The 40,377-nt window shown below is 60.1% G+C and carries 41 protein-coding genes and 4 pseudogenes; 15 read left to right on the top strand and 30 right to left on the bottom strand.

Features of this window, described 5'->3' with window-relative positions; genetic code table 11:
• Positions 1-245: hypothetical protein (locus GY791_17090; GenBank protein MCP4330141.1), on the bottom strand; the 245-nt coding region annotated here is incomplete at its 3' end.
• Positions 246-339: 94 nt separating this feature from the next.
• On the opposite strand from GY791_17090, the gene GY791_17085 reads away from it, so the two are divergent.
• Together GY791_17085 and GY791_17080 are read left to right on the top strand one after the other, a co-directional pair.
• Positions 340-636: a hypothetical protein gene (locus GY791_17085; protein MCP4330140.1), complete on the top strand. Its 297-nt coding sequence runs from the start codon at positions 340-342 to the stop codon at positions 634-636.
• Positions 637-786: 150 nt separating this feature from the next.
• Positions 787-1,350 carry a hypothetical protein gene (locus GY791_17080; GenBank protein MCP4330139.1) on the top strand — a complete coding sequence of 188 codons (564 nt, stop codon included), beginning with the start codon at positions 787-789 and terminating at the stop codon, positions 1,348-1,350.
• Positions 1,351-1,365: 15 nt separating this feature from the next.
• On the opposite strand, the gene ccoS is transcribed toward GY791_17080, so the two are convergent.
• From ccoS to ccoN, 8 genes are read right to left on the bottom strand one after another with little or no spacing between them, the layout of a single operon-like run.
• Positions 1,366-1,539: a cbb3-type cytochrome oxidase assembly protein CcoS gene (gene ccoS / locus GY791_17075; protein MCP4330138.1), complete on the bottom strand. Its 174-nt coding sequence runs from the start codon at positions 1,537-1,539 to the stop codon at positions 1,366-1,368.
• A complete protein-coding gene (gene cadA, locus GY791_17070; GenBank protein MCP4330137.1) occupies positions 1,536-3,965 on the bottom strand; it encodes a cadmium-translocating P-type ATPase in 2,430 nt (809 codons plus the stop codon). The genes ccoS and cadA overlap by 4 nt, the downstream gene beginning before the upstream one ends.
• The gene (locus GY791_17065; protein MCP4330136.1) at positions 3,893-4,384 is read right to left on the bottom strand and encodes a FixH family protein; all 492 of its coding nucleotides are present in this window, start codon (positions 4,382-4,384) and stop codon (positions 3,893-3,895) included. Before GY791_17065 ends, cadA begins: the two co-directional genes overlap by 73 nt.
• The gene (ccoG, locus tag GY791_17060) at positions 4,381-5,850 is read right to left on the bottom strand and encodes a cytochrome c oxidase accessory protein CcoG (GenBank protein MCP4330135.1); all 1,470 of its coding nucleotides are present in this window, start codon (positions 5,848-5,850) and stop codon (positions 4,381-4,383) included. Before ccoG ends, GY791_17065 begins: the two co-directional genes overlap by 4 nt.
• 39 nt (positions 5,851-5,889) lie before the next feature.
• Entirely contained in the window at positions 5,890-6,759 is an 870-nt protein-coding gene (gene ccoP / locus GY791_17055; protein MCP4330134.1) for a cytochrome-c oxidase, cbb3-type subunit III, read from the bottom strand.
• Between the two features lie 3 nt (positions 6,760-6,762).
• Entirely contained in the window at positions 6,763-6,915 is a 153-nt protein-coding gene (locus tag GY791_17050; protein MCP4330133.1) for a cbb3-type cytochrome c oxidase subunit 3, read from the bottom strand.
• A gap of 9 nt (positions 6,916-6,924) precedes the next feature.
• Positions 6,925-7,656 carry a cytochrome-c oxidase, cbb3-type subunit II gene (gene ccoO, locus GY791_17045; protein ID MCP4330132.1) on the bottom strand — a complete coding sequence of 244 codons (732 nt, stop codon included), beginning with the start codon at positions 7,654-7,656 and terminating at the stop codon, positions 6,925-6,927.
• Positions 7,657-7,665: 9 nt separating this feature from the next.
• On the bottom strand, positions 7,666-9,129 hold the full coding sequence (gene ccoN, locus GY791_17040; GenBank protein ID MCP4330131.1) for a cytochrome-c oxidase, cbb3-type subunit I: 1,464 nt from the start codon (positions 9,127-9,129) through the stop codon (positions 7,666-7,668).
• Between the two features lie 137 nt (positions 9,130-9,266).
• Between ccoN and GY791_17035 the strand changes: the two genes are divergently transcribed.
• A complete protein-coding gene (locus GY791_17035; protein MCP4330130.1) occupies positions 9,267-10,037 on the top strand; it encodes a sulfite exporter TauE/SafE family protein in 771 nt (256 codons plus the stop codon).
• A gap of 182 nt (positions 10,038-10,219) precedes the next feature.
• Here GY791_17035 and GY791_17030 read toward each other — a convergent pair whose 3' ends face one another.
• Positions 10,220-10,798, bottom strand: coding sequence for an OsmC family protein (locus GY791_17030; GenBank protein MCP4330129.1), 579 nt, complete (start codon positions 10,796-10,798; stop codon positions 10,220-10,222).
• Between the two features lie 301 nt (positions 10,799-11,099).
• Here GY791_17030 and GY791_17025 point away from each other — a divergent pair, with 301 nt between their 5' ends.
• The gene (locus GY791_17025) at positions 11,100-12,056 is read left to right on the top strand and encodes an AraC family transcriptional regulator (GenBank protein MCP4330128.1); all 957 of its coding nucleotides are present in this window, start codon (positions 11,100-11,102) and stop codon (positions 12,054-12,056) included.
• Positions 12,057-12,299: 243 nt separating this feature from the next.
• Here GY791_17025 and GY791_17020 read toward each other — a convergent pair whose 3' ends face one another.
• Complete coding sequence (locus GY791_17020) at positions 12,300-13,139, bottom strand: universal stress protein (GenBank protein MCP4330127.1); 840 nt, start codon at positions 13,137-13,139, stop codon at positions 12,300-12,302.
• Positions 13,136-13,666, bottom strand: coding sequence for a hypothetical protein (locus GY791_17015; GenBank protein ID MCP4330126.1), 531 nt, complete (start codon positions 13,664-13,666; stop codon positions 13,136-13,138). The genes GY791_17020 and GY791_17015 overlap by 4 nt, the downstream gene beginning before the upstream one ends.
• Before the next feature lie 243 nt (positions 13,667-13,909).
• Between GY791_17015 and GY791_17010 the strand changes: the two genes are divergently transcribed.
• On the top strand, positions 13,910-14,599 hold the full coding sequence (locus GY791_17010) for a cyclic nucleotide-binding domain-containing protein (GenBank protein ID MCP4330125.1): 690 nt from the start codon (positions 13,910-13,912) through the stop codon (positions 14,597-14,599).
• A gap of 222 nt (positions 14,600-14,821) precedes the next feature.
• Here GY791_17010 and GY791_17005 read toward each other — a convergent pair whose 3' ends face one another.
• The 12 genes and pseudogenes from GY791_17005 to GY791_16950 all read right to left on the bottom strand — a co-directional run bounded on the left by GY791_17005 (position 14,822) and on the right by GY791_16950 (position 24,664).
• Positions 14,822-15,415 carry a hemerythrin domain-containing protein gene (locus tag GY791_17005; protein MCP4330124.1) on the bottom strand — a complete coding sequence of 198 codons (594 nt, stop codon included), beginning with the start codon at positions 15,413-15,415 and terminating at the stop codon, positions 14,822-14,824.
• Positions 15,416-15,519: 104 nt separating this feature from the next.
• Positions 15,520-16,908 (bottom strand): aspartate aminotransferase family protein, encoded by a 1,389-nt coding sequence (locus GY791_17000; GenBank protein ID MCP4330123.1) that lies wholly within the window; start codon positions 16,906-16,908, stop codon positions 15,520-15,522.
• Positions 16,909-16,959: 51 nt separating this feature from the next.
• Positions 16,960-17,142, bottom strand: coding sequence for a hypothetical protein (locus tag GY791_16995; GenBank protein MCP4330122.1), 183 nt, complete (start codon positions 17,140-17,142; stop codon positions 16,960-16,962).
• Entirely contained in the window at positions 17,142-17,675 is a 534-nt protein-coding gene (locus GY791_16990; GenBank protein MCP4330121.1) for an adenine phosphoribosyltransferase, read from the bottom strand. The genes GY791_16995 and GY791_16990 overlap by 1 nt, the downstream gene beginning before the upstream one ends.
• Before the next feature lie 111 nt (positions 17,676-17,786).
• A pseudogene (locus GY791_16985) lies at positions 17,787-18,524 on the bottom strand (adenine phosphoribosyltransferase).
• Positions 18,525-18,557: 33 nt separating this feature from the next.
• Entirely contained in the window at positions 18,558-18,995 is a 438-nt protein-coding gene (locus GY791_16980; protein MCP4330120.1) for a nucleoside deaminase, read from the bottom strand.
• 30 nt (positions 18,996-19,025) lie between these two features.
• On the bottom strand, positions 19,026-19,841 hold the full coding sequence (locus tag GY791_16975; protein MCP4330119.1) for a creatininase: 816 nt from the start codon (positions 19,839-19,841) through the stop codon (positions 19,026-19,028).
• A gap of 33 nt (positions 19,842-19,874) precedes the next feature.
• Positions 19,875-20,657 carry a creatininase gene (locus GY791_16970; protein ID MCP4330118.1) on the bottom strand — a complete coding sequence of 261 codons (783 nt, stop codon included), beginning with the start codon at positions 20,655-20,657 and terminating at the stop codon, positions 19,875-19,877.
• Complete coding sequence (locus GY791_16965) at positions 20,654-21,760, bottom strand: ABC transporter ATP-binding protein (GenBank protein ID MCP4330117.1); 1,107 nt, start codon at positions 21,758-21,760, stop codon at positions 20,654-20,656. The genes GY791_16970 and GY791_16965 overlap by 4 nt, the downstream gene beginning before the upstream one ends.
• Before the next feature lie 11 nt (positions 21,761-21,771).
• The gene (locus GY791_16960) at positions 21,772-22,587 is read right to left on the bottom strand and encodes an ABC transporter permease (protein MCP4330116.1); all 816 of its coding nucleotides are present in this window, start codon (positions 22,585-22,587) and stop codon (positions 21,772-21,774) included.
• The gene (locus GY791_16955) at positions 22,584-23,495 is read right to left on the bottom strand and encodes an ABC transporter permease (GenBank protein ID MCP4330115.1); all 912 of its coding nucleotides are present in this window, start codon (positions 23,493-23,495) and stop codon (positions 22,584-22,586) included. The genes GY791_16960 and GY791_16955 overlap by 4 nt, the downstream gene beginning before the upstream one ends.
• A 29-nt stretch (positions 23,496-23,524) precedes the next feature.
• Positions 23,525-24,664: an extracellular solute-binding protein gene (locus GY791_16950; GenBank protein MCP4330114.1), complete on the bottom strand. Its 1,140-nt coding sequence runs from the start codon at positions 24,662-24,664 to the stop codon at positions 23,525-23,527.
• Between the two features lie 261 nt (positions 24,665-24,925).
• Here GY791_16950 and GY791_16945 point away from each other — a divergent pair, with 261 nt between their 5' ends.
• From GY791_16945 to GY791_16925, 5 genes and pseudogenes are all read left to right on the top strand, one after another.
• Positions 24,926-25,846 carry a LysR family transcriptional regulator gene (locus tag GY791_16945; protein ID MCP4330113.1) on the top strand — a complete coding sequence of 307 codons (921 nt, stop codon included), beginning with the start codon at positions 24,926-24,928 and terminating at the stop codon, positions 25,844-25,846.
• Positions 25,847-25,959: 113 nt separating this feature from the next.
• Positions 25,960-27,126 carry an aminopeptidase P family protein gene (locus GY791_16940; GenBank protein ID MCP4330112.1) on the top strand — a complete coding sequence of 389 codons (1,167 nt, stop codon included), beginning with the start codon at positions 25,960-25,962 and terminating at the stop codon, positions 27,124-27,126.
• A gap of 178 nt (positions 27,127-27,304) precedes the next feature.
• Positions 27,305-28,360, top strand: a pseudogene (locus GY791_16935) (urease subunit alpha).
• Positions 28,357-28,992: an urease accessory protein UreG gene (gene ureG / locus GY791_16930; GenBank protein MCP4330111.1), complete on the top strand. Its 636-nt coding sequence runs from the start codon at positions 28,357-28,359 to the stop codon at positions 28,990-28,992. The pseudogene GY791_16935 and the gene ureG overlap by 4 nt, the downstream one beginning before the upstream one ends.
• Entirely contained in the window at positions 28,982-29,866 is an 885-nt protein-coding gene (locus GY791_16925) for an urease accessory protein UreD (GenBank protein MCP4330110.1), read from the top strand. Before ureG ends, GY791_16925 begins: the two co-directional genes overlap by 11 nt.
• Before the next feature lie 18 nt (positions 29,867-29,884).
• Here the strand turns inward: GY791_16925 and GY791_16920 are convergent, their stop codons facing one another.
• The 6 genes and pseudogenes from GY791_16920 to GY791_16895 all read right to left on the bottom strand — a co-directional run bounded on the left by GY791_16920 (position 29,885) and on the right by GY791_16895 (position 34,862).
• Complete coding sequence (locus GY791_16920) at positions 29,885-30,787, bottom strand: polysaccharide deacetylase (protein ID MCP4330109.1); 903 nt, start codon at positions 30,785-30,787, stop codon at positions 29,885-29,887.
• Positions 30,788-30,829: 42 nt separating this feature from the next.
• Positions 30,830-32,071 (bottom strand): hypothetical protein, encoded by a 1,242-nt coding sequence (locus GY791_16915; protein ID MCP4330108.1) that lies wholly within the window; start codon positions 32,069-32,071, stop codon positions 30,830-30,832.
• Positions 32,072-32,093: 22 nt separating this feature from the next.
• A complete protein-coding gene (locus tag GY791_16910; GenBank protein MCP4330107.1) occupies positions 32,094-33,125 on the bottom strand; it encodes a 2Fe-2S iron-sulfur cluster binding domain-containing protein in 1,032 nt (343 codons plus the stop codon).
• Positions 33,126-33,186: 61 nt separating this feature from the next.
• Positions 33,187-34,176: pseudogene (locus GY791_16905) on the bottom strand (toluene monooxygenase).
• A 44-nt stretch (positions 34,177-34,220) separates the two neighbouring features.
• Positions 34,221-34,472 carry a monooxygenase gene (locus tag GY791_16900; GenBank protein MCP4330106.1) on the bottom strand — a complete coding sequence of 84 codons (252 nt, stop codon included), beginning with the start codon at positions 34,470-34,472 and terminating at the stop codon, positions 34,221-34,223.
• Between the two features lie 57 nt (positions 34,473-34,529).
• Positions 34,530-34,862, bottom strand: a complete 333-nt coding sequence (locus GY791_16895; GenBank protein ID MCP4330105.1) for a Rieske 2Fe-2S domain-containing protein — start codon at positions 34,860-34,862, stop codon at positions 34,530-34,532.
• A gap of 48 nt (positions 34,863-34,910) precedes the next feature.
• Here GY791_16895 and GY791_16890 point away from each other — a divergent pair, with 48 nt between their 5' ends.
• From GY791_16890 to GY791_16870, 5 genes and pseudogenes are all read left to right on the top strand, one after another.
• The gene (locus GY791_16890; protein MCP4330104.1) at positions 34,911-35,258 is read left to right on the top strand and encodes a hypothetical protein; all 348 of its coding nucleotides are present in this window, start codon (positions 34,911-34,913) and stop codon (positions 35,256-35,258) included.
• Between the two features lie 354 nt (positions 35,259-35,612).
• Positions 35,613-37,007: a glycerol-3-phosphate acyltransferase gene (locus tag GY791_16885; GenBank protein ID MCP4330103.1), complete on the top strand. Its 1,395-nt coding sequence runs from the start codon at positions 35,613-35,615 to the stop codon at positions 37,005-37,007.
• On the top strand, positions 37,004-38,407 hold the full coding sequence (locus tag GY791_16880) for a hypothetical protein (GenBank protein ID MCP4330102.1): 1,404 nt from the start codon (positions 37,004-37,006) through the stop codon (positions 38,405-38,407). Before GY791_16885 ends, GY791_16880 begins: the two co-directional genes overlap by 4 nt.
• Positions 38,408-38,647: 240 nt before the next feature.
• Positions 38,648-39,871 carry a hypothetical protein gene (locus GY791_16875; GenBank protein ID MCP4330101.1) on the top strand — a complete coding sequence of 408 codons (1,224 nt, stop codon included), beginning with the start codon at positions 38,648-38,650 and terminating at the stop codon, positions 39,869-39,871.
• Positions 39,872-40,119: 248 nt separating this feature from the next.
• Positions 40,120-40,206: pseudogene (locus tag GY791_16870) on the top strand (transposase).
• Positions 40,207-40,377: the final 171 nt, after the last annotated feature.

The following is a 40,377-nucleotide window of genomic DNA, read 5'->3' as shown; positions in this document are numbered from 1 at the left end:
GCCAACGGCACGAAGATGTCGAGGTTGCCTTCCTGCGCGCTGCCGAACTGGCCGCCGGGCGCAATCCACGGTCCCCACTTGTCCTGCGCAGCCGCCTCGTCCACCGGCAGCTGCGCCGCCACCGCCACCGTCGCCGCGCCGACCAGCAACGTGGTCTTCAGCGAGGCCGCCGGGCGGGCGCTCGAAATCTTGCTCGGAATGTTGGAAAGGTTGGCTAGCTTGGCGTCGTCAACGCGTGCGGCCATTTGGGCGGCTCCCCTTGCTCGCGCCGCGGCCCATCGTCATGGGGCGCAGCGACATTTGCTCATCGCGCACCGATCCGCAACGCAGGAAGATCGGATGCACATCACCATTCCGCGCATTCGTGACGCGGCCTTTTTCCCACTTTCTCACCACGGCGCCGAAAATTCCACACCATTTACGGAAAAGTTGGCTCGTAATGTCATTTTAGGAGCGAGTTGTTGCAAATTTACAACAGAAACCCGGCGAGGCGATGTCATTTCGTCGTTCCGGGCGCGCCGCGACGCCTTGGTGACGCGGGGCAGACACGGGATCCCGGGTCGCCAGGATGACGAAGGACGCCGCACCGTTGCACGCTGCGGCCCTGCTTTCGGCAAAAGCGGGCGCTTGGAATGACGAAATGCCGGGTGTCGGGGACGACGATGGCGAACCGTCCGCCACATCCAGGAAACCTGTGGATTTTGCTGTTTCGGCTCTTGTAGCGCTCGACGATTTGGTCCAATCTGCGGCCGCTCAACAAACCGCTACAAGGGGCCGGACGGACGCATGAAAGCCTTTAAATTCATCATCTTCCTCTCTTTCCTCGGTTGCTTGGCCGTGGCGCCGTCGCTGGTCGACACGGCGGCGATGGCGCAGACCGAAACCGAGGTCAAGTTGACCAAGCGGGAAAAGATCAAGAACTGGACCTATCTCTGCTTCGAGCGCGCCGCCAAAGAGGGGGCCGACCCCGTTCGTTTCTGCCGCATCAACACCCAGCTGTGGGCGCAGGGTGAGCAGCAAAAGCGGTTGATTATAGCGGTCATCGTTCGACTGGCTGGGGAGCAGAAAACCCCGGTCATGACCCTCCGCATGCCTCCAGGCCTGGTCGTCGGCGAAAAGGTGCGGATGCAGGTCGATGAACAGCCGGCGCTGTTGTCGCCGCCGGTCGAGTGCCGCAAGGTCGAATGCCGCACCGAGATGTCGATGAGCGACCAGCAAATCAAGCAGATGCAGGCGGGAACCCAATTCAAAGTCACCTTCGCCGGGCCGGAGAAGAAGGCGTTTCGGGTCGACGTGTCGCTGCTTGGGTTCACGCGCGCCATTAAGACACTGCGCCAAGCAGGGATCTGACCGCTACCGAGTTCCCTAATCGTCCTCCTTTGGGCCCAACGGCCGCTCGTCCTCGTCATCGAACAGAATGCGATGGGCGGCACCGTCGAGATCGTCGAACTGACCTGACCGCAACGCCCAAAGAAAGGCAGCGAGGCCGATCCCGCCAAGCAGCAGCGCGACGGGGATGAGATAAAGCAGGCCGGTCACGATGTGTTCCCCTTTGCCAAACGCAGGGCGTTGCCGATAACGAGCAGCGACGATGTCGACATCGCGATCGCAGCGACCAGGGGCGTGGCCAGTCCGGCGACGGCGAGGGGAATGGTCACCGCGTTGTAGAGGACGGCGAAACCGAGGTTCTGGCGCACCAATCGCCCGGCCCGACGCGCGACGTCGATGGTCTCGACGACCGGCCCGAGACGATCGCCCTGGAACACGATATCGGCGGCATTCTGGCTGATATCCGCCGCCGTCGAAGGCGACATCGAAACATCGGCGGCGGCCAGGGACGGCGCATCGTTGAGACCGTCACCGACCATCAGCACGGCGTGTCCGTCGTGGTGATGGGTTTCCAGTTGGCGGACCTTGGCCACCGGATCACAGCGCGCCATCCAGCGCCGTATACCCAAACGCTGTGCGATATCGGCGACCGCGCGACGGCGGTCGCCAGAAAGCAATACGACGTCAAGGCCCCGCTTTTGCAAGTCCGCCACGACCGACCCCGAATCGGTCCGCGGACGGTCGGCGAACGCGAAGCGGACCGGGGATTCGTTCGGTTTCCGCAGCCACACCTCGGGACTTTCCCGTTCAAGCAAATCGGTCGCATCGCAAAATTCATGGCTGCCGAGACGCACCTCGCCCTCCGCGGTGTCTAAAATCAATCCGCCACCCGGTACCTCGCGAACGCCTTCCGCTACCGTGGTCAACGGCGTCGCCCGAACCAACGCGCGCGACAGGGGGTGTCGGCTGGCCAGCGCCATCGACGCCGCCAACCTAAGATCGGCCGAGGCATAGCGGCGCGTGTCGATGAGGTCGAGCCGGCCCTCGGTCAGGGTCCCCGTTTTGTCGAAGACGACGATATCGACCTTGACCAAGCGCTCGAGCGCCGTGCCCGATTTGACCAAAACGCCCCGGCGCAGCAGGCGCCCGCAAGCGATTACCTGCACCGCCGGAACGGCCAACGCCAACGCACAGGGACAGGTGATGATCAGGACGGCGACCGCATAAAGCAGAGCCACCTGCCACGAGGCCTGGCCGATCACCATCCACCCGACGAAAGTCGCCAGCGCCAGCCCGTGAACGACCGGAGCATAGAGGCGTGCGACACGATCGGCGAGGCGAACGTAAGTCGCCCGTCCCTGCTCCGCCGCCTCCATCATGCGTACGATTTCGGCGAGCAGCGTATCGTCGCCGGCGGCGGTGACCGAGATCCGCAGCGGTTCACCGAGGTTGACCGTGCCGGCAAAGACCAAATCGCCGCGGGCCACATTGGTCGGCAGCGACTCGCCATCGATCAGGCTGGTATCGACATCTCCGCCACCGTCGAGGACGCGGCCGTCGGTCCCGATCCGCTCACCGCAGGCAACCAGAACAGTCATCCCGGGGCGCGCTTGACCAGGTGAAATCGTGCGTTGGGTGCCGTCGCTCTCGAGAACCCGAATCGCGCGCGCCGACAATGCCAGCAAGTGCGCGGCCGCCGACCTGGCTTGCCCACGGGCGCGACTGTCCAGGTAGCGACCGATGAGCAGGAAGAACAGCAGCGCGGCCGCGGAATCGAAATAGACATGCAAGCCGCCGGTCGCAGTCTCCCAGAGGCTCATCCCGGTGGCAAGGACCACGGCCAGGGAGATCGGCACGTCCATATTGACCCGCCCATGACCAAGCGCCGAAAGCGCCGAGTGAAAGAATGGCCGCCCGGCATAGCCGATCGCCGGGAGTGCGATCAGGGCCGACACCCAATGCATCAGCTCACGGGTCGCAGGCCCCATGTCGGTTCCCGCCCACACCGCGACCGACAGCAGCATGATATTGCCGGCGGCAAAGCCGGCGACCGCCAGGGCGCGCAGCAGGGCCTGGTCGCGGGTGTCGGTGGCCGCCTCGAGACGGATTGGATCGAACGGCGCCAGGCGATAGCCGAGCGCGGCGATTCGGGCGACCAGATCATTGGCCTCGGCTTTGTCCTTCTGCCACCGGAGGGTGAGGCGGCGCGTGGTCATGTTGACCCGTGCCCAGGTCACGCCGGGCACTTTGGCCAAGGCCGATTCGATCAGCCAGACGCAAGCCGCGCAATTGATCCCATCGACCATCAGGTTGAGGCCTTGTTCGTTGCCCTTGTCCTCGACATGGGCGCCGTAATCGATGGTCGGCGAATCCGCGTCCGGCCGTAACGGACGCGCGTCAGAGCCATGGTCGCGACGTTTGTAAAACGCGTCGAGATCGAGCTCCGCTATGACATCAAAGGCGGCGGCACAGCCGGCGCAGCAGAATCGGTCGCGCACCGCGCCATCGCCGTCGAGCGGCAGCCCGCAATGGGCGCAGGCGGCAACCGGTGGGGAGTTCGCGGCTAAGACAGGTGCAGGCGTCGCGTCGATTGATGCCGGCGGCCGTCCTTGGTCACGTCGAGTCGGAGGTCCCATTGTCCTGGCAGTGGCAGTTCGATTTGTGCTCCGTAGAGTCCGTTGCCTCGTGGCGCCAGCGTCGTCGCGATGTCCGCATCGTCATGGGTCGGCCGGAGGAAGGCGGCTTCGACCCGGGCATCGGAGATATCGCGTCCAAACTGGTTTCGAATTCGTACCGCAAGCGTGGTGATGCCGTCGGATCGCCGATCTACATCGAGGGCGACCTGCCACCCAAGCGCGGCTTGGGTTCGCGCCGCCTCGATCTGATCATTGTACGCCAAACCATTCCGATAGGCACTGTCCGTCGTCAAGCCGCTCCAGCTGCCGATGGCAAATCCGACCAACACGGCATTTACCCCGAAGACGACGCAAAAGAAAGCGACGAAAGTCCATGGGATCCATCGGTCCGATGCAAAAAACCGCTGCCAGCCGTTCATTTGTCAGGACCCCGGAACACGGTCTTGTAGCGCGTGGTCTCGCCACTCCACGGGGCCTCGACAATGAAGACCAGATCCGTCGACTCCGAGGCGACGTCGTCGCGCGGCACGGTAACAAAAACCCGATAGGTGGCAACATCGTCCTGGCCGACCTGCAAGCGGGCGTTGGTTCCGGTGCCGGTCGTTTGCCCGGATACATCGAGGCGCGCGTCGGCAATGCCTTCGATGCTGACGTCAAAGGCACGCGCGGGGTTGCGCATGTTCGAGATTTTCAATGTGTAGCCGTTGCGGATGCTGCCGTCGGACATCGGAATGAAAAGCGGCGAACGGTCGTGCAACACATTGACATGGAGGCTGGGCCGGGTGATCAGCGTCCCAATCATCACGGCAGCGGCGAGCGCCATGATCGAGGCGTAGATGAGGGTCCGCGGGCGCAGCAGTTTGTAGCTAAGCTCCTTGCTTTCGGCGCGGTTGATCTGATTGAGCGTTGTGTCGAACATGATCAAATCGCGCGGCCGCCCGACTTTCTCCATGACCGCGTTGCAGGCGTCGATACACAGCCCACAGCCGATGCATTCGAGCTGGTTGCCATCGCGAATGTCGATACCGGTCGGACAGACGGTAACGCATTGACGGCAGTCGACGCAGTCGCCCCGCCCCTCCCACGACTGTCCTTGGCGGTGCCGGCCTCGCGGTTCGCCGCGCCAGTCCTCATATGTCACGACCAATGTATTCTCGTCGAACATCGCGGCCTGGAACCGCGGCCATGGGCACATATAGGTGCAGAGCTGTTCACGCGCCCATCCCGCCAAGGTGTAAGTGGTGGCAGCGAACAGGCCGACAAAGCCATAGATCGCCAGGGAAGCCTCCCCGGTCAACAATTGCGGCAGGACGGTCGGCGCGTCGTTGAAATAGAGAATCCAGGCCCCGCCGGTGAAGATGCCAATCAGGATCCAAGCCCCATGTTTGAGGACTTTCTTGATGACCTTGTTACGAGAGAGTGGCTTCTTGTCCAACCGAATACGGGCGTTGCGGTCGCCCTCGATCTTGCGTTCGACCCACATGAAGAGATCGGTCCACACCGTCTGTGGGCATGCGTAGCCGCACCAGACCCGTCCCAACAGGCTGGTCGCCAGGAACAGCCCGACGGCGCCGAAGACCAGGAGTCCGGTGATGTAGTAGACCTCATGGGGCCAAATCTCGATAAAGAAGAAATAGGCCCGCCGGGCGGGTAAATCGATCAGCACCGCCTGGTCGGGCATGCCCGGCTCGCGGTCCCAGCGCAGCCACGGCACCGTGTAATAGATGCCGAGCAGGACGATCAATATGATCCATTTGAATCGACGCAGTGGGCCCTTCACGTCCTTGGGGTAGACGCGGTTGCGCGCCTCGTAGAGCGGGGGCTTGCCGTCGGCCTTGAACGAGCGGACGTCGTCGACCGGGATGCCGGTCTCGGTCGCGGTCATCGACGCGGTGGTGGTGATCGCGTCCATGACTGGCGCGATTTATTGGCCGCCGCCGAGTGCATGCACATAGACGGTGAGCATCTTGATGGTCGGTCCATCCAGCCGATTCACCCAGGCCGGCATCATCCCGGCGCGCGAATTGCGGATCGATTCGACGATATCGGCCTTTTCGCCGCCGTACAGCCAAATCGGATCGGAAAGATTGGGGGCCCCTAGTTCGGCCATGCCTTCGCCGGCCTCGCCATGGCAGGCCGTGCACTGTTCGGCGAATATTTCGGCACCGGCGCCGGCAGCCTCGGCATCCTCTTCGCGCCCGGATAGCGAGAGAACGTATTCCGCCACGTCGTTGATCTGCTCCCGCGACAATATCTCGAGGGCGCCGAAGGCCGGCATCTCGCTCGATCTGGTCTCGTCGTTGTCGGCCCGAATCCCATAAAGCAATGTTTGATGAATATCGTCGAGCGACCCACCCCAGATCCAACTGTCATCGACCAGACTCGGATATCCGACGGCCCCCGCCGCGCCGCTGCCATGGCAGGGTGCGCAATTGTCGGCGAAAGCCGTGCGCCCGCCGGCCATTGCGAAATTGAACAGCGCCTGTTCCGCCCGGACCTCCTCGGGAGATACGGCGTCGATGCGGTTGAGAAATTCGGCCTGGGCCGACCGCGCCGCGGCAATATCCGTCACGACCGCCTCGCGGCTGTTGTAGCCGAGGACGCCCCCGGTATAGCCGCTGAGACCCGGAATCGACGGGTATAGAATGTAATAGACCAAGGCCCAGACGATCGTGGCGTAGAGGACGTACAGCCACCACTTCGGCAGCGGACGGTTCAATTCCTTGATACCATCCCACTCGTGCCCGGTCGTCTCGATTCCCGTAACACTGTCCTTTTCGATTTTTGTCGGCATTGCCTAGTCCTCCGACTCTTCCCGAAACGGGATTTCCGCGTCCCGCTGAAAGCGTTTGCGATTGCCCGGCCAGAATGCCCAGGCGACGATGCCGAGAAAGATCAAAACCAGCCACACAACCCACAAGCTGCGCAGGGCTTCGTAAATCTCGCCCATGGGTCGCGCCTACTGTTTGAGCTGTTCCGGCTCCACGGTGGAGAAATCCACCATGCGGCCGAGAATCTGCAGGTAAGCAATGACGGCGTCCAATTCGGTAATGCGATCGGGGTCACCGTCGAGGGGCCCGATGGCTGCCTTCGGATAGCGCGCAAGCAGTGCGTCGGGATCGCCGTTTTCCGGGTCCGCCTGGTTGATGACATCGTCGCGTGCGTTGGCGATCATGTCGTCCGTGTAGGGCACGCCAACCGCGACATTGGCCTCGAGATGCGCGGCGATATCGGCGATCTCCAGGGAGCGGGAGGCGAGAAACGGATAACCCGGCATGATCGATTCCGGCACCACGCTGCGCGGATCCGTCATATGCGCCGCATGCCAATCGTCGGAGTACTTGCCACCGACCCGCGCGATGTCGGGCCCGGTACGCTTCGAGCCCCATTGAAACGGGTGATCGTACATGCTCTCGGCGGCGAGGCTGTAATGGCCATAACGTTCGGCCTCGTCGCGGAACGGCCGGATTTGCTGGCTGTGACAGAGGTAGCAACCTTCGCGGATGTAGATATTGCGGCCCATCAACTCGAGTGGCGTATAGGGCCGAACACCCTGAACCCGCTCGATCGTCGATTCGATCGTGTAGAGCGGAACGATTTCCACCAGACCGCCGATCGAAACCGTGATCAACGTCAACACCAACATCAGGATGACATTGGTCTCGACCTTTTCGTGACTGAACCTGGCCATGGCGTCCCCCTACTCGGCGGCCGCGGCGACGGTCCGCGGGTCCAGATAGGGCCGCTCGTCACGCAGGTCGCCGCGTGCGGTACGCCACAGGTTGTAGACCATGACCAACGAACCGAGCAGGAACAACACCCCGCCGAGCGCACGAATGATATAGAATGGATGCATCGCCTGCACCGTTTCGGCGAACGAGTATTGCAGAAAACCGAGGCTGTCATAAGCACGCCACATCAGCCCCTGGGTGATGCCGGATACCCACATCGAGGTGATGTAGAGGACGATGCCGATGGTCGCGATCCAGAAGTGAAGACTGACGAGACGCAGGGAATAGAGCCGCTCGCGATTCCACAACCGCGGCACCAAGTAATACATGGCGCCGAAGCTGACGAACGCGACCCATCCGAGAGCCCCGGAATGAACGTGGCCGATCGTCCAGTCGGTGTAATGGGACAGGCTGTTCACGGCCTTGATCGACATCATCGGCCCTTCGAACGTGGACATCCCGTAGAACGCCACTGAGGTCACCATCATTCGCAGGATCGGGTCGGTGCGGAGCTTGTGCCAAGCGCCGGAGAGCGTCATGAGGCCGTTGATCATCCCCCCCCAGGACGGCATCCAAAGCATTATGGAGAATGTCATGCCAAGGGTCTGCGCCCAATCGGGCAACGAGGTGTAGATCAGGTGATGCGGGCCGGCCCAGATGTAGAGGAAGATCAGCGACCAGAAATGAACGATCGACAATCGGTATGAATAGATCGGCCGGTCGACTTGCTTTGGAATGAAATAATACATCATCCCGAGGAACCCCGCGGTCAGGAAGAAGCCGACCGCGTTGTGCGCATACCACCACTGGGTCAGGGCGTCCTGGACACCGGAGAATAGCGAATAGCTCTTGGTGCCGAAGAACGAGACCGGCACGGCGAGGTTGTTGACCACATGCAGCATCGCGACAGTGACGATGAAGGCGAGGAAAAACCAGTTCGCGACATAGATGTGGGGCTCCTTGCGGCGCATGATCGTGCCGACAAAGGCAACCAGATAGAGGACCCACACGATCGTGAGCCATATATCGACGTACCACTCCGGTTCCGCGTATTCGCGCGACTGGGTTACGCCGAGGACATAGCCCGAGGCGGCCAGGACGATAAATAGCTGATAACCCCAAAAAAGGAAGCTGGCGACGGTGTGCCCGCCCCAAAGCGGAGCCCGGCACGTCCGCTGCACGACATAGAGGGATGTTGCAAAAAGCGCGTTGCCGCCAAAGGCAAATACGACCGCCGAAGTATGGACCGGGCGGAGTCGCCCAAATGTCGTCCACGGCAAATCCAGGTTGAGCAGCGGGAAGGCGAGTTGGAACGCGATAACCACCCCGACCAGAAACCCGACGACACCCCAGAACACGGTGGCAATGACGAACAAGCGGACAACGTCTTCGTTATAACGCTCCGCGCGCCCGGCAACGGCCACATTGGTCATCGCAGTACCTCCCCCTTAAATCGGCGGCCCGCCGGTAACGCGGCGGGCCGAAAACGGCCGAAAGATCGCAGTGAAACTGGGCTCCATCATTGATCTAGGTCAAAGCCACACGGCGCAGACGTGGCATTTCTGGGGCCATGTTCGATGCCCTGCCCGGTGGCGATTTGGTCGCTGCTGCGATCGCTTTTTGTCGCGAACTCGGTTCGAACAGCAATTCGTTATTTGTCGCCATGGGTCTGGCTGGATTGGCCGGCGGGTTTCTGCACTGTTCAGGCATGTGCGGCCCTTTTGTCCTTGCTCAGACCGCTGGTGATCATGCTTACGGCAGCAAGAACTCGCTTGGTGAATGGCGCCGTTTGCAAGGCGCGATATTGATCCCCTACCACCTTGGTCGAGCTACGACTTATGCCGTCTTTGGTGGTATCGCCGCCAGTCTGACGTCCCAAATTCATGGCGTCGCCGCATTTCGGTGGCTGGCGGCCGCACTGCTGTTGACGGCGGCAATCCTCTTCGCATCACAGGCTTGGAACGGAGCCATGGCCACGTCGGGCCAAAACGGCGCACTGACGGCGCCATGGCTGCGACCCTTGACTCGTTTGGCGGCACCCTTGGCCCGTGGCCGGGGCGTCGGTCGGCGCTATGGCCTGGGCGTTGCGCTCGGGTTCCTTCCCTGCGGAATGATCTATGCCGCACTGGCAGCAGCAGCCGCGACCGGGGATACGTTTCGAGGAGCGGCGGCGATGACCATATTCGCAGTGGCCACAATTCCAGCCCTTGTCGGCGTCGGCTATGTCGGAAGCTTCTTCGCCCGTCGCTGGAGAAGCGTGACCCGAATTTTTGCGTCTGCCCTATTTGCCGCCAATGCGATGTTTCTGACCATGCTTGCGTGGACATCTCTGCCGCATTAGGCGGCGGAGTCAGAGGTCAGTCACAAACAGACTGAGCATCAACTTAATGAAAGTTGCGGACCGACCTCGATTCCGGACGCGAGTCGACGAATAGTCCCTTTATTCGCGGTCCCGTAGCCCCGTGGTCGTAGAGTATCGATACCTCTCTTCGTCGGTTTCGTCACTCTGACTCCGTCGGAACGCTAGGCTCGTGAAACTGACCCCTCGATGTTGATGGTCTCGGCCATCATCCCGTGCACCGGCGAGTAGTGGCAAAGCTTGTCGATGGTCTCCATCTCTTCGTCGCTGACATCGCCACTGACTTTGACGTCGTATTCGATGGTGCCAAGACATGAGCCGTGCTCCTCGGGCCCTTTGACGGCGAACAACACGCGAGGATCGACGGTTGTCCGAATGGTGATCTCGAGACCTGTCGTGTCGATTCCCAGCCGGGCGGCGTTGAGCGTAATGGAGTTGATAAGGCATGCCGCGGTAGAGGCAAGCGCCATCTCCACCGGTTCCATGCGGTCGGTTGCTCCTTCCATCCCGATCATGTCTTCGACCTCCCGCCAGGCTCCGAAGGGGAACGTGTAGTGGCGAGTCGGACGATCGATAACATCATCATCGACCGCGAAGCGGCCAACATGGATCATGCTCCGTCCGGCTTGGCCCTCGTAAACAGCCTTGGCCTCCAGGTGCAGTTTTCCCTTGTCCGGATTGTTTTCGAGGAAGGTGCGAAAATCTTCGAGTTTGTCGAGGTTGATACTTTCGCGGGTCGCCATTTGGGTCTCCTTAAGATTGAGAATTGGGATGGGCTTTTGCATTACTCGCGGTCGAGGATGTCGGCAGTTAGTGACCTAATAGCGGTCAAGTTGAGCAACCGACTCAACTGCATTTCCGCTATCAAGTGAATTGCATTGAAGAATAAACAATCAACTTTTCTGTTTCCTTGTTTGCTGCATATTGTTTTTTCCTTTGGTGTAATTCCGTGCGATACTGCGTAGCAACAATACTACTTCCCTATAGGTGCCTTATGGTCAATGACCCGTCCCCTATCGTAAATTTTCCTTCCACACCGCCATCATGTTGACTTTCGACCAACTATGCGGGGGGCTGGAAGCCGAGGTTTCGGCCTTTGCCATTTGCGAAGTACGACAGGACGCAACCTTCGTTCTTTCGGAAGATGAACATAGCGCCATTCACTACGTCCTATCCGGTACGGGGTCGGCCTGGCGAGACACTGGCGAGTTAACAGAGCTTGTGCCGGAAACGGTCATGATCGTGCCACCGGGCACGCGCCTGACCATCACCGCCGATCCGGAACGGAAATTCAATTTTGTCGAGCCCAAGTGCGAACCGCTCGCCGGCGGTTGGGACCTATTGACGGTGGGGGATGGCCCGCCGGGCCTTACGCTGGCGTGTGGATATGTGCACGCACACTATATGCAAGTGACGAAACTGTTCGACTATCTCCGTGCTCCATTGATCGAAAACGTGAGTGAGGTCAAATCCTTCCGGGAACCTTTCCACAACCTGCTGAATGAACTGGCGGAGCCACAGCCTGGCACCAAGGTTCTGGCGGCAATGCTCATGAAACAGTGCTTGATCTCGCTGCTTCGCGTTCAGTCGGAGACGACCGGCGAGTGTTTTGTTCCATGGCTCGCAGCTCTCGGAAACCAGTCGCTCGGCCGCGCCTTGGCGGCCATGCTCGATTCACCGGAGGCCAATCATACGCTGGAAAGTTTGGGAAACCTTGCCGGCATGAGCCGTGCCGCATTCGCCGAGCGTTTCAAAGAGGCCTTTGGCCGAACCGCGATCGATTGCTTAAAGGAGATTCGACTTCGTCGCGCCGCACATCTGCTGACCGCGACCGACCTCCCGATCAAGACGATCGCAATTCGAGTAGGCTTCGAAAGTCGCAGCTACTTCTCGCGTGCGTTCAAGGATTTCGCCGGCATAGACCCAGCCGGATTTCGAGCCAATCCTGACTCGGGATCCCTCAAGGAAAGTGGCGAACGCGACTTTTCGATGTCTGCCTAGGGGTCTATTTCCCCTCTTCAGCAACTCGACAGAAGAGAAATGGACCGGCCTATTCTTTCGGCGGTTCGCCCCTGAGATCGTCGATCTGCGCAGCTCCATCATATGCTGGAGCTAGCAAGGATTTTCCAGAGTGACGGTCCGCGCTCCGAGAAATGCCCTTGTATTTCCACACCAACAGGCGATTTCTGACCATGTTTGTCTGGACAAACTTGCGCTCGCGGTTATCGACCGAGACGACAGGCGTCAGTGCGAGAAAAGAACCGGCACCGTCATATGTTCGAGCAGGTGGCGGGTGGCTCCGCCGAGAATCATCTCGCGAAAACGCGAGCGGCCGTAACCGCCCATGACGATCAAATCGGCGCCGACGTCCGAGGCTCGCGAAAGTATGACATCGCCGACATCGATATCGTTGGCATAGGTCGGTGCGGCCTCGACCTTGATGCCGTGACGCGCAAGTTGGTGGGTGATATCGGCACCCGGTAGATCGCCAATGTCGGGCGTCCCACGGCCCGGATTCACGCTCACCACCGAAACCTTTTGGGCGGCGGTAAGAATCGGAAGGGCATCATAGATCGCGCGCGTCGCTTCGCGGCTTGCGTTCCACATGACCATGACGCTCTTGCCAACGTGATCGAGGGCCCCGACGTATGGCACGACCATGACCGGTCGCCCGGCCTCGAGGATCACGGTACCCGGAACTTCCATCGCAGGATCGGCCGGTCCGACCAAGTCGGGGTCGGGCTGCCCAACAATGACCAAGTCGGCATAGCGCGCGACTTCGGCAACGCGATCGGCCGGCGGTCCCTCAGCGGTCATCGTCTCGTATGAGAGACCTGCGGTCTTCGCGGCCTCGTCGAACTCGTCACAGGCTGCGGTCGCGGCATCTTCCGCTAAACGCTGTTGGTTATCATAGAAGGCTCCGCCGATATGACCGGCCATGTAAGTCGGAACGAAAGGCGGCGCGATAACATAAAGGCCGGTGACGTGCGCTTCATGACTAGAGGCAAGATCGAACGCGACCTTATACCGTGACGTTGCATTCTTGGCATCATCGAGCTGTACGACAATGTGCTTGAGTGTCATTGAGGCCCCTCCAGATCGAATAGATTGAACTTGTCCTTCAATTGGTCGCCGCCGCGGTCGTCGGTACCGCGAAAACGCACTGATTCGCGGTCGAAACCGGCATCATTGAGCAGCTTGATCATCGGCGAGCTTGCTTCATCGTGAAAGGACACCCGTGTCGGAATGCAAATATGGACCTGAACGCAATTGTTGTCGCGTCCCAATCGATTGGCGGCGGAGACAAGTTTCGCCAGCGGTTCACCGATCGGTAGCAACTCGAGCACGACAAAATGGTCGCAATTCAGGACGCGGCCGACCAAACCGTCATCGACGATCTTGAACGAAAACAGGCCGTGCAAATAACCGCTTTCATTCTCGACCGCGACAATTCCCGAATTCACGCGAGGCAGGCGGACGTCCTCGATCTGGATCCGCGCAAACCGAGTCCAATCTTCGAGAGAAAGGTCGGCAAACGCCGCTTGGATCAGCGGATAGGCCCGGCAAATGTCGGTAGCGGTCAGGTGGCGGGCCCGATATCCACATAACATTCTACGCATCCCGTAAGATCTGCCGCGTCGCAGCGCTCGTCAGGCATAGTGAAACCCGCCGCCTTGCCTTGCTTTGATATAGGTCAACAGCGTCATCGCTTTCAAAGCGATCCCAAAGACCCTACAATGACGAAGATTCGATAAGTCCCGCCCAGGAGATATCGAGTGAAACCTAACTCGGCCGATCCACTGAAGCCCGCAAGGGTGAATACGCAACCGGATAATCCTTGCGCGGCATGCGGTGTGCGGGAACTCAGCGTCTGTGGCGCGCTTCAGGGATCTGAGCTCGACCGCCTTAATGCAATCGTGACGCACACGACCGTCGGCACGGGTCAGGTCGTGTTCTACGAGTCGGATCCCGCGGCGCATCTTTTCGTCATCGTCGAGGGCTGCGTCAGGTTGTATAAGCTGTTGGCCGATGGCCGGCGGCAAATCACAGGCTTTCTATTCCCCTCCGACTTCCTCGGCCTCGCCCACCAGGACCTTTACGCCTACACGGCCGAGACGGTTTCGCCGTCACGGCTATGCCGTTTCGACCGAGGGCGGCTTGAAGCGTTGCTCCAGGAACTCCCGCATCTCGAAAAACGGCTTCTCGGAATAGCATCGAACGAGCTGGCCTCGGCACAAGATCAGATGCTGCTCCTCGGCCGCAAATCGGCCGAGGAAAAAATCTTGACGTTTCTGTACCTGTTGTCCCGGCGCGCCTATCTCAAAAGCCAATCACCGAACACGGTGGAACTGCCGATGAGCCGCAGCGATATCGCCGACCATTTGGGTTTGACGACGGAAACAGTCAGCCGTTGCATTACGCGGCTGCGCGGGAACGGAATCATCAAATTCGACGATCCCCATCAGATTGCCATTGCGGACTGGCCCCGGTGCATGGAGCTGGCTGGCGTCGAGGACGGCCTGGAACCGAACACCGCGGCGTAGACCGGATTGATTGACCTAGAGGTCACAGCGGGCCAAATGTCCGCCTGGACGCTCCAAGGGGCCGGTGGAGAGCGATCGGAGGCGCGCGAAAATGGTGGAGTTCGAAAGTTGGATTGTCGGTATCTTGTTGTCGTTGGTCGGGCTTGTCGGATTGTTCATGGCCAGCCGCGCGCAGGATGACGGATGATAGCCGTGCATCAATTCGATGGTGCCGGTGATCGATCAGGAACGTGGCGGCCATGCGCGCCCGAAACCGTGTGGCGCCGGGACGCGTGATGAAATCTCGGTGAACAAGGTGCGATAGCGATGCGTCGGCCCTTCGCCGAACAACGGATCCTCGTTGGCCGCAAAAGCATCTTCAATCGCAACCCAGTCTTCCTCGGTAAGGACGCTCTTCGCGCGGCTGAAGATTTCATCTTCTTCCTTCATCGCATGGCTGCGTTCGAATTCGACATAGGCCCTGATCGCATCGCGAAGTCGCGGCAACGCGGGCGCGCCATTCGATCGATAGTCTTCGAGCGCGGTCCGCATCTTCGCCAGCATCGACGGTTCCATCCGGTGCTCTGCCTCCAATGCGTCGATTGCTACGGCCGCCCCGGGGTCGCGTTTTCTTAGGGCCGCGAACAGGTAGGTATCTTCCTTTGGGTGGTGGTAGCGGTCGAGGTAGGAACCAAGGTAATCGAATATCAGGTCGAATACCGCCAAGTCCGGCAACAGATCGTTCTTGGCGACATCGTCGACAAGGCTTTCAAGGCAATTCAACAGGGCCCTCAGATTGCGATGTTCCTGCTGGATGATGGCAAGGGCGTGCGGCATTGCTTCGGATTTCGTTGGCTGCGTGAATCCTGTTCTGCCTTCATCGGCGCCGCATTGATGCAGGTCAAATCGCGCGGCCGCGCGATGGGTCGGTTAGGAGCCAATCATCCGGCGATGGTGCGCGCCTCTGCCAAATCAGCGGCCAATTCGTCGAGCGCCCGGCCGAATCTTTCCATCATGTCATCGATCTGGGCCTCGTCGATAATCAGCGGCGGCGAAAACGACACCACATCGCCAAGCGGACGCGTGATGAGTCCGTGCTTGAGACATAATTTTTCGATTTTCTGTGCCACCGCGAACGCAGGATCGAAAGGCTGCTTGGTTTCCTTGTCGGCGACGATTTCAACGCCACCAAGGAGTCCCATCACGCGCACCTTACCGACAAGGGGGTGGCTGGCGAACTTGTTTAGACCGTCGACGAAACGCGGTGTGACCCGGCGAATATGGGTGAGAATATCTCGCTCCTCGTAGATTTTCAGGGTCTCGACCGCGACCGCGGCCGGCACCGGGTGGGCCGAGTAGGTGAAGCCGTGACCGAAACCGCCGAGTTTCTCGCTCTCCATAACCAACGCGGCGTAGATCGGGTCGGATACCAAGAGGGCGGAAATCGGCTGATAGCCGCCCGACAACGCCTTGGCGAGTGTCATCATGTCCGGCTTCATGCCGAAAGATTCGCTGCCGAACATCGTGCCCAGTCGGCCGAAGCCGCAAATCACCTCATCGGCGACAAGAAGGATATCGTATTTGCGTAACACCGCTTGAATTTCGTCGAAATAATTGCGCGGCGGAATTAGAACGCCGCCGGCGCCCATGACCGGCTCTGCGAAAAAGGCCGCAACAGTCTCCGGATCTTCGCGAAGGATAAGGTCCTCGAGATTCTGGGCAAGCCGCTTCGAGAAATCCTCCTCGCTCTCGCCGGGTTCGGCGAATCTGTAATGGTCGGGGCAATCGGTATGGAGAATGCCCTCGATCGGAAGGTCGAAATCCCAATGATTCCGAGGCACTCCGGTAACACTGGCGGCGGCGACCGTGGATCCGTGATAGGCCTTGAAGCGACTGATGATCTTCTTTTTTCGGGGTCGATCGAGAGCGTTGTTGTAGTAGCGGATGACCTTGACGGCGGTATCGTTCGCTTCCGAACCGGAATTCGCGAAGAACGCCTTGGTCAACTGTGGCGGCGCCATCTCGACCAGACGTTCGGCCAATTCAATTCCCGGACTTGTCGCCTTGTGGCCGAAGCTATGATAGCAGGGCAGCTTCTTCATTTGATCGTAAGCGGCCTCAACCAGTCGTTGCTCGCTAAAGCCAAGCGAGGCGTACCACAGACTGGCAACGCCCTCGATATAGCGGTTACCCGCATCGTCGTAGACGTAGATTCCCTCGCCCCGTTCGATGATCAAGGGACCTTCGTCCTGGTGAACCTTGAGATTGACGTAAGGATGTATCGAATAGGCGATGTCTTTGGCGCTTGCTGAATTCAATCGTGCTGTCATCTTTCATCGCTCCTCGTCGTCGATAACGGCAATCGGCTCAGGGCGCCGCCGTCATCGATCGCTCCAGTCGATCTGAATGTCCCATATCGGCGGCAATTCCGACAGGATGATCTCGGTCTCAATTTGCGTCGCACAGCCGGGACAGAAATAGGCGCGAAATGCCATCTCGTCATCGACATAGTCGGCTGGATTTCCCCTCACCGGCGACAGCACAATTACCGGGAGTGGGCGCATCAGGTTTCACTGCGATCGGGCAAGTAGCATTCCCAGTCGAAGTCGTCGAAAAAATCGGGGCGCCCCGAGTCGATCTGGTCCTGCAATGTGGTCCCGGGAAGAACAAGAGTGGAGCACTTGTATTTTTCCCGCAGCGCCTGGGCGCCGTGTGTTTCCTGCAAACAGACGGTGGCGATGCCAGCGACAATGCCGCCTTGCCGCTCAACAAGGTCGATGGCGGCGGCCATCGTGCCACCCGTTTCGATCCACTGATCGACCAGCAACACACGCGTTCCCGGGTGGAACGCCGGTTTGCGCAGCTCCATACTTCCGCTGCGGCCGGTGTAATTCGAGAATTCGGCAACATCGACGTCGACCGGCATCTTGCCGGCCTTGCGGATGGTGAGAAACCCTTTCCCGAAGCGCGCGGCAATCGCAGCGCCAAGGACGAAGCCCATGGCATCGGGACCGGCCACGACATCGAACTCGCCGCGATCGAACGGTGCGACAAGATCGTCCAAGATCGCATTGAACGACCGGGCGTTGATGTACATGGTCGATGGGTCATTCCAGGTGATGACGCCCGGCCGTACATTCGGCGCGATCCGATAAAGGTACCAACGATCGCCGCGATCACCGTTGGGATCTGTCGTCAGCAGTTCGGCGTCGCCGTCGGCGCGCGCACCGGCAATTACCCGACGCAGCCGGTCGCCATCGATATTGTAGAAGTCGCCCGGAAAATCGATCCCCGTCGCGATCAGGATGGCATCGACATGTGGGGCGTATTCCATCACGTTGTCGGGCGTTACCCCCGACGCGATCGCCAGTGCCTGATCGCCGCACCCTGATCGAAATGCGGCGATTTTCGCCAACTCGGCTTCCTCCCCCGTCGCCGGACCCGAAGTTGTGACGACATCCATATAGGCCGTGGCGATCTCGGCTGCGCGACCATGCTGTTCGGCCTCTACCGGACGCTGTTTCTTGAAGGCGGTGCCGCCGAAATAGAGACCGGTCCAGCCGCTATCGGCGCGTGTTCCGGCGATCTCATCCGCCTCAACCTGATCGTCTCGGCGCTCATCGATGCGCGCGTTGTCGGCCCAATAGGCGTCGACGACGACTCCCTCGCGCTGCAAACCGCCGAGCACGGGGAACGCATCCTTTCCGGTGACGCCGAGAAAATTCACGCCGAGCCAGAGCGCCGGGAACTTTTCCCGCACGTCCCGCAGAATTGGCACCATTTCGGTCTCGGCGAAATCGTGATTGATCAAGAAAACGCCTTGAGCGCCCTCGCCGCACGCGATCCGAATGTTTCGCAATGCCTGTTCCGCAGTCGCGACATGGATGACCGGAAGAATGGCCGGCCCCAGGCATTTGAAAGCTTTCTTGAAGTCATGCCTATTCATTCTGCCACCATCTCCGCTCCCTTGATGCCGCGGTCAATCCGCGGTGACCTTGGCCCAAAGGTCCGATTTCTCGGTCATGAAGCGCTGCAACAGCGCGATGCACTCGGCGCTGTCCTCGACGACGACATCGACGCCACGTGACCGCAGCCATTCGACCTCGCCAGGATAATTGGTCGCGTCACCGATTATCATCTTCGGAATTTCGTAAAACAGGACCGCACCCGCACACATCGGGCACGGCGACAGGGTCGTGTAGAGCTCACAATTGCGAAAGAAACGACGGCCGCGGCGACCGGCGGATTCCAATGCATCGTTTTCGGCGTGCAGGAGGTTGCTGCCCTTCTGTTCCTGACGATTGCGTCCGGCGGACACGATTTCGCCATCGTGGACCAGGACCGAACCGACGGGGACGCCGCCCTCATCGAAACTTGCCGTGGCCTCGTCGTAGGCAGCTTGCATGAACCGGTTCATCGTCATTTTCGCCTCCATCGAACTACGCGATCATTGCCTCGCATTCTGGTCCCGTGGGCCGGCTCGGTCGGTGAGGGAAAATTCGCCGGCGAGCGCACCGGAAATGCCGTCGACGAAACGGTCGAACAATAATTTGCCCTTCTCCGCCGTCGCCCCTTGTGCCGAAGCGAGCACGCCGGTGGGCGAACCCCGTTCCGGATCCGCGGGAAAAACATCATAAGGCGGATACTCGATCGGCGGATGGTTGGGAACCCGATCCATATGAACGAGCTCCGGACACAAATGGAGCAGCACCGACGTTGTCATCACGCCCGCGTGCTCGAGGGGCCAGCCGGGAAATCCGTCAGGAAAAACCTCGTCCAAGGTTTCTTCCGAGGTGAACTCGAAATAGCGGATCTTGATAATCTTCATGTCGTCGACACCTTCCGCGCGCAACTCGCGAAGGGCGAGGTCGATGCCCTCGATCAAGAACATCTCGTTCTCGTAGTGCGAATCCATAATTGCCATGCGACGCACGCCATGGCGGGAGAATTCCTTAACGATGTCGCGGGTCAATCGGATCAGCGTTTCGCCATCGAGGCTCGTCGTGCCAGCGAAGTGGTTTCCGCCGCCGGTGCGGTCCTGTGACTTGTAGCCGTAGGAAATCGCCGGCGCAACCATGCCACCAATTCGCTCTGCGACGGCGGCGGAGATCGCCTTCGGAATAATCGTGTCGGTTGCGAGCGGTGTGTGAGGCCCGTGCTGCTCGAGCGATCCGGCGGGCAATATGACGAGCGGGTTCTCCTCCCGTACTCGCTGATCGTAATCGGTCCACGTCATCTCCTCGATCAATACGCGTCGGCTCATTATTCTTCCTCCTTGATGCAGGCAGCCTCGACGCTACGACTCCAGCCTGAATTCCTCGCGTAGTGCAGACGAGATCGAATCGACGTACTCGTCCAGCATGAGCTTTCCTTTTTCGGCGGTCGCATCCTTCGCCGAAGACAATGCGCCGGAGGACGGAATCCTACTGGGATCGACTGGATAGACGTCGTAGGGCGGAAAATCGGCCGGCGGATGAAGCGGAACCTTGTCGAATTCGACCAGCTCCGGATAGAGGTGGAGCATCGTCGACGTCTCCATCACCCCGGCATGCTCGAGGTTCCAACTTGGGAAGCCGTCGGGGAAAACCTTTTTCAGGGTTTCGTCGGAGAGAAACTCCCAATAGCCCATGTGCACGATTTTGAGATCGTCGAGCCCCTGGGCGTACAGGTCTCGCAACGCCAGGTCACAGGCCTCGATCGTGAACATCAGGTTTTCGGTATGGCCGACAACAATGGCAACCTTGCGGACCCCATGGCGGGCAAATTCCCGGACGATGTCCCGCGTCATCATTGTCAGCGTCGCGCCGTCCAGGCTGGTGGTCCCCGGGAAGTGATTGCCGCCACCGGACTTGGGCTGAGATTTATAGCCGTAACACAACGGCGGCGCCGCCAAGGCTCCGATCTTCTTAGCAACACGGGCGCAGGCCTCCGTTGGGATCAGCGTGTCACAATTCATGGGCAAGTGCGGACCATGCTGTTCCAACGCGCCGACCGGCAACAACACCGGCGTGTCGCCGCCGCGAACCCGCTCCTCGTATTCCATCCACGTCAGGTCGGATATCCGTTCGTTATGGGTCATCGGACATTTCCTTTGCGTTCCCCCGGCAGGATATAGGTGTGTTCGGCCCGCCAACCGGCGATCAGCGAAACGCCCCGCGACATTTCAAGCGCGTCGGCTTCGTGTTGCTGAAGTTGAACACGGAATTCGGACTCCCCGCCCGTATCGAGATAAAGAGTGACTACGGCACCGACGAACTGCTCGCTGATGAGCGTGCCGCGTATACGGTTCTCGTCGCCACCGCCGGTCGTCGACAACGAAATGCGATCGGCACTGACAACCAGGTCGACCGTATCGCCGACCTTCAGGGTGCCAACCTTGGACGCGGGTGCGGCCAGTGTGCCAAATCCGGTATCGACCATTGTCCGATCGTCCTCCAGGCCACGCACCGTCCCGGCGATGACATTGTTGGCGCCCACGAAGTCGGCGACGAATCGGTTGGCGGGGGCCCGATATACTACTCGCGGTGAGCCCACTTGCTGGACCTGGCCGTCGCTCATGATCACGACGCGGTCGGCCATGGCGAAGGCCTCCGACTGGTTGTGCGTGACATAGCAAAAAGTGATGCCGAGTTGGTCCTGGAGCTGGCTCAACTCGGATTGCATGCGAACCACGAGGTGCGCGTCGAGCGCGCTCAACGGCTCGTCCAAAAGAAGAATCTCGGGTTCGGTGACCAAGGCCCGCGCGAGCGCTACGCGCTGTCGTTCGCCCCCGGACAAACGATCCACTTTCCGGTCGCGGTGGCTTCCGATGCCAAGCCGCTCAAGCCAATTCAAGGCCCGCTGCCGCCGCTCCGAACTTCCGATTCCCCGCATCCTAAGACCGAATTCGACATTCTTCACGACGCTCATGAACGGAAACAGCGCCAGACTCTGCCAGACCAAGGGCGTATCGCGGTCCCATGGCTTGACCTCGTTCATTCGGCGCCCGCGAAGTCGAATCTCGCCATCGCTGGGCGTCTCAAGACCGGCGATCATGCGCAGCGTGGTCGTCTTGCCGCAGCCGCTCGGGCCCATAATCGCGACAAACTCGCCTTCGCTAATCTCAATATCCACTTCGCGTACGGCGGTGATGCTGCCGAAACGCTTGGCGACGCGATCGAGAACGAGAAGAGGCTCCGACATCTCGCCTTCCCCTAGCCGCCTTCGGCCCATTTCGCGCCGCTATTCGGCTGCCGGACCATGAGCAGGAGCTGGGCTACGATGACCAAAGTCATAGAGATTATAAAAACGATGCTGCCGATGGCATTGACCTTGGGGCTGACCTCGCGCTGCAGGAGAACGAGGATACGGACCGGCAGGGTTTCGTTGAAGCCTGAAACGAACCAGGCTATGGCGAACTCGTCGAAGGAAACGGCCATGGTCAGAAACATTGCGGAAGCGATCGCGGGAAGGGTGAACGGCAAAACGATATCCCGCAAAGTCCTCCACTCACCAGCGCCCAAATTCCACGCCGCCGCTTCCAAGTCCGGATCCATTTGCGCCAGTCGCAAGCGAATGAGGGCCATGGCGAAGGGAATGCAATAAACGACGTGGCTGATTATTATCGAGTGAAGCGAGCCCGATAGTCCGGTCCTCGACATGAACACGAGCATCGCGAGGCCGAGAATGATCACCGGGATCGTCGGCGGCAGCAGCGCAAGCGCCAGATAGACGTTCTTGCCGAGGAAACGATAGCGGTAATCGGTATAGGCGGTGGCGAACCCGATCAGCGTCGCGATTATCGACGTGCAGACGCCGACGATGACGGTATTTCGGAAACCGCTCGCGACTTCCGGGTCGGCGAAGGCGGCCTGATACCATTTGGTGCTGAAACCGCCCCACGGAATGGTGGCATAACGGTTCGCATCGAACGAAAACACGAAGCTCGTGATGATCGGCGTGAACACGATCACAAGCGCGAATACGACATAGGACCGGAGCAGCCATGTGACGATCCGGTCGGCGTTCATGTCTTGCGCTTTCCGGCGCCGTAGGCGAACGCCAGAGCGGTGAATGCGACCGCCATCAAAGTGCCAACCATGGTCAACGCGACCACCGACGCGCGCGGCCAGTGCGAACCCGACCGGACGGTGTCGACCATGAGAATGCTCAGCGTCGGCGGCTTGTTGCCGCCGAGGAAACTGGGGCTTATGAAGTCGCCGAAGGACAATATGAAGGTAAAGGTCGCGGCCAGAATGATACCGACCTTGGCCGCTGGGATAATGACCAGAAACACGGTCTTGAACCGACCGCAGCGAAGGTTATGCGCGGCCTCGATCAAGCTGCGGTCCACATTCGCCAAACTGAAAAATTGCAGCAGGATCACGATCGGCAGGCAAAGGGTCAGATAACCGACCATGGTGGTGAACAGGTTGTTGGTCATCGTGAATGGACCGAGCCCGATCCAACCCAGCGCCGTATTGAGCACGCCGGTCTCCGTGAGCACGATCTTCCACGAATAGGCGCGCACCAGATAGCTCGTGAAATAGGGCGTGATAAGGCTGAAGACAGCCAGCCGTCGTAAGCCCGGCGGCAGCTTGAACGCCAGCCCATAGGCGCAAGGAAAGGCGATCAAGCTAGTCACCGCCGACGCCAGCGACGCGATCAAGAAAGTCCGGACATAAGTGTCCTGGAAGTACCCGGTCGAGTACATCTTGATCCAGTTGGCAAAGGTGAAATCGGGGGTCAGTCGAAAATTGGTGACCACCCAGAAACTCATCACAACGAGAAAGCCCAGGGCGGCGACGAAGAACGCGATCTGCCACACCAATAGCGGCAGAACATGAGCCAACGCAAACCCATTGACCCAGCGGGGCTTGGTCGGAGCCGCCGTCGCCAACAAATTCGTCGGTGCCTCGTCGCCGAGCGTTCTAGCCATCGCCGCCCGATATCGGAGCCAACCGGACGCTACATGTTCTTGAACTCAGTCCAGGCCTCGTTCCAATCCTCGATCGATTGCTGCGCCGGCACGCCTCGGATACTGATCTTGCCTTCGGCGAACTCATCCATGACGTTACGTTTGTCGAGCTCATGCTCGAGCCGCACGGCGGCCTCGGGCATATCCTCGTTGAGCTTCTTCCAGCCCATCTTGTTGGGGATCGAGGCCCAATAGGCCGACTTGGTCGCCTCCAATACCTGGCCTTCGGGCGACGTCAGGTACTGGATGAGCTGGACACCGAGATCCTTGTTTTCCGAGGATGACGCGATGGACAACGACTCCGTCCACTGCAGGCCGCCTTCCTTGGGCACCATCGCTTTGATCGGCACGCCATCGTTCTCGAGCAACAGCGCCGCCCACGCGCCAACCCCAGGCATGACCCATGATTCCTCATTGGTCAGCTGCGAGAACACCGATGACCAGGGGCCGATACCGGACATCTGGCCGGATAACGAGAACAACGTTTTCTTGAGTTTTTCGAACTGCGCCGGCGAGACGTCGTTGGGCGGATGGTTGCCGTCGTACAGGCTCAGGCACATCATATTCGGCAGGTACCAATCGTACATACCGACCTTGCCTTTGACTTTTTCCTCCCACAGAACCGAGTAGCTATCGACTTCCTCGCGAGTCAGCTTCTCGGTGTTGTAGACCATGCCCAAGAAGCCGTAGTCGACCATGACCGAGTAGAGCTTGTCGTCCACCCAGTGATAGGGAAATTTCTGAAACTCCGGCCAGAAATCGTCGATAGGGTAATCGCCCGGGTTCATCTCGTCGATCAGGCCGGCTTGCTGCAGCTGATAGATATATTCGGCGTCGGACAAAACGACATCGAACGTGCCTGGAGGCGAGGATTGCAGTAACGCGATCATTTCCTCCCCGCCGGTATACTCCTTCGACTGCACCTTGATGCCGGTCGCCGCCTCGAAGGGGCCAATCACATCCTGGGCGCCATGTCCGGGCCAGCTCAACAAGCTCACCACCTTTTCGGATTGAGACCGAGCCAATTTTGGAAATGTGGCGCCGATGGCGACGGAGCCGGCCAGAGCCGTCGTACCGGTCACGAACTGACGGCGAGTCGCTCTTCCACGACCAAACGGATTCCGCTGCATGCCTTCCTCCCTGTGTTTTGCGAGCCTCTCGGCCCGGATTCATTCTGCATCGACATCATTTCACAGTGCCGAAGCATTAAAAATGTCGACATATTGAAGATAACATTGAAGTTCAACAAAGTTAACGCTCGCGGGTTGGTGCTCGCATTCAATGGTACGAACGGCCATCAACGCCCTGCGGATATGTCATTTCAGCGAAGAAACCTTATAGTTCGCTGTTATCATACTAATCAGTACTTGCTTCGATCCTCGGGGACCAACATGTTCCATTTTTCCGACAGCGACCTACGCCTCCTGAAGGTCTTCAAGACGGTGGTCGATAATAGTGGTTTCGCCGCCGCGCAGACTGAGCTCAACATCGGCACCTCGACCATCAGCAATCATATGGCGACACTGGAGCGACGATTGGGCACCAAACTGTGTCAACGGGGGCGGGTCGGTTTCCAACTCACCGACAAGGGCGAGTTCGTCTACGAAGCGGCAAAAAGACTGTTCACGGCGGTGAACGATTTCAGCGGTGACATGGCGAGCATTCGGGGGCAATTGACGGGTTCGCTCAATCTCGGCCTTCTCGACTCGGTTATCAGCAACGGCCGCTCGCCAATTCATGAAGCCATTCGCCGCTTCAATGCGCGCGAAAACGATACCCAGATCCAGGTTCAAGTCGAAGAACTCCAGGCCATGGAGAAGCTCCTGCTCGACGGCCAACTCCACCTCGTGATCGGCTGCTTTCCGCGCAAGATCAACGGCCTCAACTACGAATACATCTATTCCGAACGTCAAGAACTCTACTGCGGCCGTCTGCACCCACTTTTTCAACGCCAACAGGGTGAGATCAATGTGCAGGATCTGACCCAATACCGGGTCGTCTCCCGCAGCATGTGGATGCAAACGGAACTCGCGCGGGTGATGGCCGAAAGCGCCTCCGCGCTGGTTACCGATGTTGCCGCCAAGGCCTCGCTCATCCGAACCGGGGCCTATATCGGCTTCCTGCCCAAGCACTACGGCGACATATGGGTTGGATCCGGCGATCTAAGATCCTTGCTACCGCAAGTCATGAATTGGAGCGCGCCTTACTTTCTGGCGACCCGAAAGGGATTCTCGCGCACGCTGGTGATGAATACCTTCCTCGACGATTTTTGGGCCGCAGCGAGTGAACTCGCGCTCGACGAAGAACTCTAGGGTGTGAACCGCGGGCGGCGAAGAGACCGCCCCGTCGCGTGAATAAACAATTGCATAGCTCGACAAACTTGTGTTGCCGTATCTGACCGATTGCCACACAGAGGGCGCGCACGATGCACCGATTTTCCGACCGGGAAATGACCCGCCGGCTCGACGACATTCGAGACCTGATGGATTTCATGGGCCTCGATGCCGTCGTCGCGTCATCCTTTCATAACGTCCTCTACTACAGCAATTTCTGGATGACGCCGTTCGGTCGCGGGCACTTCGCCGTCATTCCGCGGCGCGGCGACCCGGCGGTCATTGCACCGCGAATTGAATTCGACCGTCCAAAAAAACTGTCGTGGTTCGAGGACGTCCGCATCTATTGGGATGCCCGAAGCCCGCTCGACGGCGCCTTGAAGCACATCGGCGACACTTTGAAGGATCGAGGAATTGAGCGCGGCAGGATCGGTATCGAGGAATATTATATTCCATTCAGCCTGTACAAGGGGCTGGCGACTGTCATGGTCGGGTCCGAGTTCGTCGACGTCAGCCGCCCGATCATGCGCAAGCAGATCGTCAAATCGAAAGAGGAAATCGTCCATATCCGGCAGGGTGCGGAGATCGCCACGCGCGGCGCGGAAGCTTTCGAGACCGCCATCGCCGAGGGAGTTTCCGAGATAGATGTCGCCCGTACCGCGGTCACCGTCATGGAGCGGGAAATCGCCGATCGCTTTCCCGAGGCCGAGCAAGATGGAACATTCGCATGGTGCCAGTTTGGCACCGAGCACACCTATGTCGCGCACAATCCGAACACGACACGAAAGCTGGCCGCCGATGAGATCGTCAGTCTCAACGTCTTCCCTATGGTCGCGGGCTACTACCACCTGCTCGAGCGCAGCCTATTCTTCGGCACAATGCCCGACCACGTGAGGAAGCCGTTCGAAGTGTGTTCGGAGGCTCATGAAGCAGGAATCGCCGCCGTCAGACCCGGTGTCCGGTGCAATGAGATCGACGATCACGTAAACCCGATTTTCGAGAAGGCGGGCTATCTCGGTGACCGTACCTTCGGCACAGGTCATTCCTTTGGAATCATGGGGCAATGGTACGGTCGCGACGAGATCGGCGAACTGCGGCCATATAACGACACCGTGCTTGAGGAAGACATGGTGATTTCGATTGAGCCGATGATATCCGTCGTCGGCGCCGGCGGATTCCGCCATGCCGACATGCTTCTCGTGACCGGCGATGGCGCGGAAGTGCTGACGGCTTTCAAGCGTGGCGTGATCCAAATCTAGCTACCCCTCACTGAATACTGCGAGGGCGGAAAGCGAGCAGTCCACCACCGCGGCAAACGTTGCCGCTGGCGTGTGTCCGTCCCGAAAAGTCACCAATTCGGATGACCGCAAGATTTGCGACGCAGTCTCGCGCTTATCGCTGAATGGTCTATTGAAGCTATTGCGGATCACGTATAATATTCGAAAGGATTGGGGGGCGATGCCCGCCGTCATCGATACCTGTCTCGCCGTCGCCGACGAGCTCGACTTCCAGGTCCAGCTCCATACTGACACATTGAATGAGAGCGGATTTCTCGAGGACACGCTGGCCGCCATCAACGGCCGCACCATCCACATGTACCATACTGAGGGCGCCGGCGGCGGTCATGCGCCTGATATCATTCGTGTCGCCGGTGAGACAAACTGCCTGCCCTCGTCGACCAATCCAACCAATCCCTACACGGTGAACACCTTCGACGAGCACCTCGATATGACGATGGTGTGCCACCACTTGAATCCGTCGATCCCCGAGGACGTTGCCTTCGCCGAAAGCCGGATACGCGCGCAAACGATTGCGGCGGAAGACGTTCTCCACGATCTCGGTGCCATCGCCATGCTCGGATCGGACAGCCAGGGCATGGGACGTATCAACGAAGTGATCTGTCGCACCTGGCAACTCGCATCGAAGATGAAGGAGCAGCGCGGCCGTCTCGACGAGGAAGGGACCGCGCGGGGCGACAACGAACGCATCAAACGTTACATCGCCAAATATACGATCAACGCCGCGCGCACGTTCGGAATCGCCGATTACATCGGCTCGCTCGAGGATGGTAAATTGGCGGATGTCGTGCTGTGGCGCCCAGGTTTCTTCGGTATCAAGCCCGAGCTGGTCGTCAAGGGCGGCTTCATCGTATGGGGAGCGATGGGCGACAGTGCGGCTTCGCTGATGACCTGTGAGCCGTTGCTGATGCGACCGCAATGGGGTGCGTTCGGCGAGGCCAAGCAGGCATTGAGCGCGTCGTTCGTCAACCCGGCGGCAATCGAAGCGGGCATCGGTGATCGCCTCGGTCTACGCAAGACGGTATTGCCGACCCAAGGCACGCGGAAGCTGAGTAAGCAGCATATGCTCCATAACAGCGCCTGCCCCGAGATCCGGGTCGATCCGCAGACCTTCGACGTCTATGTCGATGGCGAGATCGCGACTTGCGAGCCGGCCCAGGAATTGCCACTCGCCCAGCGGTACATGCTGCGATGATCGTTCCCGACAAGATACCGCTGCCAGCACCTGCTCGAATCGGGATCGGCGGACCCGTCGGGTCAGGCAAAACGGCATTGATCGAGCGCCTGATCCCGGCACTCGAGGCGCGCGGCCTCGAACTCGCGGTTGTAACCAACGACCTTGTTACCGCGGAGGATGCGATCCGGCTTCAACGAAGCGGCCTTATCCGACCGGATCGCGTACTCGCGGTCGAGACCGGCGCATGTCCTCATACGGCCATCCGCGAGGACCCGACGCTCAACATCCAGGCTGCCGACCGCTTGTCCGAATCATTCCCGAATGTGTCCGTCATTCTGATCGAAAGCGGCGGCGACAACCTGGCCTCGACGTTTTCGCTCGACCTCGTCGATTACTGGTTGTTCGTGATCGATACTGCCGGAGGCGACGATATCCCCCGGAAACGAGGCCCGGGAATCGTGCGTTCCGACCTCTTGATCATAAACAAGACCGACTTGGCGCCGCACGTCGGCGCCGACCTCGAGCGCATGGCAAGCGAAGCATCGGAGGTCAGGAGCGGAAAGCCGGTTCTTCTGGTTAATTGTGCGAGCGGTGACGGAATCGACTCGGTTGTTGAGCATCTATCCAAAAATGTCTTGTTTGACCGTTGATCAAAATCGCCACCCGGTCGCACCCTCCGAGGCCGGGGTCGGAGCCAAACCGGCCGGCCAGCTAGAGATCGCGTTCGAGGGCGACGGTGCGGGACGGACCTATGTCGGCCGCCAATATGCCAGCTATCCATTCCACGTATGCCGTGCCCACTATCTCGATCCCGAGCTTCCCGGCATGGCGACGCTCTACACCCAGTCGAGTGCTGGCGGCCTGTTCGATGGCGACCGGCTCGAAATCACCGTCGCCGCTCGGGCCGATTCGCAGTGCCACTTGACGACCCAGGCCTCGACAATCGTACACCGCACCAGCGATGGCGACGCACGCCAAGACGTGCGCCTTATTGCCGAAGCCGGTTCGGTCTTCGAATACCTGCCCGACGCCACAATTTTGTTCCCCGAGGCCCGGCTCCGGTCCCGCGTCGCGCTCTCGATGCACGAAAGCGCTCAAGTCATCCTGGGCGAGGCCTATCTCGCCCATGACCCCGACGGCCACAACCGCCCGTTCGGCTGGCTTGACAGCGCAGTAGTGGTTTCGAATCAAGATGGAATTCCGCTGATGGCCGATCGATTTCGTGTCACCGGCGACGATTGGAATCGCCGCGACATCGGCGCTCTCGGCGGATTCTCCGCTCAGGCGACATTGTTGCTGTTGCGGCCCGGAAAAGATCCGGGTGACCTCAGAGAAGCCCTGTGTACGGCGCTGGAAGGCCGGCCGGAAATTTATGGCGGCGTGTCGGAGCTGCCCAACGCCTGCGGGCTCTGGCTCCGCCTGCTTGCTGTCGACGGTGCCAGTTTGCGGTCCGCAATGGGGGCCGCGTGGGCGGCGGCCCGGATCGTGGCGACCGGATGCGCGCCCGCCCCGCGGCGAAAATAGGCGGCGATATCGTACCGGTTATTCGGCCGCCTCGGGCAATTCGGGGATGCGCCCCTCATAGTACGGCAGATTGTCCACGCGCGGCGTCCAGGATCCATCGTCGATGCATTTCTGGACGTGGCGCGTGATCTCTTCCAAGGTGGCGAACCACACACCGCCGCGATTTTGAATTTCTTCGATCATCTTGGCTACCCTGGCGCAACGCGCCAGCCGGCCGGAAACGAACGGATGCCATACGGTGACCCAGAGCCCGCCGAACTCGTACATGGCCTCGAATTCCGACATGAAGACATTCATCGCTTCGTCGGGCGACTTGATCGGCATCATGTAATGCATGTCGATCGAATGGGTGAAGTGCGGCCAGTCGTCCATCGCCCAATGGCTCGGTAATTCGATCAATTGACCGGCCTTGGTCCGCAGGACATAGGGGACGTCATCGCCCATCAGGCTCGCATCGTAGATCATTCCCTGATCGATCATGTAGTCGAGCGAATACTGCGAGAAATTATACAGCGGCGCCCGCCAGCCGCGCGGCTTCTGGCCGGTCATCTTGCGGATAACCTCGATCTGGCGCTCGAACCAGTAAAGCTCCTCCTCGGCTTCGAGCTGATTGGGATTTTCGTGAAGATAACCATGTGCCGCGATCTCGTGGCCATCCTTCAGGATCATATCGACCAGTGCCGGATAACGCTCCATACACCACGCCGGATAAAAAAACGTCTGCTTGATTTCGAATCGACGATACATCTCGAGGATACGCGGTATCGCGACCTCGTCGTATTTCAGCCAGGACATGGTCGACAACATGGTCGGCGCGCGGTCGCCATGTTCGAGATGGAGGATGCTGTCCGTGTCGATATCGAAGGTAATGGCACAGGCGCATCGCGCCCCATCGGGCCAGGGTACGGGATTGCTAATCATTGTCGAAATCCTCCCTTTGTTGGTCGATCCCCGCCTTGGGGTTTACTTTACTGCAATAGCATCGGCCTGAACCAGCGTACCGGCGCCGGGCAAACCGTAGACACGCACGGGTGTCATCGCCGGATGAGCGTTCGGCGCAACCTCGCTCCATACGCGTGCGACCTTGTGAAATTTTCCGGCAACGTCACTATCTCCCTGTTCTGCAACGAGAAATAGATTCAGCTTCACGAGATCGTCGAGCTCCGCGCCGCCTTCGGCCAGCACGCGGCGAACCCGCTCGAATACGATACGCGCCTGTTCTTCGACGTCCCCAGGCGCCAGCAAAGAACCATCGGCCCCGAGCGGGACCTGGCCGCCGACATAGATCTCATCGGATGCACGCCAGCCATCGGAGGAAAGCTCGGGTTGGTACCGGCCGCCAAGGCCGGCGGGCGTCAGCCGGCTTCGTTCCGGATCGACTATCGCCATCGCATCGATTTCGAGTACCAATCCGGGATAGAGCAGGTCGACGCCAAAAGCAGTTACAACCGGGCCCAGCTCCTCGAATGTGTCCGAGGTAATGGCGAGAATGTTGGCGAGGTAATCGCGCGACATGGAGTCCGTGCCGTCATGCTTGAAGCAGATTTTGACATGGACGATGTCGTCGAGATCGCCTCCCGCATCGCGAACGACCCGCTCGATGAAGGTGTAAATGTTTCGCGTCTGGGCATCGATATCGCCCGCGGCCACCGGCCTTCCCTCGCCATCGGCCGAGATCTGACCGCCAACGAAGATGCGATCGCCGACCCGCCAACCTTGCGACAATGGGACGGCAATACTCCAGTCCCAGCTTCCTTCCGGCATGATACGCCGGCGTTGCTTGCGCGAGTTCCCCTTGACGGCGACGCCCTCGATCTGAATGAGCTGTCCGTCATAGGGCATGCCCTTGACCCGGACCGCCGTCGCCGCGGGTCCCGGATCCGGGAAATACTCCAAGCGGACTCGGGTCATGTCTTCCCAATAGCGTGTCGCATCGGCATCATCGCCTTCGAAGACATAGTAGGTATTGAGCCGGACGAGATCGTTGAGGGTCAAACCTGACAGCGCCAAGGTCCGTTTCATATTTTCGAATACGTTCCGGGCCTGGCCGGCAATATCGCCTTTGTCGATCACCGATCCCGATTCATCCAGTGTCTGTTGACCGCTTATGAACACCTGATCTCCGACTTCGACGGCCGTAGCGAACGGGACCGCTTCGGCCCAGTTCCAAGAGTGGTTGTTGGTGAAATAAGTTTTCCTGTACATGGATCGTTGTGCTCCAAACCGGCTAGAAAAAGCGGTCGTAGTGAAGCCGTTCGACCGGGATTCCCCGGTCGAGAACGAGGTGCCGCCGGACGGCGTCGACCATCGGAGGCGGGCCCGCAATATAGAAGTCGCTGTCTTGGCATTCCTCCGGCAAATCATCGGCGATAAACTCGTGGACCAAGCCAACCGGCCCTTCCCAACCATTATTGGCCTCGGGTTCATAGTCGGAAAGGACGGGGCGGTACCGGGTTTCGGGATCGAACCCCGGGATGTCCGCGAAGAGGCCGGATTCGACGACGTCGATCGGACCGCGCGCGCCATAGTAGAGGATCGCGTCCGCGGCACCGGCGGGCGAGGCCCCGAGTGCACGCAAGATCGATACCATCGGCGCCAATCCGGATCCGCCGGCGATGCAGATGGTCGGCCGCGCCGACGATTCGCGCAAATGGGCGATGCTGTAGGGAGCATCGATGATGATCGTCTCGCCGAGTTCGAGGCAGTCAAAAAGAAACGAGGTCGCCGCGCCGCCGGCGACGCGCTTGATATGGAATTCCCACACGCCCTCGTCATTGGCGATATTGGACATCGAGTAGCCGCGCGGCCCATCGACACCTGGAAGCGCAAATTTAGCGTATTGGCCGGGCAGGAACGCAGCGGCCTCGTCGGTGAGAAATCGAAACTCCCATAGATCGTGGGTGAGCGCCTGCCGCGCGGCAAGCCGCGCCTGTCTCCGGGTCGGACGAATCTTGGCTATGTACTCGGGGTCGCAAGTGACTCGAATGCTACAATCGCTTCGTGGATGGCAAATACATGCCAACCGTTTACCCTTCCTACGGTCGCGCGCGCTGAGACCAGGCGCATCGGGACGTTCTTCCGAGATTTCACCGTCGAGCAGCGTGAACTTGCAGCTGCCGCAGCCACCGGCGTTGCATTCATAGGGAATGCCCAACCCGGCACGCAACATGGCACCAAGCAGGGTGTCACTGGCATGGCAGTCGACGCTCTCACCAAGGCCTTCGACCGAGATTTTGAACGCAGACCGCGCGCCCTCCATTCCTGGCAATCCCCTCGGGTTCCTTGCCGGGCCTTCGGCGATCAAAGACCGTAACGCGCCATCACTGCACGAGGCCAAGGCTGCGGTGGAATTTTTCGACCTCTGTCAATGCGGAGGCGGCCGCGTCGTCGCTTTCCGGCAGCGCCCCGCAGTAGGCGGTAATAGCCTGCACCGCAAGCGGCTTCCATTTCTCGATCCACTCGCCGATCACGGCCTTGTTCGATTCCCGGTCCGAGGTGAACTCGACCACGGCGGCGCTCCAACGCCGGGATCGCTCGCTGTCCCGCATTTGATTGTCGACCAGCAATGCGAGCAATTGGTCGCCGAATCGGCGCGCGGTATGACCGAGTTGACGCAATGCCTCATCCGCCGCCGGTTTGGCGACCAGGTTGAGGGCGACAAAGTTCTCGCCCCAATCGTATGTCGCCAAGGTCCGTTCCAACAATTCTCGAAGACCCTGCCAGGCTGGATCTTGCTCCCATCATTGGCGCTCGGTCTTGCCGAAGCCAAGGGCCGGATGGGCAAGTTGCAGTTCCCGTGTGCGGTAGGCAATCCGCGAAAGCCAGCGAAATTCATCGCCTTCCTGAAACCCGGCGGCAGTCGTGATCGTGCTCGCCGGGGCAATCTGCACGAGATACGCGGCACCCATCTGAAGCGCCATCTGGAGGTAGCGTCGCGGCGTATAAAGACGTTCGAGGGAGGCCAACCATTCGGGCGACAGCGTTTCGTCGTGGCCGATCTCGTTGTGCTCGTCGAGCAGGCCATCGATGTATTCCTCCTGGCCGTCCTGACTCCGCGTGTAAACACGGTAGATCAGTTCGTCAGGGTCTCTGAACGCCTCCCAGTCGTCGTGCTGCAGGGGACTGTCGAAGACATTGCGCATATACCATTCGTTCATTGCCAGCAGCGGTGCCGGTGACAGTTCGTAAGCCTGTTCGCGATGGCGATTTCGGGTTTGGAGGTTGGTCGACACGACCTCATACTCGCTGGGGCGCCGTTTGTTCTTGGCCAATCCGCTCCAGGTCTTCATGCCTTTCAATTCGACGGCCATCGTCTCTTCCTCCCTACCAATTGTGGTATGCGCAAGCTCCCGACTTAGGTCGCCACCCACCGCATATGGTCGGTATCGGTGCGGATAAATCCTTCAAAGCTTGGCATATTGACCTCGATGTCGCTGGCAGCGACATCTCGGCCCAACATATCGCTAACGGTCTCGAATCGAAGGATGCATTCGCCCGGCACCTTGATCCGCACGTAGGATGCGTGTTCTTCGACTACGACTTCGCGTCCGGAATTGTCCTCTCGGATTGCCTCAGCCACCGCGTCGGCGATTTCACCTAATCTCATGACCGGCCCGACATAACGGTTTTCACCGGATTGCTCTGACACGTCCAGTCCCTCCCTCTATCCTGCCGGTGCCTGATCCGGTAGCGGCAAGGCGACCATGACGACCTCGTCCTCAACCTTGACCGGAAAGCTGCGCAACGTGACCCCTTCCGGGTTGACCCCCGCGCCGGTAACCACATCGAACTGCCACAGATGGGCAGCGCAGGTGAGCACGCAGCCGTCGAGGCTCCCTTCGACCAACGGATGATCCTGGTGGGGACAGACCGGATCGTAGGCGCGGACCTCGCCACCCGGCGCGTGCACGAGCAATACCTCCTGATCGCCGATGTCGAAAACCTCCATCTCCCCTTCCCACAGGTCGTCCAGCTTGCACACGGCCTGAAAATCCATGACTTCCGCACTCAGCCTGCGCGAAAGATCTCGATCGATTCCATCGCGATGAGCCCCGCCGCCTTGTTCGCCGGCGTCGAATGGTGGCGCGCCAACGCGACCGAGGCCAACGATATCATTGCCGAGTCGGTGGGCTTTTCCGTCGACGATGTGAAATCGATTCTGGGCGGAGAGAACAACCCCGAAGACGGAACGCTCTACATGTACAGCCTCGACGAAGCCGGCAAATTCTGCGGCGTTAAAGATGGTGACCCGCCCTTCGGTCAGCACAACGGCCAAATGGAGGACCATTGGGCGCTGACCAACAAATGGTGGATCAATTTCGGCCTCATGGATCGGACCATCGATCCGAGTACCGGGATCGATTGCGCGATAATCGGAGAGGCCCTGCAGTAAGGGAGTTGTAACGAAGATCGGGCTCGCATAGACCGCCGGCTGTCGTCGCCGACAAAGTAGGGCCCGAACAATCTGCCTAAGAGAAGAGGTTGGTGCCTGCGCGCGCCAACCTCTTTTTTGCGTCGCATGTGAGACCGGTTTCGAGAACAGTGAAATCAGCCTGCGGCGGCCCTGGACGAGCAATCGCGACGGCTTGTCCATGGTAGGTTCGGGTCGACCGGAGCGATGTCCGCCACCAGTATTCCCACGCCGCCGGATATCGGGCAGACTTCCGGCGGGCCGGCCGGATGCGGCACGGTTTGGTGAAACAATTGGGCGAGGGCTGCGCTGACCGTTCCTATCTGGCTATTGGTCGTGCTTGTCGTGCTGTCGACCTATGCCGTCGCCCGTCTCTTCGTCATGCCGGCCGGGCGCTGGTACCTGCGGCGACGGATGAACCGGGTCATCGACGACGTCAACGCGCGGCTTCGGCTACAACTGCCGACCTTTCAGCTAACAAGGCGCGACGTCCTCATCGACCGGCTGACCTACGACCCCGAGGTCATGGCCGCGGTGCGCAAGGCCGCCGCCGAGCGCGGCGTCTCCCGCGAGGAGGTCGCGGCCGAGGTCCAGCGCTATGCCCGCGAGATGGTGCCGGCGTTCAATGCGATTCTCTATTTCCGCGTCGGTTACACCTTGGCCCGCCGCTTCCTTCGCGCCCTCTACCACGTTCGATTGGGCTGGGCCCATGAGGAGGCGCTGGCCGCCTTCCCACCCGATACGACGGTGGTGTTCTTTATCAACCACCGCAGTAACATGGACTACCTGCTGGTTACCTATCTCGCCTCGCGGAGCGCGGCTCTTTCCTATGGCGCCGGCGAGTGGGCGCGGATTTGGCCGTTTCGCTCCGCACTCCGGCTCGCCGGCGCTTACATCCTGCGCCGTGACGCCAGCGATCCGGTCTATCGCGCCGTACTTCGGCGTTATGTGCAGATGGCGACCGCCGCCGGCGTGCCCCACGCTATCTTCGGCGAAGGACAATTGTCGCGTAACGGCATGGTGAACGCGCCCAAACTCGGCCTCCTCGGCTACATTTGCGGCGGGTTCGACCCCGACAAAACCTCCGACATTCTGTTCATCCCGGTCGGCACCAACTTCGACGCCGTGATCGAGGAACGCATATTGATCGAGAACACCGCGAAGGACTTTCGCGGCAGCAGCGCGTTCTTCGTTCTCGCCTCAACCAGCCGTTTCGCAATCCAACAAATTTGGCGCAAGCTCGCTGGCCGCTACCGCGGATTCGGCGTCGCCAGTGCCAGCTTCGGGCAGCCCCTGTCACTACGCGCCTGGTCGGAGAAGCGCGACATCGACCTACGAAAATGCGACCGAGCGGTGTTCTTCGAGGCCGTCGAGGATCTCGCTCGGGATCTTACGGAGCGCACACTCGAGGTTATCCCGGTACTCGCGGTCCCTCTCATCGCCATGACTCTGCTCGAATCGCGTGAGCCATCGCCCGTGACTGAGCTAAAACGCCGCACGCACGAAGAAATGGAGGCATTGCGCGAGCTCGGTGCCCATATTGGCTTCGAGGAGGGCCGCGAAGACGACGCATTGAATGCCGGCATGGCCATGCTCACGGAACGGCGGCTGGTCGTGATCGATGAGCAAGGAAGGGTGGCACCGCGCGACGAAGAGCGGGCGCTTCTCAACTACTACGCCAATTCCATCGTCCAGTTGCGTGCCCGGCTGATGGAGGTCTCAAAAAATTGACGAATCACCACTTTCGGGCGCGCCTACAGGAATTGGTCGTTGGCGGCTTGCGGACGCCGATCGGGGAAATGGTCGCCCGGCCCTGGTTCGACGCCGTGGCTTTGCAATTGATCGCTGGCTGGTTCTTTCCGCTGTCGCGGCTATGGGCTGCGGCGCGTGCCGCCGACGGTTCCGTCGAGCGCTTTTTCGATGAGGCCGAGCTTAGCACGACGCCGCGCCTCAGGCGTTGCCTCGGCAACCGCCTTGATACGTTCGAGGACGTTCGCAAGCGGGTCGTCGGTGTCGAACGCGAATGGGAGGCCACATTCTTCGGTTCGGACGAACGCAGCCCCGAGATTCGCGCGGCGGTCGAGCGCAACCGCCTCGAGGCACGCGACGACTACAACAGCCGGCGCGGCCTGTTTATCCCGCTGCGGCTGGCGGCGCGCGTTCCGCCGGTACGCTGGGATATCCCGGCGCCAAGCGAGGTCGCCGCTATCTATGACGAACTGGTCGTCGATCCGGCCCGTGCCTTCGCGCCGCCGGCGGAGATGCCCGAAGTCACCGAGTCCCATGCCGTGGCCCGGTCGGACGGCGGACGGAGTTATTGGTTGCGCTTCCGGTCGCCCTCGGCGCGCATGAACGATCGGGTCGTCGCACGGGTCTATGAGCCGCCCGACGCCGACACCGCCCCGACCGTGATTTTCGGCCACGGCATCTGCGTCGAATTCGACCACTGGCGCGGTGTCGTCGACGAAGTCGAGGCGATGGTCGCGATGGGCATCCGGGTCGTTCGTCCGGAGGCTCCGTGGCACGGCCGCCGGGTACCGCCCGGCCGCTACGGCGGCGAGAGGTTCATCGCGACGGCGCCGCTGGGCGCGCTCGACCATTTCACCGCGGCGGCCCGCGAATGGTCTGTATTGATCGACCGGTTCCGCCGCGCCACCAATGCGCCGATCGGCATCGGTGGCTCCAGCTTGGGGGCGATGACGGCACAGGTCATCGCCGACAGATCGCGATCTTGGCCGCGCCGCTTGCAGCCCGATGCGATGCTTCTGATTACCCATTGCGGGCGCATCGAGGATGCCGTCGTGCGTGGCTCGCTGGCCAAAGCCTGGGGGATTGCCGAAGCGACCGAGGCCAAGGGTTGGAGCACCGATGAGATGCGCCGCTACATGCCCCTGCTCGACATTCAGGGCAAGCCGGCAATGGCACCCGAGAACATCGTCACCGTGCTTGGCAATCGGGACGATGTCACGCCGTTCGATAGCGCAAGGGTGTTGATCGAGGACTGGGGGATTCCGGCCGAGAACCGGTTCATCTCGCGCCGTGGCCATTTCAGCGTTCCGCTGGCGATGATGCGCGATCACCACCCGCTCAAGAGATTCCGGGCGATTTTGGAGCACCTGTCCAGCACCTAGACGGTGCGCCACTGGCGACCGCGCCCGCCCGCCAACATCAATCTCCAAGTCGCTTACCGCCCGGCGGGAGCAGCCGGTCGGGTCCGGAGCCAAGGCGGTGCGCCATGTCACGGTGCGGTGTTTTAGACGGAAGATGTGAAATCCGTTAACAATTTGCGAATAGCTCACCTCGACCTTCCCCAATGCACGATCTTCGGCTACCATCGGATCCAGTTCGAGGGGTCATTTGGAGATTGCCGAATGAAGGCCCATCGACCAATCACGCTCAGCGCTCTGACCTTGACGATCCTCTTTGTTGCCGCGTGCGACAAGATGATTGCGGAAGAAGCCGGCCCCCCCGACCGACCGCCACTCAAGCCGGAATTCACGGCGATTACCGCCCCCGATGAGTTCGGTGTCGGTGACCCCAACGGGTTCATGCTGTTGGTCTTCGTCGACGGACAGGATCTCGATCCCCTACTCGAAACGCCGGTTCTGTTCAACATTACGGCAAGTTCGGGACAGCCCATCGACGCACCGCCATCCAATGCGGTCACCATCGGTGACGTCGCACTGGGCGGCGGGGTGGTCGGGTTCGATTTCAGCGACATCGAGGCCAAAGGCGATATCACCGTCTGTGCGGCGGCCGAAGGCGTCGCCGGTAAGCCATGCACGACGGTCGCGCTATTCGACGCAGAAATCGAGGCACTATCCGACCTCGTCCAAACCGAGATCCGCAATCGCGATACATTGCGGCGCCTGTTGCGACGGCGTTTCCCGAATATCGGCTGCCGGTGCACGGGGAAGGAGGTCAAAATCGACCGCACCAAGCGCCCGGATGGGAACTTGGGCAGTTTCTCCAACAATCTTGGCGGCAACCGTCTCGGCCCCCACCGCGCCGGCAATGTCCGGTCGACGCCGCGGTTCACAAGCACCATGAAATTCGAAGCGCACTTCACCTACGCAATCATCAACGAGCCTCAACAAGGAGCCATACCCGATGGTGCATGGCAGGGCATCCAACAGGGTATGGTGGCGCTTTGTAGCGAGGGGCAAAACATCAACTCGACAATTACTTTCAACGCCGGCACACAAAATCAGGTAGCCAAGAACAAGAAGAAGGACGGAACCGACTATCCATATGATACCTCGAAGGATGCGAGCAAACTGACGACGGATGGCTGGGGCTACGTTGTGCAGGCGCGTTCAAGCAATCGCGAAATCACCGGCCGGCTGAAGTCCTACGAGGCACCCGACATCGTTCACTGGATCGATGCACCGGGCCTGAACAATCGGCCGACACGGGCCCTGAAGGGGCTGGAACCGTTCCACATGGACGCATTCTTCCATGTCTTCCTACACGGATCGCCGTCCGTCCCGGCCAACAATTGCGATTGCTATTTCGGACTCCGCACCGGGCGGGCGGATGCGCGGGGTGTGGCGCAGAGCCCACGAATCCTTTCCAACGTCGATTGCGGCCAATAAAGCGCTCCGCAGGCGGGAAGCGGCGCAACGGTCACCTACGTGACGCAATTGTTATCTAGGCGGCGCGGCGTCCCTTGACCTTATAAGCGTTCGTAGGGTCGGACGAGAGTTGCTCCGGAAGATTGGCGCTCGGGGTAGCTGACGTGGTGAATCGAGGTGCGCCTGCGTGCGCTGCAAGAGGGTCAAAATCTCAACCGCTCTGACCGAATCAAACCGTCGACATTCACCTACCGTTGAATCCAAGACTCGGCGTGCCTTGGGAAAACGGCTAAAATGAGAGCTTCAATGGCCGCCTCCGGGACGAGCTGCTAACCGGCGAGATCTTTTATTCATTAAATTCCAATTATTCGGATGAGGATGTTCGTTTATACCAAGTCTCTGTGAGTGGGACTCATATAGGGGCTTTCCGGAACGGTGTTTTTCTGATTCAAGATGGCAAACGGATGGAGGTTTGCCATGGGTTCTCCGGTTTCACTTCGAGACGATTTTGGTGCGGCCGGACTTCG

Source organism: Alphaproteobacteria bacterium, from assembly GCA_024244705.1.
Lineage (GTDB): Bacteria > Pseudomonadota > Alphaproteobacteria > JAAEOK01 > JAAEOK01 > JAAEOK01.
The sequence above is the reverse complement of the archived record's forward strand: the minus strand, read 5'-3'. Positions and strand labels throughout refer to the sequence as shown.

What these genes read in the sequence shown, in the direction of transcription:
- GY791_17065 (MCP4330136.1), bottom strand. Translation starts at nt 4,384, where the DNA reads ATGAACGGCTGGCAGCGGTTTTTTGCATCGGACCGATGGATCCCATGG.
- GY791_16875 (MCP4330101.1), top strand. Translation starts at nt 38,648, where the DNA reads ATGAAGGCCCATCGACCAATCACGCTCAGCGCTCTGACCTTGACGATC.
- GY791_16920 (MCP4330109.1), bottom strand. Translation starts at nt 30,787, where the DNA reads ATGATTAGCAATCCCGTACCCTGGCCCGATGGGGCGCGATGCGCCTGT.
- cadA (MCP4330137.1), bottom strand. Translation starts at nt 3,965, where the DNA reads ATGGGACCTCCGACTCGACGTGACCAAGGACGGCCGCCGGCATCAATC.
- GY791_16995 (MCP4330122.1), bottom strand. Translation starts at nt 17,142, where the DNA reads ATGCGCCCACTCCCGGTAATTGTGCTGTCGCCGGTGAGGGGAAATCCA.
- GY791_16990 (MCP4330121.1), bottom strand. Translation starts at nt 17,675, where the DNA reads ATGTACATCAACGCCCGGTCGTTCAATGCGATCTTGGACGATCTTGTC.
- GY791_16915 (MCP4330108.1), bottom strand. Translation starts at nt 32,071, where the DNA reads ATGTACAGGAAAACTTATTTCACCAACAACCACTCTTGGAACTGGGCC.
- GY791_17085 (MCP4330140.1), top strand. Translation starts at nt 340, where the DNA reads ATGCACATCACCATTCCGCGCATTCGTGACGCGGCCTTTTTCCCACTT.
- GY791_16945 (MCP4330113.1), top strand. Translation starts at nt 24,926, where the DNA reads ATGTTCCATTTTTCCGACAGCGACCTACGCCTCCTGAAGGTCTTCAAG.
- GY791_16960 (MCP4330116.1), bottom strand. Translation starts at nt 22,587, where the DNA reads ATGAACGCCGACCGGATCGTCACATGGCTGCTCCGGTCCTATGTCGTA.
- GY791_16970 (MCP4330118.1), bottom strand. Translation starts at nt 20,657, where the DNA reads ATGACCCATAACGAACGGATATCCGACCTGACGTGGATGGAATACGAG.
- ccoN (MCP4330131.1), bottom strand. Translation starts at nt 9,129, where the DNA reads ATGACCAATGTGGCCGTTGCCGGGCGCGCGGAGCGTTATAACGAAGAC.
- GY791_17020 (MCP4330127.1), bottom strand. Translation starts at nt 13,139, where the DNA reads ATGACACTCAAGCACATTGTCGTACAGCTCGATGATGCCAAGAATGCA.
- GY791_17050 (MCP4330133.1), bottom strand. Translation starts at nt 6,915, where the DNA reads ATGGGCGAGATTTACGAAGCCCTGCGCAGCTTGTGGGTTGTGTGGCTG.
- GY791_16980 (MCP4330120.1), bottom strand. Translation starts at nt 18,995, where the DNA reads ATGAACCGGTTCATGCAAGCTGCCTACGACGAGGCCACGGCAAGTTTC.
- GY791_16910 (MCP4330107.1), bottom strand. Translation starts at nt 33,125, where the DNA reads ATGGAGGGCGCGCGGTCTGCGTTCAAAATCTCGGTCGAAGGCCTTGGT.
- GY791_17035 (MCP4330130.1), top strand. Translation starts at nt 9,267, where the DNA reads ATGTTCGATGCCCTGCCCGGTGGCGATTTGGTCGCTGCTGCGATCGCT.
- ccoG (MCP4330135.1), bottom strand. Translation starts at nt 5,850, where the DNA reads ATGACCGCGACCGAGACCGGCATCCCGGTCGACGACGTCCGCTCGTTC.
- GY791_17005 (MCP4330124.1), bottom strand. Translation starts at nt 15,415, where the DNA reads ATGCCGCACGCCCTTGCCATCATCCAGCAGGAACATCGCAATCTGAGG.
- GY791_17080 (MCP4330139.1), top strand. Translation starts at nt 787, where the DNA reads ATGAAAGCCTTTAAATTCATCATCTTCCTCTCTTTCCTCGGTTGCTTG.
- GY791_17025 (MCP4330128.1), top strand. Translation starts at nt 11,100, where the DNA reads ATGTTGACTTTCGACCAACTATGCGGGGGGCTGGAAGCCGAGGTTTCG.
- GY791_16955 (MCP4330115.1), bottom strand. Translation starts at nt 23,495, where the DNA reads ATGGCTAGAACGCTCGGCGACGAGGCACCGACGAATTTGTTGGCGACG.
- ureG (MCP4330111.1), top strand. Translation starts at nt 28,357, where the DNA reads ATGATCGTTCCCGACAAGATACCGCTGCCAGCACCTGCTCGAATCGGG.
- GY791_16965 (MCP4330117.1), bottom strand. Translation starts at nt 21,760, where the DNA reads ATGTCGGAGCCTCTTCTCGTTCTCGATCGCGTCGCCAAGCGTTTCGGC.
- GY791_17000 (MCP4330123.1), bottom strand. Translation starts at nt 16,908, where the DNA reads ATGACAGCACGATTGAATTCAGCAAGCGCCAAAGACATCGCCTATTCG.
- GY791_16975 (MCP4330119.1), bottom strand. Translation starts at nt 19,841, where the DNA reads ATGAGCCGACGCGTATTGATCGAGGAGATGACGTGGACCGATTACGAT.
- GY791_16950 (MCP4330114.1), bottom strand. Translation starts at nt 24,664, where the DNA reads ATGCAGCGGAATCCGTTTGGTCGTGGAAGAGCGACTCGCCGTCAGTTC.
- GY791_16895 (MCP4330105.1), bottom strand. Translation starts at nt 34,862, where the DNA reads ATGGATTTTCAGGCCGTGTGCAAGCTGGACGACCTGTGGGAAGGGGAG.
- ccoO (MCP4330132.1), bottom strand. Translation starts at nt 7,656, where the DNA reads ATGGCCAGGTTCAGTCACGAAAAGGTCGAGACCAATGTCATCCTGATG.
- GY791_17015 (MCP4330126.1), bottom strand. Translation starts at nt 13,666, where the DNA reads ATGTTATGTGGATATCGGGCCCGCCACCTGACCGCTACCGACATTTGC.
- GY791_17030 (MCP4330129.1), bottom strand. Translation starts at nt 10,798, where the DNA reads ATGGCGACCCGCGAAAGTATCAACCTCGACAAACTCGAAGATTTTCGC.
- GY791_16940 (MCP4330112.1), top strand. Translation starts at nt 25,960, where the DNA reads ATGCACCGATTTTCCGACCGGGAAATGACCCGCCGGCTCGACGACATT.
- ccoP (MCP4330134.1), bottom strand. Translation starts at nt 6,759, where the DNA reads ATGCCGACAAAAATCGAAAAGGACAGTGTTACGGGAATCGAGACGACC.
- GY791_16890 (MCP4330104.1), top strand. Translation starts at nt 34,911, where the DNA reads ATGAGCCCCGCCGCCTTGTTCGCCGGCGTCGAATGGTGGCGCGCCAAC.
- GY791_16900 (MCP4330106.1), bottom strand. Translation starts at nt 34,472, where the DNA reads ATGAGATTAGGTGAAATCGCCGACGCGGTGGCTGAGGCAATCCGAGAG.